45 protein-coding genes (1 of these 45 only partly in view) are annotated in these 49,105 nt (G+C 54.4%); 23 read left to right on the forward strand and 22 right to left on the reverse strand.

Translation table 11 applies throughout. The annotated features are described in order from the left end of the window. Both V5T82_RS12130 and V5T82_RS12135 read left to right on the forward strand, forming a co-directional pair. A protein-coding gene (locus tag V5T82_RS12130) for a glutamate synthase-related protein (protein ID WP_332895907.1) crosses the window boundary here: on the forward strand, positions 1–861 show its 3' portion. The gene continues 1,095 nt to the left of window position 1, outside the view; 861 of the gene's 1,956 nt are visible here — the last part of the coding sequence; the start codon falls outside the window, past its left edge; it ends in the stop codon at positions 859–861. Positions 862–864: 3 nt separating this feature from the next. Then, positions 865–3,384 carry an FAD-dependent oxidoreductase gene (locus tag V5T82_RS12135; protein WP_332895908.1) on the forward strand — a complete coding sequence of 840 codons (2,520 nt, stop codon included), beginning with the start codon at positions 865–867 and terminating at the stop codon, positions 3,382–3,384. On the opposite strand, the gene V5T82_RS12140 is transcribed toward V5T82_RS12135, so the two are convergent. From V5T82_RS12140 to V5T82_RS12215, 16 genes are all read right to left on the reverse strand, one after another. Further along, positions 3,381–4,754, reverse strand: coding sequence for an ATP-binding protein (locus V5T82_RS12140; RefSeq protein ID WP_332895909.1), 1,374 nt, complete (start codon positions 4,752–4,754; stop codon positions 3,381–3,383). The two genes, V5T82_RS12135 and V5T82_RS12140, sit on opposite strands and share 4 nt — an antisense overlap. 11 nt (positions 4,755–4,765) lie before the next feature. Then, positions 4,766–6,229 carry a sigma-54-dependent transcriptional regulator gene (locus tag V5T82_RS12145; protein ID WP_332895910.1) on the reverse strand — a complete coding sequence of 488 codons (1,464 nt, stop codon included), beginning with the start codon at positions 6,227–6,229 and terminating at the stop codon, positions 4,766–4,768. An 18-nt stretch (positions 6,230–6,247) separates the two neighbouring features. After that, positions 6,248–7,294 carry a hydrogenase expression/formation protein HypE gene (gene hypE, locus V5T82_RS12150; protein ID WP_332895911.1) on the reverse strand — a complete coding sequence of 349 codons (1,047 nt, stop codon included), beginning with the start codon at positions 7,292–7,294 and terminating at the stop codon, positions 6,248–6,250. Continuing rightward, entirely contained in the window at positions 7,291–8,442 is a 1,152-nt protein-coding gene (gene hypD, locus V5T82_RS12155; RefSeq protein ID WP_332895912.1) for a hydrogenase formation protein HypD, read from the reverse strand. Before hypD ends, hypE begins: the two co-directional genes overlap by 4 nt. Beyond that, the gene (locus V5T82_RS12160; RefSeq protein ID WP_332895913.1) at positions 8,439–8,678 is read right to left on the reverse strand and encodes a HypC/HybG/HupF family hydrogenase formation chaperone; all 240 of its coding nucleotides are present in this window, start codon (positions 8,676–8,678) and stop codon (positions 8,439–8,441) included. The genes hypD and V5T82_RS12160 overlap by 4 nt, the downstream gene beginning before the upstream one ends. A 13-nt stretch (positions 8,679–8,691) precedes the next feature. Continuing rightward, complete coding sequence (hypB, locus tag V5T82_RS12165) at positions 8,692–9,630, reverse strand: hydrogenase nickel incorporation protein HypB (RefSeq protein WP_332895914.1); 939 nt, start codon at positions 9,628–9,630, stop codon at positions 8,692–8,694. Positions 9,631–9,847: 217 nt separating this feature from the next. Then, a complete protein-coding gene (locus tag V5T82_RS12170) occupies positions 9,848–11,281 on the reverse strand; it encodes a nickel-dependent hydrogenase large subunit (RefSeq protein WP_332895915.1) in 1,434 nt (477 codons plus the stop codon). Further along, a complete protein-coding gene (locus tag V5T82_RS12175) occupies positions 11,278–12,279 on the reverse strand; it encodes an NADH-quinone oxidoreductase subunit B family protein (RefSeq protein WP_332895916.1) in 1,002 nt (333 codons plus the stop codon). The genes V5T82_RS12170 and V5T82_RS12175 overlap by 4 nt, the downstream gene beginning before the upstream one ends. 1 nt (position 12,280) lies before the next feature. Then, positions 12,281–12,622: a hydrogenase maturation nickel metallochaperone HypA gene (gene hypA, locus V5T82_RS12180; RefSeq protein WP_332895917.1), complete on the reverse strand. Its 342-nt coding sequence runs from the start codon at positions 12,620–12,622 to the stop codon at positions 12,281–12,283. A gap of 78 nt (positions 12,623–12,700) precedes the next feature. Further along, positions 12,701–13,342 carry a [NiFe]-hydrogenase assembly chaperone HybE gene (gene hybE, locus V5T82_RS12185; RefSeq protein ID WP_332895918.1) on the reverse strand — a complete coding sequence of 214 codons (642 nt, stop codon included), beginning with the start codon at positions 13,340–13,342 and terminating at the stop codon, positions 12,701–12,703. A 12-nt stretch (positions 13,343–13,354) separates the two neighbouring features. Then, the gene (locus V5T82_RS12190; RefSeq protein ID WP_332895919.1) at positions 13,355–13,642 is read right to left on the reverse strand and encodes a HypC/HybG/HupF family hydrogenase formation chaperone; all 288 of its coding nucleotides are present in this window, start codon (positions 13,640–13,642) and stop codon (positions 13,355–13,357) included. A gap of 66 nt (positions 13,643–13,708) precedes the next feature. Next, on the reverse strand, positions 13,709–14,290 hold the full coding sequence (locus tag V5T82_RS12195; RefSeq protein WP_332895920.1) for a HyaD/HybD family hydrogenase maturation endopeptidase: 582 nt from the start codon (positions 14,288–14,290) through the stop codon (positions 13,709–13,711). Between the two features lies 1 nt (position 14,291). After that, positions 14,292–15,995 carry a nickel-dependent hydrogenase large subunit gene (locus tag V5T82_RS12200; protein ID WP_332895921.1) on the reverse strand — a complete coding sequence of 568 codons (1,704 nt, stop codon included), beginning with the start codon at positions 15,993–15,995 and terminating at the stop codon, positions 14,292–14,294. A 24-nt stretch (positions 15,996–16,019) separates the two neighbouring features. Beyond that, positions 16,020–17,159 carry a Ni/Fe-hydrogenase cytochrome b subunit gene (hybB, locus tag V5T82_RS12205; protein WP_332895922.1) on the reverse strand — a complete coding sequence of 380 codons (1,140 nt, stop codon included), beginning with the start codon at positions 17,157–17,159 and terminating at the stop codon, positions 16,020–16,022. Next, positions 17,156–18,136: a hydrogenase 2 operon protein HybA gene (gene hybA, locus V5T82_RS12210; protein WP_332895923.1), complete on the reverse strand. Its 981-nt coding sequence runs from the start codon at positions 18,134–18,136 to the stop codon at positions 17,156–17,158. The genes hybB and hybA overlap by 4 nt, the downstream gene beginning before the upstream one ends. Positions 18,137–18,148: 12 nt before the next feature. Continuing rightward, positions 18,149–19,288: a hydrogenase small subunit gene (locus tag V5T82_RS12215; RefSeq protein ID WP_332895924.1), complete on the reverse strand. Its 1,140-nt coding sequence runs from the start codon at positions 19,286–19,288 to the stop codon at positions 18,149–18,151. Positions 19,289–19,610: 322 nt separating this feature from the next. On the opposite strand from V5T82_RS12215, the gene V5T82_RS12220 reads away from it, so the two are divergent. Genes V5T82_RS12220 through V5T82_RS12255 form a run of 8 tightly spaced genes read left to right on the forward strand, consistent with a single transcriptional unit; the run spans position 19,611 to position 26,954 of the window. Beyond that, a complete protein-coding gene (locus tag V5T82_RS12220) occupies positions 19,611–20,078 on the forward strand; it encodes an NUDIX domain-containing protein (protein ID WP_332895925.1) in 468 nt (155 codons plus the stop codon). Positions 20,079–20,084: 6 nt separating this feature from the next. Beyond that, positions 20,085–21,710, forward strand: coding sequence for a phosphotransferase (locus V5T82_RS12225; RefSeq protein ID WP_332895926.1), 1,626 nt, complete (start codon positions 20,085–20,087; stop codon positions 21,708–21,710). Continuing rightward, positions 21,707–22,591 carry a GAK system ATP-grasp enzyme gene (locus V5T82_RS12230; RefSeq protein ID WP_332895927.1) on the forward strand — a complete coding sequence of 295 codons (885 nt, stop codon included), beginning with the start codon at positions 21,707–21,709 and terminating at the stop codon, positions 22,589–22,591. Before V5T82_RS12225 ends, V5T82_RS12230 begins: the two co-directional genes overlap by 4 nt. Continuing rightward, positions 22,588–23,664, forward strand: a complete 1,077-nt coding sequence (locus V5T82_RS12235; RefSeq protein WP_332895928.1) for an HprK-related kinase B — start codon at positions 22,588–22,590, stop codon at positions 23,662–23,664. Before V5T82_RS12230 ends, V5T82_RS12235 begins: the two co-directional genes overlap by 4 nt. 5 nt (positions 23,665–23,669) lie before the next feature. Continuing rightward, positions 23,670–24,641: an NUDIX domain-containing protein gene (locus V5T82_RS12240; RefSeq protein ID WP_332895929.1), complete on the forward strand. Its 972-nt coding sequence runs from the start codon at positions 23,670–23,672 to the stop codon at positions 24,639–24,641. Beyond that, positions 24,638–25,321 carry a histidine phosphatase family protein gene (locus V5T82_RS12245; protein ID WP_332895930.1) on the forward strand — a complete coding sequence of 228 codons (684 nt, stop codon included), beginning with the start codon at positions 24,638–24,640 and terminating at the stop codon, positions 25,319–25,321. The genes V5T82_RS12240 and V5T82_RS12245 overlap by 4 nt, the downstream gene beginning before the upstream one ends. Positions 25,322–25,323: 2 nt before the next feature. After that, complete coding sequence (locus V5T82_RS12250) at positions 25,324–26,694, forward strand: metallophosphoesterase family protein (protein ID WP_332895931.1); 1,371 nt, start codon at positions 25,324–25,326, stop codon at positions 26,692–26,694. Further along, positions 26,691–26,954: an amphi-Trp domain-containing protein gene (locus V5T82_RS12255; RefSeq protein ID WP_332895932.1), complete on the forward strand. Its 264-nt coding sequence runs from the start codon at positions 26,691–26,693 to the stop codon at positions 26,952–26,954. The genes V5T82_RS12250 and V5T82_RS12255 overlap by 4 nt, the downstream gene beginning before the upstream one ends. On the opposite strand, the gene V5T82_RS12260 is transcribed toward V5T82_RS12255, so the two are convergent. Continuing rightward, positions 26,955–27,515: an invasion associated locus B family protein gene (locus V5T82_RS12260; protein WP_332895933.1), complete on the reverse strand. Its 561-nt coding sequence runs from the start codon at positions 27,513–27,515 to the stop codon at positions 26,955–26,957. Positions 27,516–27,851: 336 nt separating this feature from the next. On the opposite strand from V5T82_RS12260, the gene V5T82_RS12265 reads away from it, so the two are divergent. The 3 genes from V5T82_RS12265 (at position 27,852) to V5T82_RS12275 (ending at position 31,878) form a co-directional block, all read left to right on the forward strand. Continuing rightward, positions 27,852–30,212, forward strand: a complete 2,361-nt coding sequence (locus tag V5T82_RS12265; RefSeq protein WP_332895934.1) for a hypothetical protein — start codon at positions 27,852–27,854, stop codon at positions 30,210–30,212. A 102-nt stretch (positions 30,213–30,314) separates the two neighbouring features. Next, positions 30,315–31,460 carry a NapC/NirT family cytochrome c gene (locus V5T82_RS12270; protein WP_332895935.1) on the forward strand — a complete coding sequence of 382 codons (1,146 nt, stop codon included), beginning with the start codon at positions 30,315–30,317 and terminating at the stop codon, positions 31,458–31,460. 10 nt (positions 31,461–31,470) lie between these two features. Beyond that, positions 31,471–31,878 (forward strand): hypothetical protein, encoded by a 408-nt coding sequence (locus tag V5T82_RS12275; protein WP_332895936.1) that lies wholly within the window; start codon positions 31,471–31,473, stop codon positions 31,876–31,878. On the opposite strand, the gene V5T82_RS12280 is transcribed toward V5T82_RS12275, so the two are convergent. After that, entirely contained in the window at positions 31,875–32,765 is an 891-nt protein-coding gene (locus V5T82_RS12280; protein WP_332895937.1) for a sulfurtransferase, read from the reverse strand. The genes V5T82_RS12275 and V5T82_RS12280 overlap by 4 nt on opposite strands. Before the next feature lie 136 nt (positions 32,766–32,901). Between V5T82_RS12280 and V5T82_RS12285 the strand changes: the two genes are divergently transcribed. Both V5T82_RS12285 and V5T82_RS12290 read left to right on the forward strand, forming a co-directional pair. Continuing rightward, entirely contained in the window at positions 32,902–33,546 is a 645-nt protein-coding gene (locus V5T82_RS12285) for a tetratricopeptide repeat protein (protein WP_332895938.1), read from the forward strand. Between the two features lie 51 nt (positions 33,547–33,597). Continuing rightward, entirely contained in the window at positions 33,598–34,134 is a 537-nt protein-coding gene (locus V5T82_RS12290; RefSeq protein ID WP_332895939.1) for a glutathione peroxidase, read from the forward strand. A 3-nt stretch (positions 34,135–34,137) separates the two neighbouring features. On the opposite strand, the gene V5T82_RS12295 is transcribed toward V5T82_RS12290, so the two are convergent. Continuing rightward, positions 34,138–35,532 (reverse strand): sigma-54-dependent transcriptional regulator, encoded by a 1,395-nt coding sequence (locus V5T82_RS12295; protein ID WP_332895940.1) that lies wholly within the window; start codon positions 35,530–35,532, stop codon positions 34,138–34,140. A 116-nt stretch (positions 35,533–35,648) separates the two neighbouring features. On the opposite strand from V5T82_RS12295, the gene V5T82_RS12300 reads away from it, so the two are divergent. After that, positions 35,649–37,517, forward strand: a complete 1,869-nt coding sequence (locus V5T82_RS12300) for an ATP-binding protein (protein ID WP_332895941.1) — start codon at positions 35,649–35,651, stop codon at positions 37,515–37,517. Here the strand turns inward: V5T82_RS12300 and V5T82_RS12305 are convergent. Beyond that, positions 37,503–38,435 carry a LysR substrate-binding domain-containing protein gene (locus V5T82_RS12305; RefSeq protein ID WP_332895942.1) on the reverse strand — a complete coding sequence of 311 codons (933 nt, stop codon included), beginning with the start codon at positions 38,433–38,435 and terminating at the stop codon, positions 37,503–37,505. The genes V5T82_RS12300 and V5T82_RS12305 overlap by 15 nt on opposite strands. A gap of 152 nt (positions 38,436–38,587) precedes the next feature. On the opposite strand from V5T82_RS12305, the gene V5T82_RS12310 reads away from it, so the two are divergent. From V5T82_RS12310 to V5T82_RS12340, 7 genes are all read left to right on the forward strand, one after another. Continuing rightward, positions 38,588–40,006: a form I ribulose bisphosphate carboxylase large subunit gene (locus V5T82_RS12310; RefSeq protein ID WP_332895943.1), complete on the forward strand. Its 1,419-nt coding sequence runs from the start codon at positions 38,588–38,590 to the stop codon at positions 40,004–40,006. Between the two features lie 111 nt (positions 40,007–40,117). After that, positions 40,118–40,474 (forward strand): ribulose bisphosphate carboxylase small subunit, encoded by a 357-nt coding sequence (locus V5T82_RS12315; RefSeq protein WP_332895944.1) that lies wholly within the window; start codon positions 40,118–40,120, stop codon positions 40,472–40,474. Between the two features lie 105 nt (positions 40,475–40,579). After that, positions 40,580–41,389, forward strand: a complete 810-nt coding sequence (locus V5T82_RS12320) for a CbbQ/NirQ/NorQ/GpvN family protein (RefSeq protein ID WP_332895945.1) — start codon at positions 40,580–40,582, stop codon at positions 41,387–41,389. Between the two features lie 27 nt (positions 41,390–41,416). Then, positions 41,417–43,759 (forward strand): nitric oxide reductase activation protein NorD, encoded by a 2,343-nt coding sequence (locus tag V5T82_RS12325; RefSeq protein WP_332895946.1) that lies wholly within the window; start codon positions 41,417–41,419, stop codon positions 43,757–43,759. Positions 43,760–43,770: 11 nt separating this feature from the next. Continuing rightward, positions 43,771–44,079 (forward strand): hypothetical protein, encoded by a 309-nt coding sequence (locus tag V5T82_RS12330; RefSeq protein WP_332895947.1) that lies wholly within the window; start codon positions 43,771–43,773, stop codon positions 44,077–44,079. Between the two features lie 8 nt (positions 44,080–44,087). Beyond that, positions 44,088–44,489 (forward strand): hypothetical protein, encoded by a 402-nt coding sequence (locus V5T82_RS12335; protein ID WP_332895948.1) that lies wholly within the window; start codon positions 44,088–44,090, stop codon positions 44,487–44,489. After that, positions 44,486–46,108, forward strand: a complete 1,623-nt coding sequence (locus tag V5T82_RS12340) for a hypothetical protein (protein ID WP_332895949.1) — start codon at positions 44,486–44,488, stop codon at positions 46,106–46,108. Before V5T82_RS12335 ends, V5T82_RS12340 begins: the two co-directional genes overlap by 4 nt. On the opposite strand, the gene V5T82_RS12345 is transcribed toward V5T82_RS12340, so the two are convergent. Next, complete coding sequence (locus V5T82_RS12345; RefSeq protein ID WP_332895950.1) at positions 46,105–46,764, reverse strand: response regulator transcription factor; 660 nt, start codon at positions 46,762–46,764, stop codon at positions 46,105–46,107. The genes V5T82_RS12340 and V5T82_RS12345 overlap by 4 nt on opposite strands. After that, a complete protein-coding gene (locus V5T82_RS12350) occupies positions 46,751–48,751 on the reverse strand; it encodes a sensor histidine kinase (protein WP_332895951.1) in 2,001 nt (666 codons plus the stop codon). Before V5T82_RS12350 ends, V5T82_RS12345 begins: the two co-directional genes overlap by 14 nt. Positions 48,752–49,105: the final 354 nt, after the last annotated feature.

Below are 49,105 nucleotides of genomic sequence, written 5' to 3' on the forward strand. Positions count from 1 at the left end.
GGTCGTCTGGGTTGGAACATCAAAGATATGCAACGCGCCGATGGTCTTGAGATTTACATTTCCCAAGGGGCCAAGCCCGGCTTGGGCGGTCAATTGATGGCGAAAAAGATCACACCGGAGCTGGCCGAGAAACGCGGCATCCCCGAAGGCATCGATTTGCGCAGCCCATCGCGCCACCCGGACGTTTTGGGTGCAGACGATCTGGTCATCAAGTTGGAAGAATTCCGCGAAGCCACGGGGCACAAAATCCCCGTCTCCATCAAAATGGGTGCAGGACGCGTCAAAGACGACATCAAAATCGCCTACAAAGACGGCTTTGATTATGTGGCACTCGATGGCCTGCAAGGCTCCACCGGTGCCGCGAGTACCGAGGTATTAGAAAACGTCGGCATTCCCACTGTGGGCGCATTGATTGAGGCCAAGCTGGGCCTCGCTGAAATCGAAGCCGGTGACGATATGCAGCTGGTCATCATGGGTGGCATCAAAGACGGCATCGACGCGGCCAAGGCCATTGCCTTAGGCGCCGATGCAGTTGCCATGGGCACGGCGGCGATCATTGCGGGTGGCTGTATCGCCTGCATGCAGTGCCACGTGGGCACCTGTCCGGTGGGCATCGCCACCCAAGACCCGGAGCACACGGATCGTTACGACAACGCACAAGAAGCCTTAAACATCCACCGCTTCTTGGAAGGTGTGCGCTGGCAGATGGCGGCCATCACCGATGCGCTGGGTTATGACGACATTCACAAGCTCAGCCCCGACGACTTGGTAGCTCTGACCCCCGAAGCCGCCGCCATCACCGGGCTGGAATACGTGCCCGGTCACGTCGATTTGCAAAACTCTGCTTTGAAGAAGGCCTAAGTCATGAACGAAGTCCGCCGCACCTCCGTCACCGCTGCCCCGGATTTAAGAGATGACACGGGCAACCTGCACTACGTGCCCGCGCCGTGCCAAACGGCCTGTCCCGTGGGCACCGACGTGCCGTCTTACATCGCCCACATTTGGAACGGGGACGTGGAAGCCGCGTTCGAAGCCATCACCGCCACCAATCCACTGTCCAGCATTTGCGGGCGCGTTTGTGATGCCCCGTGCGAACCCGCGTGCCGTCGTGAAGACAGTGACGGTGCAATCGCGATCCGCAACTTAAAACGGTTTGTGCTGGATCAGTTGGGCGATGAACACGCCCTTCCCCCGGTTGAAGTCACGCAATCCGGGAGCGTCGCCGTGGTCGGTGGTGGCCCCGCGGGCCTCACGGCTGCCCAAGATTTAGCCGAAGCGGGATACGCTGTGCACATCTATGAAGCCAGCGACAAACTAGGTGGCATGGCAGTGTGGGGGATCCCGCGCTTTCGTCTGCCTGCAGGGGCCATTGATGCCGACATTGATCGCATGCTTAAACACTGCCCCGGTATTGAGGTTCACTTGAACACACCGCTGGGCCCGGACCTGACTTTGGATGACCTCAAAGCCAAGCACGACGCGGTGGTGCTGACCATTGGCGCGACCCAAGGCAAGACCCTGGGCCTGGACGGTAAAACCCGCGACGATGTGATTGACGGTGTCGGGTTCTTGCGCCGCATCAACGCAGGCGAACGCCCAGAATTGCCAGAAACTGTATTGGTCGTCGGCGGTGGTGACGTGGCCATGGACGCGTGTCGTGCCGCCAAACGCATGCCCGGTGTCAAAGACGTGAAAGTCGTCTACCGCCGTGGACCCGAAGAAATGCCCGCACGCCGTGACGAGTTAAAAGGGGCCTTGGCCGAAGACATCGACATTCTCTACAACACTCAACCTGTTGCCATTGCCGATAAAGACGGCTTGGCGCTGCGGTGTGTGAAAACCGAATTGGGTGAGGCGGACGCAGACGGTCGTCGGCGTCCGGTCACCATCGAAGGCTCTGAACACGATCTTGCGTGTGGCCTGATCATCACCGCCGTGGGACAAAAGGCCGACAGTGCCGAGCTCGACGCCAAGGGCCTGATGGATTGGGATCGTGTCAAAACCGACTTCGCCACCATGCAGACACAAGACAGCCAAGTCTTTGCCGCAGGCGACGGTGCGTTCGGTGGTTCGTCCATCGTTGAAGCCATGCACCATGGGCACCGCGTCGCGTACTATGTCAAAGCCAAGTTGCAAGGCCGCGACAATCCGCTGCCCTACCAAACACCCTATCGCACCCGCGCCGTGGAAATCGCCCAAGACGCCAACTGGGAAACCACGCCACGCATCGAACAAACGTTTTTGGGCCTGGGCGACAACCCGACGCAGTTCGACGAAATCGAAGTCACGTACACGCTCGAACAAGCCAAGTGTGAAGCCGCCCGGTGTTTTCGCTGTGACGCGGAAACGGGATCGGCGGACTACACCGTTCAAGCGCGTGAAAACGTATTCAAGATGGCGCGCACCGCACCCATGGATGCGGCAACGCAAAAAGACTTGTTGCAATCGCGCCTCGCAAACCGTGAAGACCCTCTAGCAGATGCGCGCGGTGGGCACTTTGACGACTTGGTGTTTTTGCCCGCGAACCTCACACGTTTGGTGATTGACCCTTACCGCGAACACTGTGTCACCAAGCTGGACTTGGCAAACATCATACTCGGCCATCCGGTGATCGTGTCGGGCTTGGACACGGCACCTGACGATGTGCGCTCTGCCGTCACACAAGGTTTAGCCGACACGGACACCGCTTACTTTGGCGACAAACCTTTAGAAGGATCGGCCTGGATTCAGCCCATCACCACCACCCCGTCTGCGGAAGCGGACATGGCTGTAATGATGGACATCACCACGCCTCCCCCCGCACGAGCGCACGACACTCAAGGGTTAGCCGCCCGCGCGACGATTGAGACTGTGGAAGCGGTCATTGATTATGCCCTCGCCAACGGTCTGGACGCTGTCGTGTTGGACGGCATGAACGGATTGAGCGTCGCCAAGGAACTTGACGGCGCGCCGGAGTTATCTTTGATAAGCAAAGCCATCGCGCACTTGCGCTCCATCAACCAAGAAGAATCTATTGACTTGATTTGGTTTGGCGGCGTGCGTACCGGAACGGATGTTGCGAAGCTGTTGGCTATGGGCGCCAACGCGGCCATCATCGGTGCAGCCTTTGGCTTTGGCATCGGCGGTCATGTCACAGATGCGGGCGAGCTTGCCTTTGAACGCGACTTGGACCGTGGTGAACGCGAAGAGCGCGCACGTGATTTGATCACAGCTTTTTCAGCCGAGTGTTCCATGATGGCCAAGTGCACCGGCAAAACCAACGTGCACAACTTAGAGCCTGAAGATTTGCGCGCGCTAACACTGGAAACCGCAAAAGCCTTGAGCTTGCCTTTGCCCGGTCATGGTTTGAGCGGAACGGATTTCGAAGCGCTTGCCCGCGCTTAAGGCAACAGCGGCAACGTCATGGTTAGGGTTGAACCTTCGCTTGAAGTTTTTTCCACGACCAAGTCACCACCGTGTTCACGGACCAAGTCATAGCTGATCCACAGCCCCAACCCGGTGCCTTCGCCCACCACTTTGGTGGTGAAAAACGGATCGAAGATGTTGGGCAGGTCTTGGTCGGAAATGCCGCAACCGTTATCCGATACGCTGAGCGTCACACGCTCGCCTTCTACGTCGATGCGCACGCAGACATCAGGTTCAGCAACACCCTTTACAGCGTCCAAAGCATTGGAGGCTAAGTTCACAATGACTTGGTGAATGCGCCCCGAGTGCCCAGCGATCATAGCCATGTCTGGACCGGTGAAGTCGATTTCAATGGGCTTGGGGGCTGCGCGCTTGACCCAGCTGACAGCTGTTTGGGCAATTTTCACCAAGTCAAAGGGTTCGGATTGCTCTGCCCCATTGAACGACAATCGGCGTAAATTTTTCACGATGTCACTGACGCGCGCCGCCCCTTCGAGGGTGCCGTCCACCAAGGGGTCAAGGTCCGACAAGATACGATCGATCTTCAAGTCACGGCGTAAACGTTTGTGGTTTTCACCCCCCACACTGTCCATCTTTTCAAAGTAGTCTTGCAAGCGCGCTTTATATTTATTGAGCGCGTGAATGTTGCCATTGATGAAGCTGATGGGGTTGTTGAGTTCGTGTGCAACACCAGCAACCAAACGGCCCAGGCTTGCGAGTTTTTCGGATTGAATCAGGCGTTCTTGGGTGCGCACCAAATCGGCGTGCGCTTTGTTGAGTGCTTGGTACGCACGGCGCAGCTCCCCCATGGGGCGGCCAATGATCACCACACCAGCTGGGCGGCCTTTGTGGTCAATGCGGATCGATCCGTTCATCGACACCGGATCGGTGCCTTCCCTTTGGTCTTTCGACTTCAGACGAACTTCGCAATAGTTCGTCATGGGCGATTCCGTTGGCCGGTAGAGGTTCTCCAAAAAGCATGCATCGGGATTGAGCACGATCTCGGTCAGTTTTCGCCCCACCAGTTCCGGCGCATCAAACCCGGTTAAATCTTCGGTCGCTTTGTTGACCTGTTCGATGTAGCGATCGCTATCGCACACGATCAACACTTCCGACATGGACGAAATCACACTGTCGATAAATTGGTGCGTTTCTTCCAGTTCCGTGTTTTTGCGTTCCAGATCGACATCGTATTGGATCAGGTCGGAATAGACCTCTTCCATTTTGCCAATGACTTCGACCCAGGCGGTTTCTTGCATGTCCGTTAGGCCAAGCTCGTGAACATCACTAAGCGCTTCACCCAAACGTTCATTGCCGTCTTTGTTTTTCTGTAGAGTGTCGCTAGACATGGTCGCACCCTTTAGTTGGGACGGGAGAGATCGTAACGTTGTAATTTAGACCGTAAACCAACACGCGACAGGCCGACTTCATCGGCGACGCGAGAAATATTACCTTCATGGCGGGTCAGCGCTGCGCTCAAAATTTGGCGCTCCAACATCTCAACCTGCTCACGCAGCCCCAACCCAGGGATGGGGTTCCATTGATTGTCAAGCTCAACCATTTTTTCAATCATATCGTCCAAAGGCCCACTGCCGAGCAAGCGTTCGGACAGATATTCGATCCCCAACTCGGGACCATCGGACAGGGCCACCATGCGTTGGATTTCATTTTGCATTTCACGAACATTTCCGGGCCAGGGATGCATGCGAAAAGCCTTCATGACATCGACGGTGAACGATTTATGTTCTGTACCGAACTGCGCGGTGATGGCTTGCAAAACCTTTTCGGCCAAGGGCTGAATATCCATAGACCGTTCGCGCAACGGCGGTAAGTTCACCGGGAATGCGGACAAGCGATAATATAAGTCTTCGCGAAACCGCTTCTGGCGCAATTCCGTTTCCAAGACACGGTTCGTCGCGGCGATGACGCGCACATCCACTTTGCGCATGCGTTGGGAACCAAGCGGGCGGAACTCACCGTCTTGCAAAACGCGCAGCAACTTCACCTGGAAGGCTGGTGACGTCTCCCCGACTTCATCCAAGAAAATTGTACCGCCGTCGGCCTTTTCGAACAAGCCGATGCGATCTTCATAGGCCCCAGTAAAAGCCCCTTTTTTGCAGCCGAACAGTTCGCTTTCCAAAAGCTCGTCCGGCAGAGCACCACAGTTTTCTGCCACAAACGGTTTATCGGCCCGGTCGGAATTGTAGTGAATGGCGCGGGCCAAAATCTCTTTACCCGTGCCGCTTTCCCCGGTGATCAGCACGGAGATATCCACAGCCGCCCCCTTCGCCGCCAAATGGAGGACATCCACCATGGGGCTAGTAGGGGCGTGGATGATGTTGGAAAAATCGAAGTGCTGCTTCAGTTTGGTTTTGGCTTCGCGCAGATTCTTTTCCACCGAAGAGGCTGACTTTTTAATTTCCAATGAAGCATTCGCATTGGCGTTTTGCAGGTCCGCCAACTGGATTGCCCCGACCACTGTTTCCAACAGCTCGTCCGGGTCCCACGGCTTAGTGATGTATTGATAGATGCCCGCAGAATTCAGGCCCTGGATGATGTCATCGGAATCGGTATAGCCCGATATGATGATGCGAACCGCTTCGGGCCAGTTTTCCCGCGCTTTGGTCAAAAACTCCACACCCGTCATGCCGGGCATGCGTTGATCGCACAAGATCAGCTGAACGGATTCTGTCTCCAAGATGCCTTCGGCTTCGGAAGCAGAGCTTGCACACAGCACTTGAAAGTCGTCCCCCAAAACGCGACACAGCGTTTCTTGGGACCTGACCTCATCATCAATCACCAATATGATCGGGTCTTGCGCCATGTGTATTCTCCCCCACTCTTAACAGATGCGCGGCAGTTGTTCGCCCGCCAGCCAATCCACCATGCGCGTTCCACCCAGACCGGTTTTCATGCGCACAAAGCAGCGGCTGTCTTCCAAGACTTCACCCACAATAGCCGCGTCTTTGCCTTTGGGGTGGGCTTGCATCACCGCCAATAAATCGTCCGCCTTGTCCGCCGGGCAAATGGCAATCAGCTTGCCTTCGTTCGCGACATAGAGCGGATCAAGACCTAAGAGCTCACACGCACTTTTGACTTCTGCGCGGATGGGCAAGTCTTTTTCAAACAGTTCCACCCCAACTCCGGACTGATGGGCGATTTCGTTCAACGTTGCGGCCAAACCACCACGGGTCGGGTCGCGCAGAACACGCATGTCCGGCACGGCCTTCATCATGTCTTCAACCAGATCACACAGGGACTGACTGTCAGACAGGATTTCAGTGGCGAAGCTCAAATTTTCGCGTTTGCTCATGACCGCCACACCATGATCGCCCAGGGTGCCGTTGACCAAAATTTTGTCGCCCGGTTTAGCCTGGTCTCCACACACGTCTACACCATCCGGCACCACACCGATTCCTGCGGTGTTGATATAGATGCCGTCACCGTGCCCGCGTTCGACCACTTTGGTGTCCCCCGTGACAATGGCAACGCCAGCTTCTTTCGCGGCCTCGGCCATGGACTTCACAATTTGGGCCAAATCAGACAGAGGAAAACCTTCTTCCAAGATAAAACCTGCGGTGAGGTAATACGGCTTTGCCCCCGCCATGGACACATCGTTGACGGTGCCGTGCACGGCCAAAGAACCAATGTTGCCGCCTGGAAAAAACAAGGGCGAGATGACGAAGCTGTCGGTGCTCATCACCACGCGCCCCGGCGGCAATTGCACCATGGCCGCATCGTGCTCGCGGTTAAGCACGTCATTGTCGAAGGTTTCGAAAAACAGATCTTGAATCAGCTGCGCCATAGCGCGACCGCCTGCACCGTGGCTCATATCCACACGTCCGTTTTTGATATCGAGTGGACGGGATTTCGGTTTGTTCATGTTCATGACGCCAAATCCTCCACCGCTTCGGCTTCGGTCCGGAAACGACCGTATGTCCAGTGTGCCGCACACGCCCCTTCGGAAGACACCATGCACGCCCCCATGGGATTGTCGGGGGTGCAGCTAGTGCCGAACAGGGAACAATCGGTTGGCGTTTTTTCACCGCGCAAAATCGTGCCGCATTCGCACAGCTTGTTTTCTTTGGGCGTGGGCAAATCGACCATGAAGCGGAGCTCCGCATCGAAGTCGGAAAATTCGGGGCGGATTTTCAGCGCGCTCAGCGGGACCGAGCCCAAACCGCGCCACGAAAACTCATCGCGCAGTTCAAATACTTCGTTCACCAGGGCTTGGGCTTTGACGTTACCTTCGGCCGTCACAGCACGCGCGTATTCATTTTCCACATCTGCACGTCCGTCGTTGGTTTGACGGATCAGCTGCAAGACCGCCTGCATGACATCCAGCGGCTCGAACCCAGCGATCACGACAGGCTTTTTGTAATCCGTCGTAAACTCTTCATAGGGCTTCATACCGATAACGGCACTGACGTGGGCGGGACCGACGAAGCCGTCCAAGATCACGTTGGGCGCACCTTCGGGCGTGTGAACACCCAAAATCGCGCGCATGGCCGCTGGGGTGAGCACGTGATTGCAATAGATGGAAAAGTTTTTGAGCCCCTTGGCCTGGGCTTGTTTCAACGCGACAGCCGTAGGCGGCGTGGTGGTTTCAAAACCGATGGCAAAGAACACCACTTCGCGGTCCGGGTTTTCTTCGGCGATTTTTAGCGCGTCGATGGTGGAGTACACCATGCGCACGTCGGCACCTTTGGTGCGCGCCTTGATCAAACTTTCGTACTTGGTGCCCGGCACACGCATCAAATCAGCGTAGGTGCACAAGATCACGTCTTCTTGCGTCGCCAGGGCGACCGCTTCGTCGACGCGACCCACGGGCAGGACACAGACGGGACAGCCCGGACCGTGGATCATTTTGACATTGCGTGGCAACAGGTCTTCAACGCCGTAACGCGCCAAAGCATGGGTGTGGCCACCGCAAAATTCCATAAAGCGGTAGATGCGGTCTGGGTCGGCCTCGGCTTTAATAGCCGTTGAAAGACCTTGCGCCAATTCGGCGTCACGAAATTCGTCGATGTATTTCATTGAGCCGCTCCTTGCACAGCCGCCTCGCCCATTTCAGCGAACAACTTCAAGGTTTTTTCAGCCTCAACGGGGTCAAGCTTTGCGAGCGCATAGCCCACGTGAACGATAACGTAATCGCCCAGCTCAACGCCTTCGACCAAGTCTAGGGAGACTTCTTTGACAACGCCTTCCAACTCGACATCGGCTAAGCCGTCATCGCGCAATTTCACGACCTTTGCGGGGATCGCATGGCACATGGGGTATCCTCTCTTAAGCGGTTTTGGCTGTTTTGTTTTGGACCAGCGTTATTTGTCGCTGTTCGATCCAGTCGTACCAGTCCTGAAGACCGTCGCCCGTGAGCGCCGACAGCTGGATGACTTCGATATCGGGATTGATGCGCCGTGCATATTCAATGCAGTTGTCCACATCGAACGGCACGTAGGGCAGCAAATCGGACTTGTTCAAAATCATCAAATCGGATGCATGGAACATGTCGGGGTATTTGAGCGGCTTGTCTTCACCCTCGGTCACCGACAAGATCACAACCTTGGCGGCTTCGCCCAAATCAAAGGCGGCGGGGCAGACCAAGTTGCCGACGTTTTCAATGAACAAAATGCCACCCGCGTCCAGCCCCCCACCTTCGCTGTCATCACGCTCCACCAGCTGTTCCACCGCACGGCCCACCATGTGGGCATCCAAGTGACAGCCCTTACCCGTATTCACCTGAATGGCAGGTACCCCTGCGTCACGAATGCGGTCTGCGTCCAGTGCGGTTTGTTGATCGCCCTCGACCACGGCGACGGAGCGGTCCTTTGCCAAATCAGCTGCCGAACGCGCCAGCAACGTGGTTTTTCCCGAACCCGGTGACGACACCAAGTTAAGCGCCAACAGATCCAACTGGGCAAAACGGTCGCGGTTGTGATGGGCCAAGTGGTCGTTCTTGCCCAGAATATCTTCTTCGATTTGTACAATGCGAGCTTGGCTCATGCCCGGAACGTGCGCGCCGCCAATGCCTTTGCCGTAATGCAGATCGCCTTCACCGTCCACATGCTCGTGCACATGGTCGTGGTCGTGATGATGATGGTGATCGTGGCTGTGATTATGATCATGATCATGGTGATGATGGTGGTCATGCTGGTGATCGTGGGTGTGGCCTTTTTCGCCTTCCACTTTCACATTGTCTTCACCGCAGCCGCAAACCGTGCACATGGGCATCTCCCTTTTTTTTGATTGGCTCAGAAATAGCAGAAACCGTGCCACAGAGGCCTTCTTGCATGCCAAAACGCTAAAGCGCTTTCCATTTCAGAAGCCTAGCTTCCACCTGCCCAAGAGTTAGCAAACAAAAAGCACTAAAAACCGACAAGTTAGTTGGCAGTCATAGTAACTTACCTTCCAGCCAAGTCGAGTGATAAGTTAGTGTCAGGACCTAGTGAACGGTGCACACCATGCACGGGTCGAAAGACCGCACCACGTGCTGGACTTGGACCGGAGATTTTTCGCTCTCATCCACTGCGGTGCCCGCCAAAGCGTGTTCCAAGGGACCGGGAATGCCCTGGCCGTCGCGCGGTGAGAAGTTCCACGTGGTGGGCGCAATAATTTGATAGTGCTGGATTTCGCCGCGCTTGACGCGCATCCAATGGCCGAGCGAGCCCCGCGCGGCCTCCACCAGACCGGCCCCCTCGCCATTGATGTCGTGAACATCTACGTCATCCACGCAGACAGGAGCGCTGGCTTCCATGTCACCGATCCAACTTTCCATAGATTGGATCAAGCGTGCACTTTCCACCATGCGGGCCAAAATGCGCACGAAGACGTTGGCCGGACCGGAGCCAATCAACGCGCTGATCAAGGGCTGGCCCGCCACCAATTGCCGCGCCACCGCGCCAACCTCGACGGGTTGGCTGTCCACGCGTGCCGCTTTGCACCACGAATAGGCCCCTTCGCGATCGACAAACGGTTGGGTGTCGCCTTGGGCAGGGTGGGCTTTGTCACCCATGACCCAGGCATGGGCCGGGTCCTCGTCAAAGCTGTCGGGTTTAAGGTCTTGCAACACACCGCCATCCATGACGCCCGAACGCCACAAATTGGCGTCTTGCAAATGGTAGGCGCCAAAGCTCATAAACCGAGCGTAACCTTGGCCTAAGTCCGCCAAGCCTAAGTCATCAACCAATGTCATGAACCGGGCGAGATCGCCGCCTTTCACCCGGTTGAGATCGTCCAGCGTGCTCAAGCCCGCCATCTCTTCAACCGTGCAGCCGAACACGTTGCTTTCCAAAAACACCCGCGTGTCGGCAATCACAGAACGCACACGGATCAAGTCGCTCACATCCGGAGAACGCGTCAATCCCCCCGGTTGAATAGCCAAACTGTGCGGCCACTTGCCCGCCAAAATGCCGGTGATGTGCAACAAACGCGCCCGGGCCTTGAGCCACTGGGCAGCCCCCGTTCCTGCGTTGGCACAAAATCGCTGTTCAATGTCGCCATACCAAGACTTTTCTGCGTACACTTTGCGCGCAAAGTCCGGCATGAAAAACAGATAAAAGTGCGTGAGATGATCCGACAGGTTTTCCGCCGCATGCACCAAGTTGACGCCAAGCTGGCCGTTGGGCTCTGGCGTGATGCCAAACGCTTCGCTCAACGCCTGGGCACTGGCGACGGACTGCGACACCGAACAAATGCCGCAGATGCGCGGCGTGATGGACAAAGCATCCAACGCCGGACGGCCTTGCAGAATTTGTTCAAAGCCGCGAAACATGGACGCATTGACGTGGGCCTCTTTGACCAGCCCGGCGTCGATATCCAAAGTGACTTCCAAGTCGCCCTCAACGCGGTTGAAGGGGCCAATGATGCGTTTTGTCATTCGTCATCCCTTTTACGAGCAGGCGGCACCACCACATGGTCGGAGCGTGCGTTCGATTGCACACGTTTCGGCGTCGCCGATTTCGATAGGGCCGCCAACGCCATGAACCAAGCCTTGGGCATATCCAAGGGCAAGCCCACCGGAATGCCTGCGCGCTTGGCCGTGCGTTGGAATGCCGCGGGAGGATTTTCGAACCCGGCTGATGTGCAACCAATGCACGGGAAACCCGCGTCAGGGCAGCCGCCTTTGGACCCGTTCCAAGAGCGCAAGTTGCAATCTCCCACCGCTTGGGTGGCTTTGCAGCCTAAGTTTTCCATCAAACAGCCCAGGAAAGAAAACTGAGAGGCACTGGCTTTGAATTCGTAATATTCGTTGCGCGAACACCCGTGGTGCGCCAAGTGGTCGGCGAAGAAACGGGGACGCCCGCTGATGTCCAACTGATCTTTGTTCAACCCCACCGTCGCCAACAGGCTCAAAGTTTCCGAAATCCAGTCGGGATGGGGCGCACAACCGGAAATGTTGACCACCGGCAGGCCACCTTTGGAGACAAAATCTCGCCCCAGCAAACCGCCTTCTTCTGCCCCTTCGTACTGCAAACCACACGCATCCGTTGGGTTGGCGCTGGCTGCGGGGATGCCGCCAAATGCCGCACACGTGCCAACGGCCACAACATAACGCGCGTGGCGCGCCAAATCTTCAATCCAGGCTGAATACGGCCGGTCCGTACCCGACATCATTTGGAATTTTCCGGTGCCCCCGGGACCGCGCAACACCGAACCCTCGACACATAAAGCGTCCAGCGTTTGCGTCCCGTTCACGACCGACTGCAAGATGTCGAGAGCTTCTTCGCCACTTTCTTCACTGATGGCCGGATGCCACAAGACGTTCACATCAAAGGCTTTCAGAGCGGCCATCAAGCCACGGTCTTCGGCGGTCAAGGCCGACATGGTGCAGCCCCCGCAACTCCCTGCTTGCAGCCAGATGATGTTGAAGCTCACGCTATTCGACCTCCAACTCTTTGACCCGCATGTCTTCGCCTTCGGTGACGATCAAACGATGCCCGCCACATTTGGGGCAGCCTGCGACACGATCGGCGATTTCGACCTGTTCGACACAGTCGTCACACCACGCTTGGCCAGGCGGGCGCAGGATTTCCAGCTTCGCCCCTTCGGCCAAGGTGCCCTTGGTCACGGCTTCAAAACAAAACGAGATGGCTTCAGGGTCCACGTGGGACAGTTGGCCGATTTCCAGCCACACACACAGAACCTTTTTGAAGTTTTGCGTTTTGGCATTGTCTTCTAAAATTTGCACCATACCCTCGGCCAGGGACATTTCATGCATGCGAAAACCTCACGTTAAAGTGCCTACCTTCACTTATAGCGCTCATGATGCGTTTTGGAAAATGAACAAATCGCGCGTTTAAGCGTTTGCGTTGGGTCCTGCACTGTTGCGCACGCCACCGCTCAAGAAACTGCGGCGGCTCAATTCTTTGGGACCGGATTGTTCTTTGGCAAGGGTTGCGGCACCGTCAACGGGTGCGTCCGCGCACTTGGAAGACGCACACTTGGCCGCGACCAACTCTTCTTCCTTGATGGCGTCCATATCTTCACCAGACAGGAACTTTTTGAAGCGTTTTTCATCCAGGCTGTTTTCTGGGTCCGGATTTTCCACCATCAAAACTTCCATAAACGCCGTGGCGCTCGCCTGTGCGTGGGGGTGGTGTTCGAACTCGTGCATGGGGGAATAGATGGCATAGCCGTAATAGGGCCCCACGCCTTCGATTTCGTTGGCAAGACATTCATATTCGCGCGCCGGGAACGGGAATTCTTTTTTGGTGCCGACTTTGTCGTTCGACCAGTCTTCGTCGGCGCGCGGGAACACCAAAAGCGTCATCAGCCACGGTGTGGTAATGACGCCAACGATGCGACCGTCATGTTCGGTAAAGCCAATGGCTTCAACCTCTAACACCGGATTTTCGATGGGCAGGCCTTTGAGGCTGTTGTCATAGATCGCCTGAAAGGCTTTTTGAACGTCTGCAGACAGTTGTTCCGGCGTTGTCATAGCTGAACCCTCTTAGGTGTTTTTGTTGGCTTGGTCGCCCAGGCCGGGGAAGTATTGGTCGATGTCGACGTTGTCATTGCCGCTCATGATCTCGCTGAGACCTTCCAGCGCCAAGTTCATGTCTTTGGCCTGTTGTTCCGTCAGAACCTCGCGGGCGGAGCCCAAAAAGTTCAAGACCCACGTGCCAACGGGCTGCTCGCCGATCAACATCATGTTGACCTCGACCACGCCGTTACGGCCTTCTGCGCGCGAGACGAACTCGCCGCTTTCCACGATTTTAACGGGTGCACCGATGCACATATTTCACAAAACCTTAAAGCCCTAAGAGGCCGTTAGGGTCTTCGATTTACGAAGACCCGTCAAGCCTCAAGCTTGAGCGTCCATATTGGCTTCATATTCGGCCTGACCGGCCCAGTAACACGGCAACGCTTCTGCGCGCTCGGTCACGTCAATGCCAATGTCTCTCAACTCTTTGACCAGTTGAACCACCATGTCATCCAAGCCGGCTTGAGCTTCGGGGCTCAGTCCCAACTTGTTTTCCAAGTGGTGCGGAACCATGCCGACGATGGTGATGTGCTCGGGACTTTGGCCTTGCAACGCCAACAGCGCCAACAAGTCCGACAGCCCCAACTGGTGATTGGACAGTTTGGTTTTAAAGAACTGCGGCACCTGTTCATCGGCGATGCGCACGATGGTCCCGGCCGCAGCGCCTGTGTTGATGGCGTCAGCAACAATCAGGTGCTTCACGCCGCGCATGGGCTCCAACAATTCGGTGCCCGTGGTGCCGCCGTCCATCAAATCCACCACACGATCGTCGGTGGATTTGATGTCATAGCGGCTTTCCAGCTCTTCGACGGCTCTCACCCCGATGCCTTCATCCTGCATCAGCACGTTACCCATGCCAATGACCAGGACGTCGGCGTCGACGTATGCGCTAAAGCCAGCCATCTTAAAGCGCCTTCACTTTCACGATTTCGTTCTCTTCGGTGTCGACCATGTGGATCGCACACGCGATGCACGGATCGAACGAGTGAACGGTACGCAGAACTTCCAGCGGGTTTTCCGGATCGGCCACGGGGTTGTCCATCAATGACATCTCGTAAGGACCCGGTTGACCGTCGCTGTCGCGCGGCCCGGCGTTCCATGTGGAGGGCACCACCGCCTGGTAGTTCTTGATCTTGGCGTCTTCGATAACGACCCAGTGCGAAAGCGTGCCGCGGGGTGCCTCGTGGAAACCAAAGCCTTCGATTTCGCCTTTCGGGAAGACCGGAGCGTTGAAGGTATCCGTGTCACCCGAAGCAACGTTTTCGACCAACTTGGTCCACTGATCGTTCAAGACGTCCAACATCACCGCGCAACGGATGGCGCGCGCCGCGTGGCGACCGATGGTGGAGTTCATGGCTGACAGCGGAACTTCGGGGATCTTGGCAACCGCCTTGATGGTGCCGACCGCTTCGTTCAAGTACTTGGTGTAGCGCGGCTCGCCTGCGGCAACGTTGGTGAGAACGTTGGCCAAGGGGCCCACCTCTGCACGTTTGCCGTAGAACGTCGGTGCTTTAACCCACGAGTATTTACCTTCGTCTTGGAAGTCGGTGTACTGCGGGTTGGTTTCACCTTTGAACGGATGAAGCGGCTGATCGCCTTCGTACCAAGAGTGCTTGGAACTTTCGGCCACACCGTCACGGAAGTACGGATCGTTGAAGTTCTCGATCTTGCGGAAGGTCGAGAAGTCGCCGTTTTCAATGAAGCCACCCATGGTGTCGAACACGGTGCCCTTGGTGTCTTGCGGACAATCGGGGACGGACAGGTAGTTGGTGACGCCGCCACCGACCGTCGTCCAATCCAGATAGAACGCACCAATGGCCGGAACGTCGGACATGTAGACGGACTTCACAAAGTGTTCCAGCTTGTCGATGAAACCTTTGATCAGCATCAAGCGTTCGATGTTCAACACAGACGGTGCGTCGTGGCTGATGGAGTTGGAAATACCACCCACCGCGACGTTTTGAATGTGCGGGCTTTTGCCGCCCAAGATGGCCACGATCTTGTTGCAATGGTTTTGGATGTCCAAAGCCTGCAGATAGTGAGCAACCGCCATCAGGTTCACTTCTGGCGGAAGCTTCATGGCCGGGTGTCCCCAAAAACCACTGGCAAACGGGCCCAGTTGGCCGGTCTTCACAAACGCGGCCAAGCGTTCTTTGACTGCGGTCATTTCATGCACGCCATTGCCGGACCAGTCCGACAGGCTTTCGGCGAGCTTCGCGGTTGCAGCCGGATCGGCGTCCAGTGCGGACACAACGTCCACCCAGTCCACAGCGGACAGGTGATAGAAGTGCACGATGTGATCTTGGATCGCGTGTGCGGTCTGGATGATGTTACGCACCAACTGGGCGTTCACCGGGATTTCCATTTGCAACGCATTTTCAACGGCACGCACAGATGTAATGGCGTGCACCGTGGTGCACACACCACAGAAGCGTTGAGTGTAGGTCCAGGCTTCGCGCGGGTCGCGGCCCACCAGGATCTTTTCAATGCCACGCCACATTTGGCCGGACGACCAGGCTTTGGTCACTTTTCCCTCATCAACTTCCACATCGATACGAAGGTGGCCTTCAATCCGGGTAATGGGGTCAACGGTAATACGAGTAGTCACGATTTCTCTCCTTAACCGAACTTCTTAGGCTTGTTCGCTGCGATGCAGGACAGGCAAGGTTTTGACAATGATCAGGTAGATCATGATTTCAAATGCAATAACGCCAAGGGTCACCATAATTTCAGGACCGGACGGGAAGTAGCTGAAGCCGGCCCCCGGGTCGTAAGTGAACAAAAAGGCGTTGAAACGATAGAGCGATCCGGCAAACAACATGGCTGTTGCCGCAATCACCAATTTTGCCGGGCTTTGATTGTGCGCCGGAGACATGATGATAACCGCTGGAAGGATGAACAGAGCCATCTCAATGATGAACAAGATGCTGGACATATCGCCCGCAAAGATCAGGCCAAGCTTGCCCTGAGAGCCCAAGATGACCAAACGGATCACCACGAACGCCGCCATCAAACCGACAGCCACTTTGCCCAAGACCGACAACAAAGGCGTTTCATCCGAACCGCCGAAGCTGACGCGTGCCAATGAGGCTTCGTAGATGACAATGGAATAGCCCATGATCATCGCCGTGATCACCGCCAACAAGGGTTGGAAGTGAACCACTTGCCAGAGCGGATCGACTTTGTAGCCCATGATAATGAGCATGGAGCCAAGCGAGCTTTGGTGCATGGTCGGCAACAACAACCCGAGCGCGATGAAGAAGAACAAGACTTTGTCCAAAACCTTCAACAAGCCCTTCGCGCCGATGCGCTCCAAGAACGCAGGCGAAAATTCGATGATCAACACGATGATGTAGAGCGAAACACACAGGCCCACTTCCAACATCACGGAGTTGAAGTTCCAGTTCCACGGCAACAAGATGTTATAGAACTGCCACCAGCGGCCCATGTCGAAGATGGCGCCAAAGCCGCCTAAGGCATAACCCGCCAAGCTCGCCAACAAGGCCGGACGCACCAACGGGTGGTACTTGCCTTTGTTGAAGACGTAGACCGTGAACGCCAAAGCATAACCGCCACAGGCGAGGCCCGTGCCGATGATGACGTCATAGACAACCCAGATGCCCCAGGGATAACCGCTGTTGATGTTGGCAACAGCCCCCATGCCATCGGTGAAGCGTTCCACCATGAAATACAAGCTGATGATGAACACCGTGAAGAAGAACAGGAAGGCCGGCGTGAGGATGCGACCCCCTAAAGGTTTAAACGCACTCATTGCTCGCCTCCTTCATCGCTATCAGCGTTGCGTTTCACGACGAAGCTAAGCCCCGCCAAAGCAACCGCCGGAAGCGCCAAGTAGCTGTATAAGGTATGCTGAACACCTTCGGAAACGGACGCGTAAGACCGTTCTTCCAAAGGCGGCATGCCAAGTTTGTCAAACGAGACAGCGGAAATGTGCATGACATTGGTGCCGCCAGCTTCCTTTTCGCCCCAGACATGGTCTTTGTAGTCCGGAACGGCTTTTTCGTGGTAGCTGTCGGGCTTGCTGAGATCGCCCATCGGGTAGTTGTAGGTTTCGCCCGGTTTTAGCGCCGTGCGTTTCTTGGCTTCCGCTAATAAGGCATCGCGCGTCCCGAACAAGGTCGCACCCGTAGGACAGACTTCAGCACAGCCGGTCATCTGACCATTGTCAATGCGCTCCACACCTTTTTGGTTACACATCTGGCATTTGTTGATCTGACCAAACGTTTCATCATATTCAAACTGCGGAACGTTGTATGGGCATGCCGTCATACAGGTCCGACAGCCAATGCAGGCGTCCGGATTGTACGTCACGATGCCGGTACGGTTTTGACGTTCCAGCGCGGTGACGGGACACGCCGAAACGCAGCCCGGATCGACACAGTGCATACAGCTGCGCTTTTCGAACGCGAAGCCGTTTTTCTCTGCGTCTTTATATTTACCGTTGCCGTCTTTGTAGATCTTGATGACGTTCAACGTATCACCGCTGAGATCGGACGCGGAATCGTAGTAATCCGCACCATCGCGGTAGGTCGGCTCCATGCCGTTGACTTCTTTACACTTGTACACACAAGCCTTGCAGCCCACACACAGTGTGGAGTCATACAGCATCCCGACGGCTTCTTCGGCGGGCTCCAAATTGGGGCGCGCCTCGGCCTCACTCACGACCCCTGCCGTGCCGCACAAAGCGGCGGCACCGAGGCCACTTTTTAGGAAATCTCTCCGTTTCATGAGATCACTCCCTCAACTGTCTTGGTTTTCGGTGTCGCCACCCATTTTTTTGGCGGCCATCAACGAAGCGCCAACCGCGGCGCCTGCAGCAGCGCCACCCAAGGCAGCAGCAGTCGGCGAAATGCCGGTCGCATCTTCACGGGCATCGATTTCCGGGAAGGCGTTCGGCGGCGTGTGGGTTTTGACGTCAGCCAACGAGAACAGCGGCTTGTTGAAGCCCACGCCTTCTTCGGAACACCCAAAGCACGGATGCCCAACACCAATGGGCCAAACACCACCACCGACGTTGTTGAATTCCAAGCTCGGGCAGTTGTTGTAGGTTTCCGGACCTTTGCAGCCCAGCTTGTACAAGCAATAGCCCAATTTGTGGCCTTCGTCGCCGAACTCCGTCGCAAAGCGCCCTGCATCGAAGTGCGGACGGCGATAGCAGTTTTCGTGGATCAAGCGGCCATAAGCCCACTTCGGACGATTTTGCGCATCCAACGGCGGCAATTTGCCGAACGTGACGAAGTACAAAACGGTGCCCAAGAAGTTCGCCGGGTTCGGCGGGCAACCGGGAATGTTGACGACCGGCTTACCGGGTAGCACAGCTTGCGTGCCTTTGGCTTCGGTGGGGTTGGGCGAAGCGGATTGAACACCGCCCCAGCTGGCGCAAGACCCGAACGCGACGATGGCGGCGGCGTGCTCGGCAGCTTCTTGGGTCAGGTGCAACATGGTTTCACCGGCAATCTTGCAATAGATACCGTCTTCAGCCACCGGAATGGCACCTTCGACCACCAGAAGATATTTGCCTTTGTTTTCTTCCATGGACTTTTTCTTGATTTCTTCGACCTTGTGCCCCGCACCCGCATCTAGGGTTTGGTGGTAGTCCAGTGAAATCATGTCCAAGATGAGGTGTTCCAAGGACGGCTGTTCAGAGCGCAGCAAAGTCTCCGACGGACCCGTGCATTCTTGACCGTGTAACCAAATCACCGGCGGACGACGCTTCGGCTCGGCAATCGCTTGGGCCATTGCCATTGCACCTTTGGTCGAAAGCCCCAATGAAGCTGCAACACCTGTACAGAAAGTCAAAAAAGTGCGGCGCGATACGCCAAGGCGTTTTTCCACCAAGGAAAAATCAATTCCGCCTGTGTCGAGTTCTTTTTCAGTCATTGAGAGCCCTCCGTCTCCAGCCATCGTGTTATTGACCGCAATTCCCTCAAGCTCCCCAGTGGTCGCGCACGAAATCTACGGCGTTGTGTGTTAAACAACCCGAAAAGCACTTTCCATGCCAATGCAGAGGTGATTCAAAAATCCTTATCATTCTTAAGGTTATATGACGCTTGTTTGAATCTTTTGATTTTGCGCATTCGGACAAAACTGGAAATAAATTTTCCAGTATGGTTAAGCACTAACCACTTTCATTTCCCCACGAAGTTCACACAATCGTGTTAAACTGCGGCAATTCGGGGCCGTGTCGGAAAGGGGCGAAAAGATGGATGACCTTCTACCCGGAATTCGGGTCAGTGTGCGCGCTTTTATCCGCCGCAAAGACCAGGTTCTGGTTCAAAAGAAGCGCAATGAGGATGGATCGCATCACTATTGTCTGCCTGGCGGGGCTCTCGATCCAGGGGAAACCTTGGCCGAGGGGCTAAAACGCGAATGCGCGGAAGAAATCGGCAGTAAGATCAAAATCGTCGATCTGCTTTACGCCGCCGACTATTTCAAAGAAAAAGACACCAAGCCGCCCAACCGCCGCCAGCAGGTAGAATTGATTTTCAACTGTACTGTGCGCAAAAACTACAAAGCCAAAAACGGCCCCAAACCCGACAGGCGACAAGTCGGCGTCGAATGGATGAATATTTCAGATCTATGTCACAAATGTTTCACCCCCCAAGGCTTGTCCAAGGTTCTGACCCAAAGTATACCCAAAAGCCCCACCTACATCGGATTGATTGATTGATATTCCATGCGTATTCCCAAGCCCGTTCGGGACAATTTGTACTTTTTGCTGGCCGAAACCAGTTCACAAATTGCCAACTTGCAAGTGCTGCTGGAAACGGCGTCCGCATCCGTGGCGCAGCGCATTATGGATCGGCGGGGCTATACCTATAATTTAAAGATGCGCATCCACGACGGCTGCATCGAAACCTTGCGCGCCAACAAAAAGGGCACCGTGAACATCTATTCCTTGCGCGCGGCGGAAGCCTTGGCCACGGACTTGGAGCGCCTCACCGACATCTGCCACGACTGCGTCGGGTTTATGAGCAACTTGAAACGCAAAGAGACCCTCAAAAAACGACCCTTCGCCAAATTGCTGAACGATATCTTGCAAGGTCTCGACATGGTTGAAACGGCCTTGGACGAAGACGACACGCGCGTGGCACTGAAAATCGGCAAGATCGAACGCAAGTTGGATCGGGAATATGACAAGCTGTTTCGCCAACACCTCAAAGACGTGCGCAAAAGCAAAGTGCCGGGCGATGTGATGACCTCGCTGATCATCGCTCAACGCATCGAAGAAATGGGCGATGTGTTGCTGGATGTGAGCGAATCCATCATCTCCGCCAAGCTTGGCAAGCCCATGCACATCGACCGCTTCCGCTCACTGGAAACGGCGTTGTCGGATTTAGGGCTTATTGACGCAGATGTGGAAACCATTGCCGAAACCAAATCCGGCAGTGGCATTTCCGGCATTTCGCCTGCCAACAGCGACGAACCCGGCTACGTCGCCATTTTCAAAGATGGACAAAAAGACAAGCTGATCGAAGAGCGCGACAGCGTGGAAAGCTGGCACGACATCTACCCCGGCCTCGCCCCGCAAATTCTGTCCTATAAAAAGAAGGGCAAAAACGCGGCCCTGTTGATCGAACACCTGCCGGGCCTCACCTTCGAACACATCTTGTTGCAAGAAGACGACGAGCACTTGGCACGTGCGCTCAAACGATTAACCAAAACACTCAAAGCGGTGTGGGGTGAAACCAAAAAGAAGAAGGCTGTTCCGGCACTGCACATGCGACAATTGAAAAAACGCTTAAAGAGTGTGCAAGACATTCACCCGGACTTTGCCCGTCCGCCCAAATCCGTATGTGGGACCAAGGTCGCATCCCTTGAAGACTTGCTGGCGCGTGCAGAAACTTTGGAACAAAAGTTCGCCCCCCCCTTTTCCGTTTATATCCACGGCGATTTCAACTTGGACAACATCATCTTCGACAGTGACGGTAAGAAGATCCATTTTGTTGACCTGCATCGCAGCTGTTACATGGATTATGTGCAAGACGTTGCAGTCTTTATGGTGTCGAACTATCGTTTGCAGGTGTTGGACAAAACCACCCGCCGCAGGATACACGACGTTGTTGTCGACTTTCACGCGTTCGCTCACGAGTTCGCCCAAAAGAACGGCGACAAAACGTTTGAGCTGCGCTTGGCCCTGGGCTTGGCGCGTTCGTTCATCACCTCGACCCGCTTTATCTTGGATCAGACCTTGGCGCGCAATATGTATCTGCGCGGACTTTATATCTTAGAGCGCCTCAACAGTGTCTCGGCAAAAAATGCAAAGTCGTTCAAGCTTCCCATTGAGGAGTTGTTTTCATGAGCCAACCGCGCATCGCCACAATCGGTATCCCCGGGAAATGGTCGACAGAAGTTTTGGCCGACGCATTGGAAGCCAAAACCGGATTTCGCCTTGTTCTGGATATGGCACACATTTCCGCTGATCTTGCCACCAACACACTGTGGGCGGGCGACCAAAACTTGTGTGAGCTGGACGGCATCGCTGTCAAAAAGATCAGCCAGGTCTACAGCCCCAACACCTTGGACCGCATCGAACTGTTGCGCATTGCAGAAGGGCGCGGCGTGCGAGTCTTTTCCCCGGCTGAAACCATCGTGCGCATGATTGACCGTTTGGCGTGCACGGTCACGCTGCGCAACGGTGATATTCCCATGCCCGACACGGTCGCCACCGAAAGTGTCGACGCCGCCATGAAAGCTGTCGACGACTTCGGGGCTGCCGTGTTTAAACCGCTCTATTCCACCAAGGCCCGCGGCATGTGCGTGATTGAATCCAGCGATGACAACATCCAAGAAGCCATCGAGGCCTTTCGCGCTCAAAACCCGATGATGTACATCCAGAAAAAACTGGACCTGCCGGGGCGTGACTTTGGCATGGTCTTTTGCGGCGGCAAATATTTGGGCACCTACGCCCGCGTGGCGCAAAACGATGCGTGGAACACCACGATCAACGCGGGCGGCAAGTACGCGCTGCACGAACCGCCCCAAAGCACCATCGAACTGGCAGCCAAGGCCCAATCGCTGTTTGGCATGGACTTCACCACCGTAGACGTCGCCGATACACCTGACGGCCCCATCGTCTTTGAAGTGTCCGCTTTTGGGGGATTCAAAGGCGCCCAAGAGGGCATCGGCATCGACGCCGCCGACATTTATGCCGACTATATGATTGAACAGGTGAGCACATGAGTAACATTGCTAAACAGCTGAGCCAGGGTTTGGAACTCGCCGAAGGCCAAGTGGTGTTGGGGCTGAGTGAGTATCGCATCGGCTTGCGCTCCAATTCACATGAGCTGCTGGAAAAGCTCGGCGTCTATTTTGCCCATACCCTGGATGCAGGTGAGCCCGACATAGAAGTCATTGCTTACGAAACCGCGCCCCAAGACTTAGGCCTCGACTTTATCGACTGGAAGCGCGAGCCCGGCAAGACCGGGCGCAAAGACGCCTATGTGGATGTGGAAGACGGGCGCCTCGTGCAAAAGGTGCGCACAGGCATGGTGTTTTTACAAAGCGAAACCCATCGCATCGCCGCAGGTCCGTGTCTCGCCAACGACAACCAAGTCATCAATTTCATCAATGCCCAATACATGAACTGGCTGCAAAACAATGGCGAGCTGATTTGTCATGCGTCGGGCTTGGTGGTGGACGCTCGCTGTCTGGGCATCGCCGGTTTTTCCGGAGGGGGAAAGTCTACCTTGATGTTGAAGGTGCTAGACGACGACAACGTTCACTACCTCACAAACGATCGGCTATTTATCGCCAAGGACAACACCCACGTGCGCGCCACGGGCATCCCGAAACTTCCGCGCATCAACCCCGGAACCATCGTGCACAATGAAAAACTCAAAAGCATCTTGAGCCCAGAGCAGCAAGAGCACTTCCTGTCTATGCCGAACGAAGAACTTTGGCACATCGAAGACAAGTACGATGTTGATGTGGAAGACGTCTACGGTGAAGGCAAGATCGCACCGACAGCTAAACTCAAAGCGTTTCTTGTGCTCAATTGGACGCGCGATGGCGAAACGCCGTGTACCTTCACGCAGGTCGATTTGGCGAAACGTCCAGAACTGTTGGAACGCGCCATCATGAAATCACCTGGACCGTTCTACCAGTTTGCCGACGGTTCCTTTTTGCAAGACGACATGCCTTTGGACCCGGCACCCTATCTGGACATGCTAAAAGACATTCCCATTTTCGAAGTCAGCGGCACCATAGATTTCGACGCTGCCACGCAATTTTGTCTTGAGCAAATGAAAGGTTGAACGCCATGACCCGCGAAGTCCTTTTGTTGCGACACGCCAAGGCCCACAAGCATACGGATGCTGGTGACAAACAGCGCGAGCTCAAAGACAAGGGTAAACGCAATGCCCAGCGCATCGGTGTGTGGTTGGCAAAAAATGACAAGGTGCCCGATTGCATCATCAGCTCACCTGCCATTCGCGCCAAACGCACGGCGGAAAAAGCATGCAAGACGGCTGGATTGAACGCAGACATCATTCTGTTTGACAAACGGCTCTATAACGCCGAGCTCAAGGACGTAATGTCCATTTTAAAAGATGCACCGAAGTCAGCACGGCGCGTCATGCTGGTCGGCCACAACCCATCCCTAGAACAAACGTTAGTGCATTTGAGCCAAACGCCACCGCCCAGGAATGAGAAAGACGGTTTTTTGACCAAGGGCACATTGGCCATTTTAGAAACCGACGAAACCTGGAAAAAAATCCAAAAGCACACCTTCAAATTTGTCGATGTCATCGAACCGAGCACGTTGCCCAGACTGTTTCCCTTCCCCGACATCAACGGAACCGAAGAGCGCGCGCGCCCGGCGTACTATTACACCCAGTCTTCGGTCGTGCCGTTCCGCCGCACTGACGACGGGTTGGAAGTGCTCATCATTTCGTCAAGCAAGAACAAACATTGGGTCATCCCCAAGGGCATTCACGATCCGGGCCTGACAGCCGAACAATCAGCGGCTAAGGAAGCCCGTGAAGAGGCGGGCGTGGAAGGCCATGTGCTGCCTACCCAGATCGGCTCTTACACGTACCCGAAATGGGATGCGGAATGCACCGTCGCGGTTTACCCCATGGACGTCACCCACGTGATCTCTGAAAAAGACTGGGAAGAACGCCACCGTGGACGCAAGTGGGTCTCGGTCGAAGAGGCTTCCCGCATGGTCAAAAATGACGACGTCAAACGCATCGTCGCAGACTTGTCAAAAGCTTTGGGGGGTACGCCATGACCAAACGATATGCCGTATTTTTGCGTCATGGGGACTACCACCAACGCGAAGGGGCGCCCAGTGCCCATCAGCCGTTCGGACTGACCAAAGCAGGCCGAATGCAGGCCCGGGCCTCGACGTTATTGTTAGCCACCATGGCCAGCTCAAACGGCTGGCGCATCCATCCTGTTATTCACAGCTCAAACCTCTTGCGCGGCTGGCAAACCGCCGACATCATCCGCCAAGAATTGGGTGGTATCGAAAGGGTCGACAGCTTTGACGATTTGGCCGAACGCGGACTGGGTTCTGCGGCGAACTTGACCGTAGATGAAATCAACGCGGTGATTGCTGCCGACCCCCGCTTTGACACACCGCCAACCAAGTGGAAAAGCGACAGCCACTACCGCTTGCCTTTACAAGGGGCAGAATCTTTGATGGACGCAGGCGAGCGGGTCGCCGCCCATGTGCGCAAGGCCTTGTCACAAATCAGCCAAGACAACACCATGATGATCTTCGTCGGCCACGGTGCCGCGTTCCGTCACGCAGCCCACGTATTGGGCGCCATGCGTTTTGAGGACATCGCCAAACATTCCATGTTCCACGCCACGCCCGTGGCCTTGCTCGATTGTGCTGACGCCCCTTGGCAACTGTCCGCTGGGGAATGGAAAGTCCGCGCGCCTCAAGAAGAGGCTATGGATTAGCCATGAAAACCGAAAAACGCCCCCCTCCCGTTTTGGATTACCACGGTGCTTCGCGCTTGAATGTGCGCCTCCCCCGCGAAGGGCGCGACTGGACCCATGGCGGACCGAAATCCATTGCCAAAGATGGCGACAACTTGAATATCTTGGTGCAAACGCTGTCCCAAGTGAACGAGCAAAAACTCTGGTCTTGGCCGAAACGCCAGCACTTTTTCTTTTCCGATTTACACGGCGATCCAGATGCATTCGTCGCATCCTTGGTTGCGTCGGGCGGTGTAAAAAAGACCGGTAAAAAACACAACGACTTCTCCCTCACCCAATCCGGGCGCAAAGCCACTTTTGTCATTGGCGGGGATTGTTTCGACAAGGGGCCAAGCTCTCTTGAACTGCTGCGCACCATCAAAGGATTGATTGACACAGGTGCGCGGGTGCGCCTGTTGGCGGGCAATCACGATGTCCGTGTGAAGCTGGGCCTTTCGACCGTGGGACAGAAACGAGACGACCATAACGAACACTTTTTCATCCGCACGGGACAAAAAATCATCCCGCTTATCAAAGAAGTGTGGGGTGTGTATCTCAAAGACGGCAAGGGCCTGAAAGGCGTTCCCCACAAAAAGGAATGTCGCCGCCGTCTATATCCATCCGTCGATTGGTTTGATCATTTCCCAGACATCGCCCAAGATTCAGTGCGCCCGGCCCAAATCAAACGCGAGCTGGGCCGCATCCACAAAAAACAAGACCGCTTTGAAGCACAATGCAAAGAGGTGGGGCTCAACCTGCGCCATGTTTATGCTGCGGCAATGAAATGGCAGGACCTGTTTTTACAGCCCGATGGAGAATTTGCATGGTTCTACAAAAAACTGCGCCTCAGCTATCGCGCAGGATCGTTCTTATTCGTACATGCCGGGCTGGATAATGTCATCGCCAAACGTTTGCGCAATGAAGGCGTTAAAGTCTTAAACCAAGAATTCCGCGAAGCTCTGTACGGCAAGCCTTTCGATTTCTATTACGGCTCTCTTTGCAACACCATTCGCACCAAGTACCGCAATGTCGATCAACCTTTTTCCCAAAAAGGCGCACGCCATGTGCGCCAAGCCGGCATCAGCGCCGTTGTGCACGGCCATCGCAATTTACATTACGGCCAACGCTTGGCGGGGTGCAAAAACCTGCTGAGTTTCGAATGTGACGCCAGCGTTGACCGTCAAACCCGTTCCAAGGAACGGGTTCGCGGTCGCGGGGCTGCTGTGACGATTATCGAACCCCAAGGGCGTGTGCTCGGGGTCTCGAGCGACTATCCATATGTCAAAGTCTTCGAGCCTGAAGCCACGCTGAAGGCGCTGAAAAAAGACAAGTCTAAACTGAGGCGGAAATCATGAAGCATAACGGACGCTTTCGACACGAATCCCTGCAAGACAACAAAACCATTCAAGACTTGCTCCAAGCCATCACCAAAGGTGTCGGTTCCGGCAAAGTGACGCTGGAAGATGACAAAGGCAAGCTGGTGATGGAGCCCGCAGGTATGCTGCGGTTAAAAATCAATGCGGCTGTTGAGGACGGTCAAAACAAATTAGACGTGCGCATCACATGGCAAAGTGACGACGTATCGACCTCTAAGAAAGCACCTTCGGTAAAATAACTATTTGTCTGCAGACGCCATCACGCGAGACGCTTCGGCCTTCAATTCATCAAAACCGGCCAGCGGATAGGTGAGCTTTTTCTTTCCCCGCACGGGTGATTTAAACTCGACATAAATTTCTTTGCCGCTTTTCATCTGTTTGACCAAAACGTCTGCAATGTCAGGCGGCGCAACAATGGAGTTCCCTTTTTGAGGGGACGGCATATTGATCGGCGGATGATCGTCGATGCCGACTGTGATGTGACTTTCCAGAGCATAACCGTAATACGACGCCACCACAAAACCGACTTGGCCGCGATCGAACGCGGGACCGAACTGGACGAAATCCAATCCCTTTTGCGTTTTGTTGAAAAAGTGCTTCACCATAATCCGGCAATACGGGTCCGGGCTGGACTTGTCGACAAAACACTGCGCCTGCCAAGCCCCAATGGTCTTGTGCAGAACTTCACCTTTTGTGTTGGGGGCAGCTGTAGATTCTTCGCTGGCGGAGACAGGATTGGAAATGCTGCTGAACACCCCCAACGTAGCAACCAGGACCAAAGACAAAACCCATTTCGACATCGTTTCGCCCTTTCCATTAGCTTTTTCTCTCTACAAGCTTTTCTGAAAAAAAGGCTGTTGGCAACCGTTAAAAAATCGCGCGCTCAGAACGTTCTTTAGAATTATTCTTATACTTGGAACATTCGTTGAAGAGCGGTTTTGGAAGTTCAAAGAAAGGATCAAATTCGCAGTAATTTAGTTGGGTATTTGCGACTCGTGATTACTCATTAGGACATTGTTTTTAAAGCACTAAAATAATGTGCACCTCGCCGCTACAAGTGGCATGCCCCTTGCGTTTCAACAAACTGTATTTTTCGAAAAGTACATAGCCACAATCACCCTTTGGGAGGGGCTAACATGAAAAAGCTGTTAAGTCTGATTGTCTTGGCCGGAGCGCTCGCAGTTTGGGGCACGACGGATGCAGAGGCCCAATCTGGCTGCTTGTCATGCCACGACGGCATTGAGCGGTTCAGTGAAGGCGACATGCAAAAAGACATCGAAAAATTCGGCGCCACGTTTAGTGACCCGGACGGTTGTACCGTCTGTCACGGTGGTGATCCGAAAGAAACCAAGGACAAAGCAAAAGCACACTCCGGTGCTGCAGCTGCTTTGACCAAAAAAGGCGGTCCTGACGCGTTTTACCCCGATCCGGGTGCGCTGTGGATTTCCGATAAAGCCTGTGGTCAATGCCACACGGGCTATAAGGAACGCCTGGAAAAAGCTTTGATGAATACCGAAGCCGGTAAGATTCAAGGCAACCTTTGGTCCTGGGGTCTGCAAAAAGACCGCAAGGTTATCTACGGTAACTACGACGTTATTGATGAAGACGGTATCGTTCCCGCTGTGGGCACCGACGCGTACAAAAAGTACATGACGGCGTTCGCCAAAGAGCATCCCGATCAAATGCCGAAGAAACTGAAGCAAATGCCGTCGGCTGATATCGATGACATTTCCAAGCACCCGAATACCGCTGGTTACACCTATTCGCGACACGATTGCCAACGTTGCCACGTTGGTATCCGCGGTCGCGAACGTCGTGGTGACTATCGTGGTTCCGGTTGTTCGTCCTGCCACGTCCCGTATTCCAACGAGGGCTTCTACGAGGGCAACGACAAAACCATCGATAAAGAGCAGCGCGGTCACATGCTGACCCACCAAATGCAAGCCACCCGCAAAACCAAAGTTAAAGTGGGCGACAAGCATTATTCTGGTATCCCGGCTGAAACCTGTGTGTCTTGCCACAACCGTGGTAAACGCGCCGGTGTTTCTTACCAAGGCCTGATGGAGTTCCCATACGGCTCGCCCTACAACTCCAACGGCGACGGCAAGAAACAAGACAAGCTTCACACCAAGAAGTACGTCTTTATCAAGGCTGACCTGCACCATGAAATCGAATCCATCGACGGTAACCCGAAGGGCGGCATGCTCTGTCAGGATTGCCACACGTCGATCGATATGCACGGTGACGGCAACATCTTTGGCACCACCTTGGCGCAAGTCGAAGTGGAATGCGAAGATTGCCACGGCACGGTCAAAAAAGCGCCTTGGGAAATGCCGTTGGGTCGCGGTGAAGACTTCGACAAGCCTTTGGGCGACAAAGGTCGTGGTCTGACCAAAGAACTGCCGGATTACATGAAGGAAGCCACGGTTTACGAACCACAAGACGGCTACCTGATTTCTGCACGCGGTAACCCGTTGGGGAACGTCGTGAAGAAAGGTGACGAAGTCATCATGCATTCGGCCAGCGGTTTGGACTTCAAGGTTCCGGTCTTGAACACCATCGACAACACCGACAGTTACAAATCGACCATGGCGAAAGTTGCTATGGGCGAAATTGAGAAGCACCAAGAAACGATGGAATGCTACGCATGCCACGCTGACTGGGCTCCGCAATGTTATGGCTGTCACGTGACCGTCGATTACTCCAAAGGCAAAGACGGCAAGCCGAAGATGGGCACCGACTGGGTGATGAACGCTCAGGTTGGTAAGTCCGCAGAAAACGGCTTGGACGGCGCATGGGCGCTTGGCACCAGCGGCAAGAAGTCGCCGGGCAAAGTGTCCGAGACCCGCTCGTACCTGCGTTGGGAAACTCCAACGTTGGGTATCAACGGTGAAGGCCGCGTCAGCCCGATGATGCCGGGTTGCCAAGTGATCACCTCGGTGATCGACAAGGACGGTAAATTGGTGGCAGAAAACGTCATCAACATGACGCCGGAAGGCAAAGGCCTTGACCACTCAGCAGTTCAACCGCACACCGCAGGCCGTCAGGCTCGCCCGTGCGAAAGCTGCCACGATAATCCAAAAGCGTTGGGTTATGGTATCGAAGGCGGGCGCTTTATGCTCGGCTACGAAAAAGGCTATACCGTCGACTTGGCTGATGGCCAAGGCAACATCATTCCAGGAAAAGCGAAACAGCAAATTGCAGCTATTCCGCAACTGGATCATGATTTGTCTGCAATCATCGATGAAGACGGCAACCAACTCGTGTCGGTTGGTTCTCACTGGGATCTCACCGGTCCGCTTCCCCAAGAAGTGCGTGACTCGGTCGAGAAAGCCGGTGTTTGCCAAAGCTGTCACGAAGAGCGTTTCAATCCTGAATTCTGGGCGAAGGTTTCCGACCCCGGCGTGATGGATATGTACGATCACCAAGAAATGATCAAAAAAGCGCTCGAGGCCTATGCCGAAAAACGCGAAGCTATGAAAAAGATGAAGAAGTAATCTTGAATTAGCTTACCCATATAAGGTGGAGCCAGCCCTCGGGCTGGCTCCGTCCTTTCCTCCCCCTAAGAACACACAAAATAAAAAGAACGAGGTCCGCTGATGAAATCGCTTTTGAAATGGGTATGGCACGACACGTCGAAGCCCGTCTTCGCCGCCATTGTGTTTGCAGCCGGTGTCATCATGTGGGGCGGGTTCAACACGGCCATGGAAGTTACCAACACCATGACGTTCTGTGTCTCATGCCACGAAATGCGAGACAACGTGTACGCTGAGTATCAAAAAACCGTTCACTACCAAAACCGCAGCGGTGTGCGCGCGATCTGCTCCGATTGCCACGTGCCCAAAAGCTGGGGTCACAAAGTGATCCGCAAAATCAAAGCCACAAAAGAAGTCTTTCATTGGGCCTTGGGCACCATCGACACACCTGAGAAATTCGACGCCCATCGTTTGCAACTGGCCCGCAATGTTTGGGAAGAAATGGAATCCAATGGCTCACGCGAATGCAAAAACTGCCACGCGTATGATGCCATGCACGCCGAAAAACAAGGCGACCGCGCAAAGAAAGCGATGAAGGTCGCCGCTGAAAAAGAAATCGCCTGTATTGCCTGTCACAAAGGCCTCGCCCACAAGCTGCCAAACTTTGAAAAACACTTCGCGACACTGACGCAAGCTTTGAACGACGCTGTCGCCAAAGACGACTTGTCCGGCAACACCGTTGTCGCGGCTTCTAAAAATGCAGTCTATATGGACAAGGATGAAAAATCCGAAAAAGCGTTTGACGCCAATCCACTGACTCAAATGAACGTGTTGGAGCGCGACGGCGATTGGTTGAAAGTTCGCCTGGACGCATGGGACCGTGAAGGCGGCGTGAAGCTGTTCAAAAAGCCGGGCCCACAAATGGAAATCGCCAAGCTTGGGTTCGGCGGCATGGACACGGTCCAACAAACCGAAGAGTTCATCGACAAGGAAACCGAGCTCACGTGGCACAAAGTCAACATTGAAGGCTGGGTCAAAAAGGGCGCTTTAGTTTCCGACGCATCCGTAGTCCGTAAGTATGCCGACGAGTTGTGGCGCACCGATTGCCAACTCTGCCACACCCTATATCCCGCGACCCAATACGTGGCCCGCGATTGGGTTAAAGAAACCAAAGCCATGCGCCGGTTCACAAAATTGGAACCGGACATGTTGGAGCTTGTGAAGATTTATCTTCAAGACGGCTCCAAAGACATGGTCTCTACGAAGTAGTGGAGACGAGATGATGCACCAGGCTGACTACCCCATCGTCGTCTTGGTCATCTTGTCGCTGGTTATGGGCGCATCGTTGTCTATGGCCAGCGACATTCCATCCGCGCAACCCATTGACGGTCCACAAGCGGCCCAATCCGTTTGTCCTCAATCTTGCCAACAGCACGATTGCGCCTGGTCCGGTGAATGGCGTACAGATGCAACAGCGCCAGAAGGCGCAGTATGTGATTGTGGTATCGCGCGAACCCGCGCAATTCCAGGCGGTTTGTTCAGAACGCCAGATGAAGCCCGCGCCATGTGCACGGAAACCTGTGGGCTCAATGGAGATACATGGAACGGCAAAATCCAGTCCCTTGCCGGATCGTATGATATGTGCGGGTGTAATTATGTCAGCGATTGGTGCGAACCGAAAAGTTAACCCAGTGCATCCCCCATATCGTTGCGCTCGTCATACGTCTCCCCGCCTTGAGCGTCCCAATCGATATAGCCGCCGTCATACAGGCGCACATCTTTCAATCCTATAATTTCGTGAATGACAAACCAACCGATAGAAGCGCGTAGGCCCGTATCGCTGAACACCACCACCGGCCCGGGCGGTTTTCCGATCACGTCATCCATTAACGCGCGCAATTGCTCTTTGGTTTTGAACAGGCCGTTCTCAAAAAAAGCAACGGGCGGAATGTTAAGCGCCCCATAGATTGTGCCCGGGTCATACACCAAGGGATGCGTCGTATAGCCTTCGCTGCGTTCGGCATCACGAATGTCCAATGGTGGCGTTTGATAATCATCCCCTGCATAAACACCGCCCATATTTGTGATCCACTTACTGGACAAGGTTTCAACTGGGTATTGAGACGAAGTCGCTATGTTGGATTGGCCTTTATCCACCACACCACCTTCCAAGAAATAGAGATGTTTGTGCCCCATCATACGCAATGTCCAAAATAAGCGTGTCGCCGCCGCATACGCCCAAACCCCTGTTTGGCTCGGCCAGATAACAATGTGATCATCAGGTGCTAAGCCGGATTGTTTTGCAGCACTGGATAACTGCTGTGCCGTCGGCAACATTCCCGGCAGCCCGTCATAATCAATGAGCCAGCCTGACTGCTTCAGTATTTCGGGGCCAGACACATGCACGATACGCACTTGTCCTGCGTGCTTCTTTTGAAGCGTGAGCATTTGGTCTGGGCCGATCAACGCAGGTGGTGTTTCTGCACTTTGAACCCCGGAAATTTGCAGCAAAAAGGCACAGATAAAGGGTACAAAAAAGACATAAAAAGACGGAATTTTATTGGGCAGTCGCATAGCCTTTAATCCATTGTTTTATTGGCATTTTATTTGCACAAAAATGCCATATTTTTGGCCTTTAAAGAGCACTTACATGATACAATTTTATCGTCGAAAAGTCCCGCTCTGTTCGCTGTCGAAAAGGTTCACTTTCATGAAAAAAATCATCTCCTCCGCAGCCCTTGCCCTCGCTCTTTTTACAAGCGGCGCGTTTGCTGCAGGCACGTCTCCCGCCATGGAAGCCAGCTCCATCGATAAAGGCTTGGCAGCCATAACAGACGAAAAATACGACGTGGCGCGCACCGAATTCATGGCGGCCGCCGGGCACGGAAACCCCATGGGGTATTACCATCTGGGCGCCATGTATCATCGTGGCCTTGGCGGCGAACGCTCTCAAGTCAAAGCGCTGGAAAACTACCGCAAAGCTGCGGATCAAGGTGTCCCTGAAGCAGAGTTCGCCATGGGGCTGTTTTATCAACACGGCAAAGCCTTTCTCCAAAAGAACCCTGACACGGCCGTCGATTGGTACACCAAAGCCGCCCGCCAAGGCAGTGCCGCGGCGATGTATAACCTGGGCATGATGTACGCCACAGGTGAAGCTGTGCCTATTACCTATGGATCCAATCCCGACTACATCAAAGCGCGCGGCTGGTTTCTCATCACACGCGAAGCCATGGCGTCACCGGGCGATGAAGCGAAAGTTGACGGCATCCTCAAAGAGTTGGAAAGCCATATGACGCCGCGTCAAATGAACAAATCCAAAGAATTTCAAGACGAGTGGAATAAGCAAAATAGCTAATGAGAATCGCCACGAAGCGATCATTACACCCCGAAAAACAGGAGAACGAACATGTTTCGTTTGCTCACCGCTTTTGCCATCACACTCGTCTTCGCCCTGCCCGCAGCGGCGAAGACTGAGCTTTCACAGTTCACCTTCGAAAATTTAGACGGTGGTGACATCAATCTCGGCGACTATGACGGCAAAGTTCTCCTGGTCGTCAACACCGCAACCCAGTGCGGCAATACCCATCAACTGGGTTCATTGCAAAAAGCCTGGGAAGCGCACCGAGATCAGGGCTTGGTTATTGTTGGCATTTCCAGCAACGACTTCGGTCAAGAACCGCGCAAAGGCGAGGCAATCAAAGAATTCTGCACAACCAACTTTAGCGTCGACTTCCCTATGAGCGACCTTACGCATGTGCGCGGCGACAAGGCACACCCGTTTTTCAAGTGGGTGGGTATGGAGTTGGGCGGCAAAAGCCAGCCGTCGTGGAACTTTTTTAAATACCTGATCGGAAGCGACGCCAAGCCCATAGATTATTTCGGAACGGCAGACGATCCGTTGCAGTCTCCCCTGAAGGACGCCATTCAAAGCGCCCTTCAATAAGGATCAGTTCAACAGACCTTTGTCACCTTCGGATTCTTTGATGTGACGGTCGAGCTTGGGGCGGGAAATGCCAAGAATGCGGCAGGCCTCGCCCTTATGCCATCCGGTTTCATCCAAGACGCGCAATACGTATTGCTGTGAAACCTCTTTCAAAGACGGCAGTTCATCGACGGTTTCAGAAGAGCCCCCCAACACATTGGCGAAGGAGAACGGGCGCTTGTCCGGCGTCCCCATACCGCAACGGCACACTTCGTCGGGAAAATCACTACACGTCAACATGTGCCCTGTGCCCATGACGGCAGCCTTCATCAAGACGTTGTCAAGTTCCCGCACATTGCCGGGCCAGTCATAGCTGAGTAAGCTGTCTATGGCCTCCGCGGTGACACCTTGGAAGTTCCGGCGCAAATCGCGGTTGATGCGTTGGATCAAGTGATTGACCAACACCGGAATGTCTTCGCGCCTGTCACGCAAGGGCGGCAGGTGAATATTCACCACGTTTAGGCGGTAGAACAAGTCTTCACGGAAGGTCTTGGCTTCTACAGCATCTGATAAGTTCACATTGCTGGCCGCGATAAAGCGGGCATTACTGGTTTTGACCTTGGTGCCGCCAACGGGAATGTATTCACGCGATTCCAACACACGTAAAAACAAGCTTTGCATGCCCGGCGACAATTCTGTGATTTCATCCAAAAACAGCGTGCCTTCACCAACGGCTTCGATTTTGCCGGGGTTCGCCGACACGGCACCGGTAAACGCGCCCTTTTGATGGCCGAACATTTCACTTTCCAAAAGAGTTTCGACCAAAGCGCCGCAGTTGACGGCGATGAACGGTTTGTCGGCATTGGGACTGGCTTGATGAACCGCGCGGGCGATGAGTTCCTTACCCGTGCCCGATTCCCCTTGGATCAAGACCGTAACCGGATTTTGCGCCACCATGGCGATTTGCTTGAAGACGTTTTTCATGACCTTCGATTGGCCCACCAGCAATTGCTGGGCGCCAAGACCGGCGGTACTGGGCAATACGGCAGAAATTTCGGTTCTTTGATGGAGTGCGCGGTCCACCGCTGCGTCCAACTCCTGAATGTCGAGCGGCTTCATAATGTAATCGGCCGCCCCGCCCTGCATCGCCTGCACGGTGGTGTCGAGGTCGTGAAACGCCGTAATCATGATAATCGGAATGGAGGGTGCTTTATCGCGCATGCGTCTTAACAACGAGAACCCGTCTTGACCAGGCATTCGAACATCTGTGATGACCAAATCGACGTCGTTTTCGACCGCTTCACGGTAACCGTCCTCGGCGTTATGCGCGAGCAAAACGTCATAGCCGCTCCGTGAATAATGCATTTCTAGGGTTTTGCAAATGGCAACATCGTCGTCTGCAATCAGGACTTGCGTCATGCACCCTCCCACATCAATTTCTCTCACATGAGTGACATAAAAAATGTACTCACCTTCCAGTGTGAAATTATATCAGATGTTAGACTTTCCGGCTAGGCTCCAGTACCCTTTGAGGCATGAAACTTTCACATAAAGTCTTTGCCGCGACCTTTGTCATTTCCCTGTGTGCACTGATCGGTGTTGCGTTCCATACCGTGGACCGCATCACCGATATTTTGGTCGCGCGCGCCTTGGATGGTGTGCAAGAAAATGTCCATGAAAACAGCCGTATTTTGTCCGACGCACTGGAAACGACCAAGGCGGAATTACATGTTTTGTCATCGATGTTGTCGGTGCGCAAAAGCCTATCCGCAACCCCACCGCCGATCGCTTTGCGTGAACTGCAACAGGTCTTTGCGCGCCTCATCAGCGCCACACCCTATTATTCTCAAGTGCGCCTGATCAGCGCTGAAAACAACGGCTTGGAAATCGTGCGGGCGGAACGTGTCGAAAGCTCCATTGTTATTCGCCAAGCAGACGAATTACAGGCCAAAGGCAGTCGCTATTACGTCACGGAGACATTGCAACTCGACTTAGGGGAAGTCTTTATTTCCGACCTGGATCTCAACCGTGAATTCGGCGCCATTGTTGAACCACACCAACCTGTGTTTCGCGTTGCCGTCCCGGTCCATAACGAAACCCGCCAAAACCCCTTGGGCATTTTGGTTATCAACGTTGACTTCAAAGAAGTCGCCAAGCGGTTTCGCTACAATGCCGACATTGGCTACCCGGTTGTCACCAACATGAGCGGCGCGTATCTGCACCACCCCGACGACAACAAAACCTTTGCATGGGAGTTCGGACGGGACGAGACCTTACCCGGAGACTTCGCCATCGCCACACAATGGAACGCGTGGGCCGAAGGATCGAAAGCCGTCCCCCTATCCCTCACAACGCATGATCACATCATTTCCGTCCAGCATTTGGATGCCTATACCCAAGATAAGCCCAATGCTGTCGACTGGGTTATTGGCGCAATTTTGTCGCGCACCGCAATCAACGCCATCGGCACGTCGCTGCGTGAACATTTGTATATAACCCTTGCCTTGATCAGCATCTTGTTGGCCTTAGCCTTAGGCGCGATTACGGCTTGGCTGATGCGCCCCATCACGGATCTAACAGAAGCCGCCAACGCCATTGCCGAAGGCCAACCGGATGTGGAAATCTTCGTCACCAGCCGTGACGAGGTCGGCGTTCTTGCCAAAGCCCTCGATCAGATGTTGCATTCCCTGCGTGAAATGGCACGCAATGAAGAGCTCGCCACCATGGGCCGCATGGCGGTGATGATCGCGCACGATTTACGTAATGCGTTGTCCGCTGTGAAAATGAACTTACAGATCCTCAACACCCAAGTGGACGACCCCGACCTGCTCGGACAAATCGAAATTGCATTAGCACAAGCGCTTCACATGGAAAATATCTTGCGCGACTTGATGTCCTATTCAAAGCCCGACCGCCTCCAGCCCGATTGGCAAGACACGTGCAATATGCTCGACACGTGTGCTGCCGCCGTTTTGCCCAATGCCCATGCATCCAACATTTCACTCACAAAATCGTATTCGACGGGTATTCCTGCGATCTATTGTGATCGCACCAAAATACTACAAGCCGTGCAAAACCTTCTGCACAATGCCATTCAAGCCGTCGGCGAAGGGGGCGAGGTCGATCTTCGAGCGTATAGCGATTATTCGGATGGCCAACACGCGGTCATCATCAAGGTCACCGACAATGGTCACGGCATTGACGCAGAGATTCTTGAGACCTTGTTCGACCCCTTTACGACGACGCGCGCAAAAGGAACTGGCCTGGGGCTTGCCATTGTCCATCGCATCGTTGAACAGCACGGCGGTGATGTGTGGGCGCACGACCGCAAAGACACAACAGGGGCCGAATTTGGCCTGTGCCTGCCCATTGAAGGCCTGCTGGCCATGTCAGACGCGCCCTAATGCGTTAGAGAGCACGTGAGACACTTCATCCTCGCCTTCTTCTTCCAAATAGCTGAGGAACGTGCGTGCCGCACGTGATAAATGTTTGCCGTCGCGATGGGCTGCAAACCAACGCCTGCGCAGCGGGAACCCTTGAACGTCCAGGACCGACAAAACACCTGCATCCAGTTCCAGATGCAAACTGTGCAATGACAACACTGCAATGCCCAGACCGCCCAGAACACCTTGTTTGATCGCTTCCGCACTGGCGAGTTCGATGTAAGGTGCTATCTTCAACTCTTCATTTGCGAATATTTGTTCGACGGCCTTGCGCGTACCGGATCCCGGTTCACGCCCAACAATGCGTTCTTCCAAAACGCGCTCCAATTTCACGTTCTTTTTTCCCACCAACGGATGATCGGGCTTGGCAACAAAGACCAATACGTTTTCCAAAAAAGGGTGTTCGACGACGGGCAGGTCTTCGGGCGGCTGACCCATAATAAACACATCGCCTTCATTGGCATTGATGGCGCTCAGCAGCTTTGCCCTATTTGTGATTTGCAAGCGCGGCTCGACCTTGGGGTAGCGTTTGACAAAATTGCCCAACAAGTGCGGTAAAAAATATTTAGCCGAGCTCACCACCGTCACATTCAAGGGCCCCGCCACTTCGCCGCGCAAATCGTCCAAGCCGGATTCCAACGCGCTCATACGCTCCAAGATATCTTGGCATGCCGCATAGACTTCCTCGCCGGCCGTGGTCAAGTGCATGGCCTTACCGATGTGTTCCAGCAAAGGCATGCCGATTTTTTCTTCCAGCCGCTTAATTTGGATGGAGACGGCCGGCTGGGTCAGGTGCACATCTTCCGCAGCACGGGTGATGCTTTTGTGACGCGCCACGGCGTCAAAAAGGCGAAGTTGTTGAAGTGTCGCGTGTATCATCTGTCCATATACATTTGTTAATGCCAAACATAAAAACAATTAAGTGTTCGTTATTTTAGAATTACACTAAGTTTTGCTCCGAAGCAATAACCAAGCATTTTTGTCGGGATTATCCCTACACCAAATGTGGTCAAAACAAGGAGCAACACATCATGGCGAAGACCTACGATGCAGGGGTAAAAGAATATCGGGAAACATATTGGATGCCCGATTACACCCCCAAAGACACTGATTTTCTTGCCTGTTTTAAAGTTATCCCCCAAGAAGGCGTTCCGCGCGAAGAGGCCGCAGCCGCTGTCGCCGCTGAATCGTCCACCGGCACTTGGACTACGGTGTGGACCGATTTGTTGACGGATTTGGACTACTATAAGGGCCGTGCCTACGCCATCGAAGATGTGCCGGGTAGCGACGACTCGTTTTACGCCTTTATCGCCTATCCCATTGATCTGTTCGAAGAAGGTTCGGTTGTGAACATCCTCACGTCGCTGGTCGGCAACGTGTTCGGTTTCAAAGCCGTGCGTGCCCTGCGTCTGGAAGACATCCGTGTACCGCGGGCCTACGTCATGACCTGTGGCGGTCCGCCGAACGGCATCCAAGTCGAACGCGACATTTTGAACAAATACGGACGGCCGCTATTGGGTTGCACCATCAAACCGAAACTGGGCTTGTCCGCTAAAAACTACGGTAGGGCCTGCTACGAAGGTCTGCGCGGCGGTCTGGATTTCACCAAAGATGATGAAAACGTGAACTCCCAACCGTTCATGCGTTGGCGTCAGCGTTTCGACTTTGTCATGGAAGCCATCCAAAAAGCCGAAGCCGAAACGGGTGAGCGCAAAGGTCACTACTTAAACGTCACCGCACCGACCCCGGAAGAAATGTACAAACGTGCAGAGTACGCCAAGGAAATCGGCGCACCGATCATCATGCACGATTACCTGACGGGTGGCTTCACCGCCAACACGGGCCTTGCCAACTGGTGTCGCGACAACGGCATGTTGCTGCACATCCACCGCGCCATGCACGCTGTGTTGGACCGCAACCCCAACCACGGTATTCACTTCCGCGTTCTGACCAAGATGCTGCGCTTGTCAGGTGGTGATCACCTGCATTCGGGCACCGTTGTCGGGAAGCTGGAAGGCGACCGCGACGCGACCTTGGGCTGGATCGATTTGATGCGCGACAGCTATATCAAAGAAGACCGCACCCGCGGCATCATGTTCGACCAAGACTGGGGTGCCATGCCGGGCGTTATTCCGGTGGCTTCCGGTGGTATCCACGTCTGGCACATGCCGGCACTGGTCAACATCTTTGGAGATGACAGCTGCCTGCAGTTCGGTGGCGGCACTTTGGGTCACCCGTGGGGCAACGCTGCTGGTGCAGCTGCGAACCGCGTGGCTGTCGAAGCCTGCGTCGAAGCCCGCAACGAAGGTCGTGAACTTGAGAAAGAGGGTAAAGACATCCTCACCAAAGCTGCAGCAAGCAGCCCTGAGCTCAAGATGGCCATGGAAACGTGGAAAGAAATCAAATTCGAATTCGACACCGTCGATAAGCTGGACGTGGCTCACAAATAAAAGCCCCAACCAACGTCCAACGCCCCTGGTCCGGGTTCTCTCCTGTATCTCTACCCGGCCAGGGGAACTTCATCGACAATTAGAATTCGTAACTCATGAAGGAATAAAACAATGAGTGATATGCAAGATTACAAATCGAGCTTGAGCGATACCGACTCACGCAAATTTGAAACCTTCTCCTACCTGCCGACCATGGATGCCGATCAAATCCGCCGCCAAGTGGAATACATCGTATCCAAAGGCTGGAACCCGGCTGTGGAACACACCGAACCGGAAAATGCCATGAGCAACTTCTGGTACATGTGGAAACTGCCGCTGTTCGGCGAAACCGATGTGGACCGCATCCTGGCCGAAGCCGAAGCGTGCCACAAGGCGCACCCGAACAACCACGTGCGTCTAATCGGTTTCGATAACTACGCACAGTCCAAGGGGACCGAAATGGTCGTCTATCGCGGCAAACCCGTCTAAGACCAGGGTCTTCAAAACCGCAGAAGAAGCCCCTGGTCTGCACCCGGCCAGGGGCTTTTTTGCCAACTATGAAAACATAAAAATTATTAAATAGGGACAGGTCCGATGAACAGTATTTCAAAACAGTACGAAGTTAAAAAAGAGCCCTTCTACAAAACCGTCGGGCAAGAAGAAGACCTTTACCAAGCCGCCTATGCGCGCCGCATGCCGGTGATGCTCAAGGGCCCGACGGGATGCGGAAAATCGCGCTTTGTGGAATACATGGCCTACAAACTGGGTCGCCCGTTGATTACGGTGGCGTGTAACGAAGACATGACCGCATCCGATCTGGTGGGGCGTTTCTTGTTGGATAAAGACGGCACCAAATGGCAAGATGGGCCGTTGGCCACCGCTGCACGCATTGGTGCCATCTGTTATCTGGACGAAGTGGTCGAGGCCCGCCAAGACACCACCGTCGTCATCCACCCCCTGACCGATCACCGCCGCACGCTTCCCTTGGATAAAAAGGGCGAGCTAATCGAAGCCCACGAAGACTTCCAATTGGTGATTTCGTACAACCCCGGCTACCAGAGCCTGATGAAGGATCTCAAACAATCCACCAAGCAGCGTTTTGGTGCGTTGGACTTCGACTATCCCGAAGCCGAGTTGGAAGCCGAGATCGTGTCGAAAGAAACCGGCTGCGATGGCGAGATCGCAAACAAACTGGTGCAGATCGCACACCGCACGCGCAACCTGAAAGGCCACGGCTTGGACGAAGGCATCTCCACCCGTCTATTGGTCTATGCCGGTCAAATGATCGCCGAAGGTGTCGATCCCCTAGCCGCTTGCAAGATGACGCTGGTGACGCCGCTCACCGACGACCCTGACATGCGCGAAACGCTGGACGCGGCTGTCGCGACCTTCTTCGTTGATTGAGGAAACGTCTAGACGTGAGGTACGGACATGACCGTCGATCTCGAAGACTACAAAGCGTGCTTGGCACAAGCCGGACCTGACGCGCTCGCCAACTTGGAAGCCACCTTCCACGAAGCCGCCCGGGTGATGTCGCCCGCAGGTTTGCAAGATTATATGGAAGGGGCCAAGGGCCTATGTAACTTGGGGCGGGGCCACGATGTGGTTTTAACCTATCTGGAAGAAATGCCCGCCGTTGTACAAGAATGCGGCGAAGACATCATCCGCGATTGCATCGAAGCCGCCATGAAGCTGTCGTCCATGACGTCCGGCGAAGTCATCGCGCTGCTGTTTTCCAGTCTGCCCACAGCGGCACGGCGTTTGGGCGACCCGGAACTGTTGCGCGGGTACTTAACGTTGATCCACCAACTATCGGCCAAGGCATCACGCGGCCTGCGGCCCATGTTGGGCAATGTGGACGAACTCCTGTCCAAACTAACCTTGTCGGGACTGAAACGCTGGGCCAACTTCGGCGCAGAAGCGTATCGTCGCGATCTGCAAAACTTGGTGAAGTATTTCAATTTAGAAAGTGCTGACAGCCTCAAAGTTTTGCAAAAAGAACGGCGCGGCACGTTGTTTATTGATACCCAACGCAAGCTAAACTTCTATCTGCGCGCCCTGTGGGGACGGGACTTTTTCCTGCGCCCCACCGCCGCCGATCACGAAGGTTTTAAGCCTTACGTCGAACATCACGTGATGCACCTGCCCGACGCCGTTGACGGCATTGGCGATATTTCCGGACTGGAGCTTTATCGCGCCCAAGCCGCACACTTGGCCGCCCACATCAACTACACCCAAGCCCCGATTTCTGCCGAGGCCTTGAGCCCCGCACAGATCTTTTTCATCGGCTTGATCGAAGACGCACGGGTGGAATACCAAGCGGTGCAAGACTTCCCGGGTTTGAAGAAACTTTGGGGCCGTTTGCTCAGCTTGGAATTTGACCGTCCCATCGAGCACGACACCGTCGCCGTGCTAGAACACTTTGCCCTCGCCTTGAACAATCAAACCCGGGCTATGGGCGATGAACAGTTGGATCGCTTGCTAGCGCAATTCCACGACAACATTGAAAACCGCCAAAACGACAATCAGTTTTCGTGGGATTTGGGCATGGCGTTGTTCCATGTATTTGCCGAACGCAAAGACGTGCCCAGCCTACGCATCTTGGAATCCATTCGCATTCCGTACCGCGACGACAACCGCTTCGTTTGGGAATTCGAAGAGTTTAATTGGGATGAACACGGGACCGAGTACATCCCCGCCTCTCAACGCCAAGTGCGCAAATACGTCACCGCCGTTGAAATGGCCAACGAAGTGGACTGCGAACTGGCCGGTGATGATGCCCAGGAAATCTGGGTGTGCCCGACCGAATTCATGCCCTACGAAGACGCGGGTGAAGCCACTGAAAGCTTTAACGACTGGTGGGGGAAAGAGCCGATCTCTGACCCGTTTCACTACCAAGAATGGGACTATCAGGTGCAGCTCTACCGTCCCGATTGGGCCACAGTCTATGAACGTCGCCCAACCAAAGGTGATGCCGAGGACGTGGACCGCATCTTACTTGAATACAAACCCGTCGCGCACAAAATCAAAAAGATCATCGACATGCTGTCTCCCGAAGGCGTGCAGCGGGAACGCAACATGGAAGACGGAGACGAAGTTGACATCAACGCCGCCGTAGACGCCATGGTCAGCATTCGCATGGGTGAACAACCCAACCCGCGCATCACCATGCGCAATGTCATCAAAAACCGCGACTTGGCGGTAACGGTGCTGTTGGACTTGTCCGAATCCACCAACGAAAAAATGGATGGATCGGACAAAACCGTGTTGGAGCTCACCCGCGAAGCCGCCACTTTGGTCTCCACCGCCATCAACGGCATCGGCGATCCGTTCTCCGTCCACGGTTTTGCCTCCGATGGACGTCACGACGTGCATTATTATCGCTTCAAGGACTTCAAACAAAAGTTCGACGACGATGTCAAAGCCCGTTTGGACGGCATGAAGGGCGGCCTGTCCACCCGTATGGGCGCGGCCATGCGTCATGCAGGACAGCATCTTTTGAAACAGCCCGAACGGCGCAAGCTGTTGTTGTTGGTGACGGACGGTGAACCCGCAGATATTGACGAGCGCGATCCCCAGCACCTGCGCCATGACACCAAAAAGGCGGTCGAAGAATTGTATTCCAAAGGTGTGATGACCTATTGTCTGACCCTGGACCCCAATGCCGACACATATGTCAAACGCATCTTCGGCATTAACAACTACACCGTCGTCGATCACGTCGACCGCTTGCCTGAAAAGCTGCCGACGCTGTTCGCCAGCCTCACACGTTAAGGAGAGAAGCCATGGAACCCAAAAGCTACGTGGGGATCGACAACGAAATCAACGGTGGTATGACCGACACAGCCAAAATCATTCGCGACGCTTGGGCATTTGGCATCATCCCTGAAACTGAGACCTGTCAAGGCTGGCTCGCGGGCGGAATTGAGGACTTGTGGCGCAAGGTCGATACTGAGTGGGAAAAGTACGGGTTTTTGGTTTCAAACCTCCCCGATGACATTCTCGAAAATTTCCTGCGCATTCAAACCGAAGCCATAGACAAGGCCAAGGCTGCGGGTTGGGACGGCGCGAACGAACTGGTGGGAGACGATTAGGAGCCTCTATGTACACCCGCCATCTCGAAGTGCCCGCCTATTCCCGGGGCCCAGCCCAAATCCAGGCCCCGCATTACAACATTGTTCAGCGGGCCTTAATACGAAAGCCCGACGGACTTCGCTTATCGCTTCCGGGCCTCAGAACCTTAGATCTGATTGTGTTGGGTGATGCGTGGGTGATCGTGGACTGTGCGCTCAATGACTTGCCGGTGGCCGCTTGGTCAGACTTCGAGATCGATGCCGGGCGCGCACTGCATGAACCCATCGTTTGTGAGTTGGCTTACTTCCATGCCCATGCTGGCATGATTATCAAACAGGTTTTAGAGCTCATGGACGACTTATTAGATACTGAACTCAAGGACGGTGACGACAGCCACCAAGTGATCGATTTTCCACAAAAGGAAGAATGATGCCGGTTTTGCCCAGTGGACGTTTTGTAGACATCATGGCCGAACGTGCCCGCTATCACGCGGTGCATGACGGCCTGCGCATCAAACAAAGCAGTCCACATGCACACCTTTATGGCTTGGTGGATGTTTTGGTCGAGCACACGCATCACAAAGGCAGCACGGAACGGCGCCTTAAATTTTCCGGCCACACCTTAAGTGACAACCGCTGGCTTGGGAAATGGGCCGCACAAGACCGAAAATTTTTTTTGGATTGGGTGCGTGAGCCCAACCAAGTGCGCATCATCGAACACGCACGCCGCCGCGTCTTGGCCGAAGATGAACTTCCGCGCGTCAAACGCTTCGATTATGCTGCACGCCTGTACAGCTATCTGCGCCTGCGGACCGAACAGCTGAACCTCCCCCGTGCAAAGCCCAAACACTGGCGGCAAACCCTACTCAATCTCTGTAAAGACGGGGTCAGTCAGGCCGAACTCAATTGGTCTGGGATCTTGGGTTTTCTCGAAGGCTTAGAAGATCACAAAACCATCGACAAAACTGTGATCACCGACGCCATGGACTTCACCACCCTACGCCCCGAACTGAGCCATGAAATCGTCTGCGCCCAAGGCTGCACGCTGCCATTGCGAGAAATCGTTCAAAAGAAAAAGGGCTATGAGCTCCAACTCGCCGGACTGAATGTGGAGGACGAAGATATTGGCGTCGTGCGTCTGTCCAGTTCTGAACCGTCCTATAAAGTCGGTGTCATTTGGCCCGGGGGACGCGCCAGCACACAAACCTGGTTTGTGCTAGGCCCCTATGGGCAAGCCATTACGGGAGGCGTCCCTGACAACGGCACGACCTTTAGCGACCAACACGCCGCCGTTGAAGCCGCACGCCGACATGCGCTGCGCAACAACCGGGCGAAGTGCGACCTCGTCAATCGTGCCCCCTATGACTACATGACCTTGCAAGGCGGTGAGCGATACCGTGAATGGCTTGTGACTCTTCCGGACTACACACCAACCCACTTCACGCAACATTATCTGGAGCGCAATGTCTTGATGCACATTCGCACCAAGGTCCGCGAGACGGAAGACGGCAAACGCGTCTTGTTCATCGAAGAACTGCAAAGCGATTGGCACCAAGCGTTAGCCCGCAAACAAACCCGCGGCATCCCCCAAGCCCCCTTTAAAAACGAATGGCCCACGTTGGCGTTGAAGTTGATGGTGTTGCATGTGGTTGAAGAAGGGCTGGATGGACTGGCTTGGGCCGATGGACGCGTGCATGAAATGCGCTACGACAAGCCCTTAAGCCCGCTGGTGCGTCTGTACGACAAAACTTTGATCAAAGCCGCCAATGCGCTCGCAAAACACTGGGGCGTGCGCGTCTCACCACACGTCTTCAACACCCAAAGCCCATGGCTCCACGCTGTGCGCCAAAAAGACGCATGGCGGGTCGAAGGCGGTGGCGGGAAGTTTCTCACACGTGCGCGCTACACCAAGCTTGAAGCGATGCAGGTTATTAAGCGTCACTCCAAACCCGTCAAGCTCTCACTCCCGACTTTGATCATATCTGAGAGCATGCGCGACGATATCCGCGCCCAAGGCTTGGCCTTGTTTGGCACAAAATCGGTGCGTTAGCCCGGCTCGGACGGGCTGGCGGACAGCACCACGGATTTACGGATTAAATCTGCCAACGAGCGGGCCTGGAGCTTATCCATAACCTTCGCCCGGTGCGCCTCGACCGTTTTTTCGCTGATGCTGAGGCCATAGGCTATTTGTTTGTTGGTATTGCCTGCAACGATCATCTCCATGACCTCGCGTTCGCGCGCAGTCAAGTTGTCGTAGAGGTCTTGAACCTCTTGATGTTCCATTTTTGCACTCCGGCGGCGCTCACATTCCGCAAGCGCGGTCTGCAAAAGATCCAGCATCACTTGGTCGTTATAGGGCTTTTCAATGAAGTCAAATGCGCCTTGCTTCATGGCATTGACGGCCATTTTCACATCGCCGTGCCCTGTCACTATAATCACGGGCAGGCATTGGTTTTCCTGGGAGATGTGTTTTTGCAGTTCAAGCCCACTCATGCCGGGCATGCGCACGTCCACCAACACACACCCAGGACGCTGCTGATTGTAATTATCGAGGAAGTGTTGCGCGGTCTCAAACGTCTCGACGTTCAGCCCAATGGACGAGATCAACCAGCTCAGTGAATCGCGCACGGCTTGGTCATCATCAACGATGTATACGGTTGTGTCTTCGTGGAACATAGGCGAAGTCTCTCGTTCAACTGTCGACATGATTATCACTGGTCTCCGTCTTAATCGGCAATGAAAAATTAAACCGCGTGCCTTCAGAAAAATCGGGGTCTACCCACAAACGCCCGCCGCACGCCTCAATAATGGAATGGCTGATGGCCAAGCCCATGCCCATGCCATCGGATTTTGTGGAATAGAACGGCTCGAACACATGCTCGATTTCATCTGAGGGCAAGCCTTCACCATTGTCCCAAATGCTACACAGCGCCTCACCCTGAGACGGTAGAGATGTCGTCACAACGATCAGGCGCGTGTCCTTGGGCTTTGTTTTCAGCTCATCCATGGCATTGTTGATGATATTGAGCAGCACCTGTTCGATCTGCACTTTGTCTGCAAAAATCGGCGGGACACCCGGCGCGCATTCGGATCGAATTTCAATACCCAAGCGCTTGGCCTCAAACGCCGTCAACAACAGTGTCTCTTCGACGATTTGTTCCAAAGATAACGGCTCCAACAAAACTTCACCCTTGCGCACGAAGGACCGGATGCGGCGCATCACTTCGCCGGCGCGCTCGGACTGGGTCGCGATCTTGTTCAACACATCGCGCATGCTGTCATCGTCCAAGGTGTTGGCTTGCAACCGGCGAATGCTTCCCGTCGCGTAATTCGAGATTGCCGCGAGCGGTTGATTGATTTCGTGGGCTAAGTTTGCGGTCAGCTCACCCATGGTGTTGACCCTGGACACATGGGCCAAGGTATCTTGGCGTGTGCGCGCCATATCCTCTGTGCGCTTGCGCCAAATCACGCCTGCCAAGGTATCGGCGACGGTTTCGACCAGGCGCTGTTCGTGTTGAGAGGGATGGTGACCGTGAGGAATATAAAGGTTCAAAACGCCCAAGACCTGCTCTGCGTGGCTGATGGGCACACACATATGACCGTGCTCCAAAATACCGTTGAACATCACTTCGTGATCATGGTCCAGGCAGGTTTTGATGATGGTCTCCCCCAAAGCCGCCCGCCCGCACAGGCATTGCCCTAGGTCCAGGTTCGCGCACAGTGTCTGCAGTTCGTGTGCTAAGTTTCGCTCGGCAACCAACTTCAGTTTTTGCGGCGAAGCCTCATCCACCAAGAAGATCGCCCCCATACCCAAAAGCTCCAGATTTTGGCGCTTCAAAACCAAGCGCAACGCTTCATCCAGAAATTCTTCAAGCGGCAGCGGCGCCAGGGACGCATTGAGAATGGCCGCGACAATTTCATGGTCCGCCGCCAACATGGTTCTTTCCGCTGTGCGTTTTTCAACGCGCACTTCCAAGGTCCGGTTCAGCTCGCGCACCTGGTTTTCCGCCAAAGTGCGTTCATCAACTTCGCGCAGCAAACGCTTGCGAATGTCGGCTTCACGCCTCGTAACGGCCAAGCCGATGGTTAAGCTGACCAAAAACATGGCCCCACCCAAAATCATCATGTCGCGTCGAATGGCGGCAAGATAAATAACTTGTGCCGCACGTATTTGATGGGCATTAAAATCCAGGTGCTCGACAAAGCCGTCCAATATGTTGAGCAATTTTGCCTGCTCTTGTCGAGATACCAAGATTGCCTCTTCCATTTCGGGCCCGCGGACACCTTCAACGGCCAGATTCATGGTCCGTTCGGTGTCCGGCTGAGAGTTGCGAATCTGTTCCGTCATGAGCTTGAGGTATTCAAGCTCGCGTTCGTCTGTGCCCAACTCTTCCAGGCGTGCGCGTGCGCGCACGAAATCGTTCGCCGCTTCCCAGGATAGCTGACGTTGCGTATCGCGATCAAAAAAGTCGTCAAGGACGGTGATGTAAGCAAAAATAAAGCTACGCTTGCGAATGGCGTCCCGCATATCAAAGGCGGTGCGGACCTTTTCTTCCAACTCCAGGTCGGTTTGGCGTGCGGCCTGACTGACTTCCCAGTGGTTAAAACTCTGGTACAGCAAAGCCGCCATGCAAGCCATCACAACGCCATAGGCGACATAGAGAAAAAAGCCTGTTTGACGGCTATTTGCCATTTTTTTTCCCAATGATTGCGCCTCTATTCCTCGGCCGCTTGGGCCTATTTATCAATATAAATAGCATTATATATCTTGCCATCGGAGGAAACCAGCAGCCGCGTTAGGGATATCCCGAATATCGCTGTTGATCCCAAGTGTGTATCGTTCCCAGCATAAGATTTCGGCAAAAGAGGGCATATGGCGAAAGCCTAGGCACCAAAAGATAGCCACATAAACGGCTGCAGCCTCAATTGCCCTTATGCAACAGGAGGAAAAATGAAACACAACTCTATCACGGGGGCTTTCTTGGGTCTTGCTGTCGGTGTCAGCTTAAGCTTCACCGCCTCTGCCGCAGAGATGGTCAAAATTAGT

It is taken from the genome of Magnetovibrio sp. PR-2, from assembly GCF_036689815.1.
In the GTDB taxonomy this organism is placed as follows: Bacteria; Pseudomonadota; Alphaproteobacteria; order Rhodospirillales; family Magnetovibrionaceae; genus Magnetovibrio.

What these genes read in the sequence shown, in the direction of transcription:
- hybA (WP_332895923.1), bottom strand. Translation starts at nt 18,136, where the DNA reads ATGAAACGGAGAGATTTCCTAAAAAGTGGCCTCGGTGCCGCCGCTTTG.
- hybE (WP_332895918.1), bottom strand. Translation starts at nt 13,342, where the DNA reads ATGACAACGCCGGAACAACTGTCTGCAGACGTTCAAAAAGCCTTTCAG.
- V5T82_RS12235 (WP_332895928.1), top strand. Translation starts at nt 22,588, where the DNA reads ATGAGTAACATTGCTAAACAGCTGAGCCAGGGTTTGGAACTCGCCGAA.
- V5T82_RS12265 (WP_332895934.1), top strand. Translation starts at nt 27,852, where the DNA reads ATGAAAAAGCTGTTAAGTCTGATTGTCTTGGCCGGAGCGCTCGCAGTT.
- V5T82_RS12255 (WP_332895932.1), top strand. Translation starts at nt 26,691, where the DNA reads ATGAAGCATAACGGACGCTTTCGACACGAATCCCTGCAAGACAACAAA.
- V5T82_RS12230 (WP_332895927.1), top strand. Translation starts at nt 21,707, where the DNA reads ATGAGCCAACCGCGCATCGCCACAATCGGTATCCCCGGGAAATGGTCG.
- V5T82_RS12350 (WP_332895951.1), bottom strand. Translation starts at nt 48,751, where the DNA reads ATGGCAAATAGCCGTCAAACAGGCTTTTTTCTCTATGTCGCCTATGGC.
- V5T82_RS12220 (WP_332895925.1), top strand. Translation starts at nt 19,611, where the DNA reads ATGGATGACCTTCTACCCGGAATTCGGGTCAGTGTGCGCGCTTTTATC.
- V5T82_RS12240 (WP_332895929.1), top strand. Translation starts at nt 23,670, where the DNA reads ATGACCCGCGAAGTCCTTTTGTTGCGACACGCCAAGGCCCACAAGCAT.
- V5T82_RS12250 (WP_332895931.1), top strand. Translation starts at nt 25,324, where the DNA reads ATGAAAACCGAAAAACGCCCCCCTCCCGTTTTGGATTACCACGGTGCT.
- V5T82_RS12160 (WP_332895913.1), bottom strand. Translation starts at nt 8,678, where the DNA reads ATGTGCCATGCGATCCCCGCAAAGGTCGTGAAATTGCGCGATGACGGC.
- V5T82_RS12190 (WP_332895919.1), bottom strand. Translation starts at nt 13,642, where the DNA reads ATGTGCATCGGTGCACCCGTTAAAATCGTGGAAAGCGGCGAGTTCGTC.
- V5T82_RS12195 (WP_332895920.1), bottom strand. Translation starts at nt 14,290, where the DNA reads ATGGCTGGCTTTAGCGCATACGTCGACGCCGACGTCCTGGTCATTGGC.
- V5T82_RS12290 (WP_332895939.1), top strand. Translation starts at nt 33,598, where the DNA reads ATGTTTCGTTTGCTCACCGCTTTTGCCATCACACTCGTCTTCGCCCTG.
- V5T82_RS12320 (WP_332895945.1), top strand. Translation starts at nt 40,580, where the DNA reads ATGAACAGTATTTCAAAACAGTACGAAGTTAAAAAAGAGCCCTTCTAC.
- V5T82_RS12285 (WP_332895938.1), top strand. Translation starts at nt 32,902, where the DNA reads ATGAAAAAAATCATCTCCTCCGCAGCCCTTGCCCTCGCTCTTTTTACA.
- V5T82_RS12270 (WP_332895935.1), top strand. Translation starts at nt 30,315, where the DNA reads ATGAAATCGCTTTTGAAATGGGTATGGCACGACACGTCGAAGCCCGTC.
- V5T82_RS12140 (WP_332895909.1), bottom strand. Translation starts at nt 4,754, where the DNA reads ATGTCTAGCGACACTCTACAGAAAAACAAAGACGGCAATGAACGTTTG.
- V5T82_RS12330 (WP_332895947.1), top strand. Translation starts at nt 43,771, where the DNA reads ATGGAACCCAAAAGCTACGTGGGGATCGACAACGAAATCAACGGTGGT.
- hypB (WP_332895914.1), bottom strand. Translation starts at nt 9,630, where the DNA reads ATGTGCACGGTTTGCGGCTGCGGTGAAGACAATGTGAAAGTGGAAGGC.
- V5T82_RS12170 (WP_332895915.1), bottom strand. Translation starts at nt 11,281, where the DNA reads ATGACAAAACGCATCATTGGCCCCTTCAACCGCGTTGAGGGCGACTTG.
- V5T82_RS12295 (WP_332895940.1), bottom strand. Translation starts at nt 35,532, where the DNA reads ATGACGCAAGTCCTGATTGCAGACGACGATGTTGCCATTTGCAAAACC.
- V5T82_RS12300 (WP_332895941.1), top strand. Translation starts at nt 35,649, where the DNA reads ATGAAACTTTCACATAAAGTCTTTGCCGCGACCTTTGTCATTTCCCTG.
- V5T82_RS12335 (WP_332895948.1), top strand. Translation starts at nt 44,088, where the DNA reads ATGTACACCCGCCATCTCGAAGTGCCCGCCTATTCCCGGGGCCCAGCC.
- hypE (WP_332895911.1), bottom strand. Translation starts at nt 7,294, where the DNA reads ATGAACATGAACAAACCGAAATCCCGTCCACTCGATATCAAAAACGGA.
- V5T82_RS12145 (WP_332895910.1), bottom strand. Translation starts at nt 6,229, where the DNA reads ATGGCGCAAGACCCGATCATATTGGTGATTGATGATGAGGTCAGGTCC.
- V5T82_RS12260 (WP_332895933.1), bottom strand. Translation starts at nt 27,515, where the DNA reads ATGTCGAAATGGGTTTTGTCTTTGGTCCTGGTTGCTACGTTGGGGGTG.
- V5T82_RS12325 (WP_332895946.1), top strand. Translation starts at nt 41,417, where the DNA reads ATGACCGTCGATCTCGAAGACTACAAAGCGTGCTTGGCACAAGCCGGA.
- V5T82_RS12315 (WP_332895944.1), top strand. Translation starts at nt 40,118, where the DNA reads ATGAGTGATATGCAAGATTACAAATCGAGCTTGAGCGATACCGACTCA.
- hybB (WP_332895922.1), bottom strand. Translation starts at nt 17,159, where the DNA reads ATGAGTGCGTTTAAACCTTTAGGGGGTCGCATCCTCACGCCGGCCTTC.
- hypD (WP_332895912.1), bottom strand. Translation starts at nt 8,442, where the DNA reads ATGAAATACATCGACGAATTTCGTGACGCCGAATTGGCGCAAGGTCTT.
- V5T82_RS12245 (WP_332895930.1), top strand. Translation starts at nt 24,638, where the DNA reads ATGACCAAACGATATGCCGTATTTTTGCGTCATGGGGACTACCACCAA.
- V5T82_RS12345 (WP_332895950.1), bottom strand. Translation starts at nt 46,764, where the DNA reads ATGTCGACAGTTGAACGAGAGACTTCGCCTATGTTCCACGAAGACACA.
- V5T82_RS12305 (WP_332895942.1), bottom strand. Translation starts at nt 38,435, where the DNA reads ATGATACACGCGACACTTCAACAACTTCGCCTTTTTGACGCCGTGGCG.
- V5T82_RS12275 (WP_332895936.1), top strand. Translation starts at nt 31,471, where the DNA reads ATGATGCACCAGGCTGACTACCCCATCGTCGTCTTGGTCATCTTGTCG.
- hypA (WP_332895917.1), bottom strand. Translation starts at nt 12,622, where the DNA reads ATGCATGAAATGTCCCTGGCCGAGGGTATGGTGCAAATTTTAGAAGAC.
- V5T82_RS12280 (WP_332895937.1), bottom strand. Translation starts at nt 32,765, where the DNA reads ATGCGACTGCCCAATAAAATTCCGTCTTTTTATGTCTTTTTTGTACCC.
- V5T82_RS12225 (WP_332895926.1), top strand. Translation starts at nt 20,085, where the DNA reads ATGCGTATTCCCAAGCCCGTTCGGGACAATTTGTACTTTTTGCTGGCC.
- V5T82_RS12135 (WP_332895908.1), top strand. Translation starts at nt 865, where the DNA reads ATGAACGAAGTCCGCCGCACCTCCGTCACCGCTGCCCCGGATTTAAGA.
- V5T82_RS12310 (WP_332895943.1), top strand. Translation starts at nt 38,588, where the DNA reads ATGGCGAAGACCTACGATGCAGGGGTAAAAGAATATCGGGAAACATAT.
- V5T82_RS12215 (WP_332895924.1), bottom strand. Translation starts at nt 19,288, where the DNA reads ATGACTGAAAAAGAACTCGACACAGGCGGAATTGATTTTTCCTTGGTG.
- V5T82_RS12340 (WP_332895949.1), top strand. Translation starts at nt 44,486, where the DNA reads ATGATGCCGGTTTTGCCCAGTGGACGTTTTGTAGACATCATGGCCGAA.